The sequence below is a fragment of the Streptomyces sp. NPDC001668 genome, from assembly GCF_042893155.1.
Classification (GTDB): domain Bacteria; phylum Actinomycetota; class Actinomycetes; order Streptomycetales; family Streptomycetaceae; genus Streptomyces.
Genome location: NZ_JBIAUQ010000011.1, coordinates 245,000 through 299,497 on the forward strand (window position 1 = coordinate 245,000; position 54,498 = coordinate 299,497).

The 54,498-nt window shown below is 71.1% G+C and carries 55 protein-coding genes and 4 pseudogenes (2 of these 59 only partly in view); 25 read left to right on the forward strand and 34 right to left on the reverse strand.

Annotated elements, in window-relative coordinates; all coding sequences use genetic code 11:
• The 5 genes from pucL to ACFYZ8_RS30140 form a co-directional block, all read right to left on the reverse strand.
• A protein-coding gene (pucL, locus tag ACFYZ8_RS30120; protein ID WP_359031449.1) for a factor-independent urate hydroxylase crosses the window boundary here: on the reverse strand, positions 1-562 show its 5' portion. It extends 332 nt beyond the left edge of the window; the window shows 562 of its 894 coding nt (coding positions 1-562); the start codon lies at positions 560-562; its stop codon lies beyond the left edge, outside the window.
• A 5-nt stretch (positions 563-567) separates the two neighbouring features.
• The gene (gene uraH / locus ACFYZ8_RS30125; protein WP_388538154.1) at positions 568-963 is read right to left on the reverse strand and encodes a hydroxyisourate hydrolase; all 396 of its coding nucleotides are present in this window, start codon (positions 961-963) and stop codon (positions 568-570) included.
• Positions 964-965: 2 nt separating this feature from the next.
• Positions 966-1,478, reverse strand: coding sequence for a 2-oxo-4-hydroxy-4-carboxy-5-ureidoimidazoline decarboxylase (gene uraD / locus ACFYZ8_RS30130; RefSeq protein WP_388538152.1), 513 nt, complete (start codon positions 1,476-1,478; stop codon positions 966-968).
• Positions 1,479-1,562: 84 nt separating this feature from the next.
• Positions 1,563-1,871 (reverse strand): helix-turn-helix domain-containing protein, encoded by a 309-nt coding sequence (locus tag ACFYZ8_RS30135; protein ID WP_359031479.1) that lies wholly within the window; start codon positions 1,869-1,871, stop codon positions 1,563-1,565.
• A 47-nt stretch (positions 1,872-1,918) separates the two neighbouring features.
• Positions 1,919-2,170 (reverse strand): hypothetical protein, encoded by a 252-nt coding sequence (locus ACFYZ8_RS30140; RefSeq protein ID WP_359031444.1) that lies wholly within the window; start codon positions 2,168-2,170, stop codon positions 1,919-1,921.
• Positions 2,171-2,309: 139 nt separating this feature from the next.
• On the opposite strand from ACFYZ8_RS30140, the gene ACFYZ8_RS30145 reads away from it, so the two are divergent.
• The 3 genes from ACFYZ8_RS30145 to ACFYZ8_RS30155 all read left to right on the forward strand — a co-directional run bounded on the left by ACFYZ8_RS30145 (position 2,310) and on the right by ACFYZ8_RS30155 (position 4,681).
• Positions 2,310-3,131 (forward strand): TIM barrel protein, encoded by an 822-nt coding sequence (locus tag ACFYZ8_RS30145; RefSeq protein WP_388538151.1) that lies wholly within the window; start codon positions 2,310-2,312, stop codon positions 3,129-3,131.
• Between the two features lie 27 nt (positions 3,132-3,158).
• Entirely contained in the window at positions 3,159-4,049 is an 891-nt protein-coding gene (locus ACFYZ8_RS30150; RefSeq protein ID WP_388538150.1) for a 2-hydroxy-3-oxopropionate reductase, read from the forward strand.
• Positions 4,050-4,441: 392 nt separating this feature from the next.
• Positions 4,442-4,681: a hypothetical protein gene (locus ACFYZ8_RS30155; protein WP_359031441.1), complete on the forward strand. Its 240-nt coding sequence runs from the start codon at positions 4,442-4,444 to the stop codon at positions 4,679-4,681.
• A 228-nt stretch (positions 4,682-4,909) separates the two neighbouring features.
• Here the strand turns inward: ACFYZ8_RS30155 and gcl are convergent, their stop codons facing one another.
• The gene (gcl, locus tag ACFYZ8_RS30160; protein ID WP_388538148.1) at positions 4,910-6,694 is read right to left on the reverse strand and encodes a glyoxylate carboligase; all 1,785 of its coding nucleotides are present in this window, start codon (positions 6,692-6,694) and stop codon (positions 4,910-4,912) included.
• Between the two features lie 165 nt (positions 6,695-6,859).
• On the opposite strand from gcl, the gene ACFYZ8_RS30165 reads away from it, so the two are divergent.
• On the forward strand, positions 6,860-7,534 hold the full coding sequence (locus ACFYZ8_RS30165) for a hypothetical protein (protein WP_388538146.1): 675 nt from the start codon (positions 6,860-6,862) through the stop codon (positions 7,532-7,534).
• Positions 7,535-8,500: 966 nt separating this feature from the next.
• Here ACFYZ8_RS30165 and ACFYZ8_RS30170 read toward each other — a convergent pair.
• Both ACFYZ8_RS30170 and ACFYZ8_RS30175 read right to left on the reverse strand, forming a co-directional pair.
• The gene (locus tag ACFYZ8_RS30170) at positions 8,501-10,120 is read right to left on the reverse strand and encodes an AMP-binding protein (protein ID WP_388538145.1); all 1,620 of its coding nucleotides are present in this window, start codon (positions 10,118-10,120) and stop codon (positions 8,501-8,503) included.
• A 59-nt stretch (positions 10,121-10,179) separates the two neighbouring features.
• Positions 10,180-11,847 (reverse strand): AMP-binding protein, encoded by a 1,668-nt coding sequence (locus ACFYZ8_RS30175; protein ID WP_388538144.1) that lies wholly within the window; start codon positions 11,845-11,847, stop codon positions 10,180-10,182.
• 116 nt (positions 11,848-11,963) lie between these two features.
• On the opposite strand from ACFYZ8_RS30175, the gene ACFYZ8_RS30180 reads away from it, so the two are divergent.
• The 4 genes from ACFYZ8_RS30180 to ACFYZ8_RS30195 all read left to right on the forward strand — a co-directional run bounded on the left by ACFYZ8_RS30180 (position 11,964) and on the right by ACFYZ8_RS30195 (position 17,575).
• Positions 11,964-12,812, forward strand: a complete 849-nt coding sequence (locus ACFYZ8_RS30180; RefSeq protein WP_388538142.1) for a LuxR C-terminal-related transcriptional regulator — start codon at positions 11,964-11,966, stop codon at positions 12,810-12,812.
• Between the two features lie 165 nt (positions 12,813-12,977).
• The gene (locus ACFYZ8_RS30185) at positions 12,978-15,794 is read left to right on the forward strand and encodes an AAA family ATPase (protein WP_359031435.1); all 2,817 of its coding nucleotides are present in this window, start codon (positions 12,978-12,980) and stop codon (positions 15,792-15,794) included.
• A 215-nt stretch (positions 15,795-16,009) separates the two neighbouring features.
• Positions 16,010-16,801, forward strand: a complete 792-nt coding sequence (locus ACFYZ8_RS30190; protein ID WP_359031433.1) for a serine protease — start codon at positions 16,010-16,012, stop codon at positions 16,799-16,801.
• A gap of 126 nt (positions 16,802-16,927) precedes the next feature.
• Positions 16,928-17,575 carry a LysE family translocator gene (locus ACFYZ8_RS30195; RefSeq protein WP_388538140.1) on the forward strand — a complete coding sequence of 216 codons (648 nt, stop codon included), beginning with the start codon at positions 16,928-16,930 and terminating at the stop codon, positions 17,573-17,575.
• A 10-nt stretch (positions 17,576-17,585) separates the two neighbouring features.
• On the opposite strand, the gene ACFYZ8_RS30200 is transcribed toward ACFYZ8_RS30195, so the two are convergent.
• A complete protein-coding gene (locus ACFYZ8_RS30200) occupies positions 17,586-18,701 on the reverse strand; it encodes a winged helix DNA-binding domain-containing protein (protein ID WP_388538138.1) in 1,116 nt (371 codons plus the stop codon).
• A 153-nt stretch (positions 18,702-18,854) separates the two neighbouring features.
• Between ACFYZ8_RS30200 and ACFYZ8_RS30205 the strand changes: the two genes are divergently transcribed.
• Entirely contained in the window at positions 18,855-20,015 is a 1,161-nt protein-coding gene (locus ACFYZ8_RS30205) for a magnesium and cobalt transport protein CorA (protein WP_388538137.1), read from the forward strand.
• 161 nt (positions 20,016-20,176) lie between these two features.
• On the opposite strand, the gene ACFYZ8_RS30210 is transcribed toward ACFYZ8_RS30205, so the two are convergent.
• Positions 20,177-20,776: a tyrosine-type recombinase/integrase gene (locus tag ACFYZ8_RS30210; protein ID WP_388538403.1), complete on the reverse strand. Its 600-nt coding sequence runs from the start codon at positions 20,774-20,776 to the stop codon at positions 20,177-20,179.
• Between the two features lie 24 nt (positions 20,777-20,800).
• Positions 20,801-20,927 (reverse strand): annotated as a pseudogene (locus ACFYZ8_RS30215) (arginase family protein); the annotation flags it as partial.
• Between the two features lie 130 nt (positions 20,928-21,057).
• Between ACFYZ8_RS30215 and ACFYZ8_RS30220 the strand changes: the two are divergent.
• Positions 21,058-21,364 (forward strand): annotated as a pseudogene (locus ACFYZ8_RS30220) (transposase); the annotation flags it as partial.
• A gap of 437 nt (positions 21,365-21,801) precedes the next feature.
• On the opposite strand, the gene ACFYZ8_RS30225 reads toward ACFYZ8_RS30220, so the two are convergent.
• A complete protein-coding gene (locus ACFYZ8_RS30225; protein ID WP_388538135.1) occupies positions 21,802-22,110 on the reverse strand; it encodes a DddA-like double-stranded DNA deaminase toxin in 309 nt (102 codons plus the stop codon).
• Positions 22,111-22,448: 338 nt separating this feature from the next.
• Between ACFYZ8_RS30225 and ACFYZ8_RS30230 the strand changes: the two genes are divergently transcribed.
• Positions 22,449-23,363 carry an NUDIX domain-containing protein gene (locus ACFYZ8_RS30230; protein WP_388538134.1) on the forward strand — a complete coding sequence of 305 codons (915 nt, stop codon included), beginning with the start codon at positions 22,449-22,451 and terminating at the stop codon, positions 23,361-23,363.
• A gap of 102 nt (positions 23,364-23,465) precedes the next feature.
• Here ACFYZ8_RS30230 and ACFYZ8_RS30235 read toward each other — a convergent pair whose 3' ends face one another.
• Entirely contained in the window at positions 23,466-24,005 is a 540-nt protein-coding gene (locus ACFYZ8_RS30235; RefSeq protein ID WP_388538132.1) for a hypothetical protein, read from the reverse strand.
• Between the two features lie 64 nt (positions 24,006-24,069).
• Positions 24,070-24,630, reverse strand: a complete 561-nt coding sequence (locus tag ACFYZ8_RS30240; protein WP_388538130.1) for a hypothetical protein — start codon at positions 24,628-24,630, stop codon at positions 24,070-24,072.
• Positions 24,631-24,919: 289 nt separating this feature from the next.
• Between ACFYZ8_RS30240 and ACFYZ8_RS30245 the strand changes: the two genes are divergently transcribed.
• Entirely contained in the window at positions 24,920-25,126 is a 207-nt protein-coding gene (locus tag ACFYZ8_RS30245; RefSeq protein ID WP_388538401.1) for a hypothetical protein, read from the forward strand.
• Positions 25,127-25,227: 101 nt separating this feature from the next.
• Here ACFYZ8_RS30245 and ACFYZ8_RS30250 read toward each other — a convergent pair.
• From ACFYZ8_RS30250 to ACFYZ8_RS30280, 7 genes and pseudogenes are all read right to left on the reverse strand, one after another.
• Positions 25,228-25,427 (reverse strand): annotated as a pseudogene (locus tag ACFYZ8_RS30250) (DUF4235 domain-containing protein); the annotation flags it as partial.
• Positions 25,428-25,431: 4 nt separating this feature from the next.
• Positions 25,432-25,992: pseudogene (locus ACFYZ8_RS30255) on the reverse strand (YihY/virulence factor BrkB family protein); the annotation flags it as partial.
• Positions 25,993-26,441: 449 nt separating this feature from the next.
• Complete coding sequence (locus tag ACFYZ8_RS30260) at positions 26,442-26,990, reverse strand: hypothetical protein (RefSeq protein ID WP_388538129.1); 549 nt, start codon at positions 26,988-26,990, stop codon at positions 26,442-26,444.
• A gap of 121 nt (positions 26,991-27,111) precedes the next feature.
• Positions 27,112-27,333, reverse strand: coding sequence for a hypothetical protein (locus ACFYZ8_RS30265; protein WP_388538128.1), 222 nt, complete (start codon positions 27,331-27,333; stop codon positions 27,112-27,114).
• Positions 27,330-28,091, reverse strand: a complete 762-nt coding sequence (locus ACFYZ8_RS30270) for a hypothetical protein (RefSeq protein ID WP_388538126.1) — start codon at positions 28,089-28,091, stop codon at positions 27,330-27,332. Before ACFYZ8_RS30270 ends, ACFYZ8_RS30265 begins: the two co-directional genes overlap by 4 nt.
• An 82-nt stretch (positions 28,092-28,173) precedes the next feature.
• Positions 28,174-28,539 (reverse strand): hypothetical protein, encoded by a 366-nt coding sequence (locus ACFYZ8_RS30275; RefSeq protein ID WP_388538124.1) that lies wholly within the window; start codon positions 28,537-28,539, stop codon positions 28,174-28,176.
• Positions 28,515-28,868 (reverse strand): hypothetical protein, encoded by a 354-nt coding sequence (locus tag ACFYZ8_RS30280; RefSeq protein ID WP_388538123.1) that lies wholly within the window; start codon positions 28,866-28,868, stop codon positions 28,515-28,517. The genes ACFYZ8_RS30275 and ACFYZ8_RS30280 overlap by 25 nt, the downstream gene beginning before the upstream one ends.
• A 77-nt stretch (positions 28,869-28,945) precedes the next feature.
• Here ACFYZ8_RS30280 and ACFYZ8_RS30285 point away from each other — a divergent pair, with 77 nt between their 5' ends.
• Complete coding sequence (locus ACFYZ8_RS30285) at positions 28,946-29,089, forward strand: hypothetical protein (RefSeq protein WP_388538121.1); 144 nt, start codon at positions 28,946-28,948, stop codon at positions 29,087-29,089.
• Between the two features lie 15 nt (positions 29,090-29,104).
• Here the strand turns inward: ACFYZ8_RS30285 and ACFYZ8_RS30290 are convergent, their stop codons facing one another.
• Positions 29,105-29,377: a DUF1801 domain-containing protein gene (locus ACFYZ8_RS30290; protein ID WP_388538119.1), complete on the reverse strand. Its 273-nt coding sequence runs from the start codon at positions 29,375-29,377 to the stop codon at positions 29,105-29,107.
• A gap of 104 nt (positions 29,378-29,481) precedes the next feature.
• Between ACFYZ8_RS30290 and ACFYZ8_RS30295 the strand changes: the two genes are divergently transcribed.
• The 3 genes from ACFYZ8_RS30295 to meaB are packed head-to-tail and all read left to right on the forward strand — an operon-like array spanning position 29,482 to position 34,453.
• Positions 29,482-31,290, forward strand: a complete 1,809-nt coding sequence (locus ACFYZ8_RS30295; RefSeq protein ID WP_388538117.1) for a methylmalonyl-CoA mutase family protein — start codon at positions 29,482-29,484, stop codon at positions 31,288-31,290.
• Entirely contained in the window at positions 31,290-33,467 is a 2,178-nt protein-coding gene (gene scpA, locus ACFYZ8_RS30300) for a methylmalonyl-CoA mutase (protein ID WP_388538116.1), read from the forward strand. Before ACFYZ8_RS30295 ends, scpA begins: the two co-directional genes overlap by 1 nt.
• Positions 33,464-34,453, forward strand: coding sequence for a methylmalonyl Co-A mutase-associated GTPase MeaB (meaB, locus tag ACFYZ8_RS30305; RefSeq protein ID WP_359031418.1), 990 nt, complete (start codon positions 33,464-33,466; stop codon positions 34,451-34,453). Before scpA ends, meaB begins: the two co-directional genes overlap by 4 nt.
• Before the next feature lie 136 nt (positions 34,454-34,589).
• On the opposite strand, the gene ACFYZ8_RS30310 is transcribed toward meaB, so the two are convergent.
• Complete coding sequence (locus ACFYZ8_RS30310) at positions 34,590-35,366, reverse strand: ANTAR domain-containing protein (protein ID WP_388538114.1); 777 nt, start codon at positions 35,364-35,366, stop codon at positions 34,590-34,592.
• Positions 35,367-35,499: 133 nt separating this feature from the next.
• Between ACFYZ8_RS30310 and ACFYZ8_RS30315 the strand changes: the two genes are divergently transcribed.
• The gene (locus tag ACFYZ8_RS30315; RefSeq protein WP_359031416.1) at positions 35,500-35,844 is read left to right on the forward strand and encodes a helix-turn-helix domain-containing protein; all 345 of its coding nucleotides are present in this window, start codon (positions 35,500-35,502) and stop codon (positions 35,842-35,844) included.
• Positions 35,845-35,909: 65 nt separating this feature from the next.
• Here the strand turns inward: ACFYZ8_RS30315 and rox are convergent, their stop codons facing one another.
• The 5 genes from rox to ACFYZ8_RS30340 form a co-directional block, all read right to left on the reverse strand.
• Entirely contained in the window at positions 35,910-37,367 is a 1,458-nt protein-coding gene (gene rox, locus ACFYZ8_RS30320; protein ID WP_388538112.1) for a rifampin monooxygenase, read from the reverse strand.
• A gap of 135 nt (positions 37,368-37,502) precedes the next feature.
• Positions 37,503-38,516 carry a hemolysin family protein gene (locus tag ACFYZ8_RS30325; RefSeq protein WP_359031414.1) on the reverse strand — a complete coding sequence of 338 codons (1,014 nt, stop codon included), beginning with the start codon at positions 38,514-38,516 and terminating at the stop codon, positions 37,503-37,505.
• A complete protein-coding gene (locus ACFYZ8_RS30330) occupies positions 38,513-39,835 on the reverse strand; it encodes a hemolysin family protein (protein ID WP_388538111.1) in 1,323 nt (440 codons plus the stop codon). Before ACFYZ8_RS30330 ends, ACFYZ8_RS30325 begins: the two co-directional genes overlap by 4 nt.
• A 163-nt stretch (positions 39,836-39,998) precedes the next feature.
• A complete protein-coding gene (locus tag ACFYZ8_RS30335; protein WP_388538110.1) occupies positions 39,999-41,021 on the reverse strand; it encodes a hemolysin family protein in 1,023 nt (340 codons plus the stop codon).
• Positions 41,018-42,334 (reverse strand): hemolysin family protein, encoded by a 1,317-nt coding sequence (locus ACFYZ8_RS30340; RefSeq protein ID WP_359031411.1) that lies wholly within the window; start codon positions 42,332-42,334, stop codon positions 41,018-41,020. The genes ACFYZ8_RS30335 and ACFYZ8_RS30340 overlap by 4 nt, the downstream gene beginning before the upstream one ends.
• Positions 42,335-42,545: 211 nt before the next feature.
• Between ACFYZ8_RS30340 and ACFYZ8_RS30345 the strand changes: the two genes are divergently transcribed.
• The 4 genes from ACFYZ8_RS30345 to ACFYZ8_RS30360 all read left to right on the forward strand — a co-directional run bounded on the left by ACFYZ8_RS30345 (position 42,546) and on the right by ACFYZ8_RS30360 (position 45,026).
• A complete protein-coding gene (locus ACFYZ8_RS30345; RefSeq protein WP_359031410.1) occupies positions 42,546-42,779 on the forward strand; it encodes a twin-arginine translocase TatA/TatE family subunit in 234 nt (77 codons plus the stop codon).
• A 73-nt stretch (positions 42,780-42,852) separates the two neighbouring features.
• Positions 42,853-43,479 (forward strand): hypothetical protein, encoded by a 627-nt coding sequence (locus ACFYZ8_RS30350; RefSeq protein WP_388538108.1) that lies wholly within the window; start codon positions 42,853-42,855, stop codon positions 43,477-43,479.
• A gap of 74 nt (positions 43,480-43,553) precedes the next feature.
• Positions 43,554-44,273, forward strand: coding sequence for a DUF1775 domain-containing protein (locus ACFYZ8_RS30355; protein ID WP_388538106.1), 720 nt, complete (start codon positions 43,554-43,556; stop codon positions 44,271-44,273).
• A 93-nt stretch (positions 44,274-44,366) separates the two neighbouring features.
• Complete coding sequence (locus tag ACFYZ8_RS30360) at positions 44,367-45,026, forward strand: hypothetical protein (RefSeq protein WP_359031406.1); 660 nt, start codon at positions 44,367-44,369, stop codon at positions 45,024-45,026.
• On the opposite strand, the gene ACFYZ8_RS30365 is transcribed toward ACFYZ8_RS30360, so the two are convergent.
• The gene (locus tag ACFYZ8_RS30365) at positions 45,001-45,867 is read right to left on the reverse strand and encodes an isocitrate lyase/phosphoenolpyruvate mutase family protein (protein WP_388538104.1); all 867 of its coding nucleotides are present in this window, start codon (positions 45,865-45,867) and stop codon (positions 45,001-45,003) included. The genes ACFYZ8_RS30360 and ACFYZ8_RS30365 overlap by 26 nt on opposite strands.
• A 172-nt stretch (positions 45,868-46,039) precedes the next feature.
• Here ACFYZ8_RS30365 and ACFYZ8_RS30370 point away from each other — a divergent pair, with 172 nt between their 5' ends.
• The 3 genes from ACFYZ8_RS30370 (at position 46,040) to ACFYZ8_RS30380 (ending at position 47,544) form a co-directional block, all read left to right on the forward strand.
• On the forward strand, positions 46,040-46,423 hold the full coding sequence (locus ACFYZ8_RS30370) for a DUF6153 family protein (protein ID WP_359031404.1): 384 nt from the start codon (positions 46,040-46,042) through the stop codon (positions 46,421-46,423).
• A gap of 53 nt (positions 46,424-46,476) precedes the next feature.
• Positions 46,477-47,091 (forward strand): DUF305 domain-containing protein, encoded by a 615-nt coding sequence (locus ACFYZ8_RS30375; protein WP_388538102.1) that lies wholly within the window; start codon positions 46,477-46,479, stop codon positions 47,089-47,091.
• Positions 47,092-47,235: 144 nt separating this feature from the next.
• Complete coding sequence (locus ACFYZ8_RS30380) at positions 47,236-47,544, forward strand: DUF3040 domain-containing protein (RefSeq protein ID WP_359031402.1); 309 nt, start codon at positions 47,236-47,238, stop codon at positions 47,542-47,544.
• Positions 47,545-47,547: 3 nt separating this feature from the next.
• On the opposite strand, the gene ACFYZ8_RS30385 is transcribed toward ACFYZ8_RS30380, so the two are convergent.
• A complete protein-coding gene (locus ACFYZ8_RS30385; protein WP_359031401.1) occupies positions 47,548-48,120 on the reverse strand; it encodes an HAD-IIIA family hydrolase in 573 nt (190 codons plus the stop codon).
• Between the two features lie 260 nt (positions 48,121-48,380).
• On the opposite strand from ACFYZ8_RS30385, the gene ACFYZ8_RS30390 reads away from it, so the two are divergent.
• Positions 48,381-48,812 carry an SRPBCC family protein gene (locus tag ACFYZ8_RS30390; protein WP_359031400.1) on the forward strand — a complete coding sequence of 144 codons (432 nt, stop codon included), beginning with the start codon at positions 48,381-48,383 and terminating at the stop codon, positions 48,810-48,812.
• 302 nt (positions 48,813-49,114) lie between these two features.
• Here ACFYZ8_RS30390 and ACFYZ8_RS30395 read toward each other — a convergent pair whose 3' ends face one another.
• The 4 genes from ACFYZ8_RS30395 to ACFYZ8_RS30410 form a co-directional block, all read right to left on the reverse strand.
• Positions 49,115-50,269 carry an XdhC family protein gene (locus ACFYZ8_RS30395; protein ID WP_388538101.1) on the reverse strand — a complete coding sequence of 385 codons (1,155 nt, stop codon included), beginning with the start codon at positions 50,267-50,269 and terminating at the stop codon, positions 49,115-49,117.
• Positions 50,270-50,316: 47 nt separating this feature from the next.
• Positions 50,317-51,774: an NCS2 family permease gene (locus tag ACFYZ8_RS30400; protein WP_388538100.1), complete on the reverse strand. Its 1,458-nt coding sequence runs from the start codon at positions 51,772-51,774 to the stop codon at positions 50,317-50,319.
• A 168-nt stretch (positions 51,775-51,942) separates the two neighbouring features.
• Positions 51,943-54,336 (reverse strand): xanthine dehydrogenase family protein molybdopterin-binding subunit, encoded by a 2,394-nt coding sequence (locus ACFYZ8_RS30405; protein WP_388538098.1) that lies wholly within the window; start codon positions 54,334-54,336, stop codon positions 51,943-51,945.
• A gap of 1 nt (position 54,337) precedes the next feature.
• A protein-coding gene (locus tag ACFYZ8_RS30410; RefSeq protein WP_359031395.1) for a (2Fe-2S)-binding protein crosses the window boundary here: on the reverse strand, positions 54,338-54,498 show its final stretch. Its footprint extends 376 nt past the window's final position; only the last 161 of its 537 coding nucleotides appear in the window; its start codon lies beyond the right edge, outside the window; the stop codon is at positions 54,338-54,340.

Consider the following 54,498-nt stretch of genomic DNA (forward strand, 5'->3'; position numbering starts at 1 on the left):
ACCAGTTGAAGCGCCAGCGGGCGGAGACCTCGGTGGCCAGGATGCGGTCGTACGCCTCGGGCAGGGTCGTGTACTTGTCCTTGACGTAGCCCCAGAACTCGGAGTCGGTCGAGTTCAGTACGGTCAGGTCCTTGAGCCCGGAGACGACCTCCCAGGAGGAGCCGTCGTACGTGATCTGGGTCAGGCGGGTCTCCTGGCCCTTGCGGACGAAGGAGTGCGCGCTCTCCTTGCCGTGCTCGATTCGCTCCCAGGAGTACTCCTCGACGCGGATCCGCGCGGTCTTGATCGGCTCCTGACTCGTGACGAAGTGCCGGGCGAGGTGGATGCCGAACTGCTCGGCGGACTCGATGCCGTGCTCCTTGGCGAACGCGTACACCGTGTTCTTGGTGGTGTCGGTCGGCAGCACGTTGGCGTTGGAGCCGGAGTAGTGCACCTCGTCCATGTCGCCGGAGAGCGACACGGACACGTTGAGGTCCTTGATGTGGTGGGTGGCGCCGTCCCGCGTGATCCTGACGACTCGGTTCTCGGCCTTGCCGTACTGGTTCTGTCCAAGAGTGGGCATGTCTGCTAGCTCCCTCGATATACGGAGTAGCCGAACGGGTTGAGCAGCAGCGGTACGTGGTAGTGCTCGCCGGGCACGACGGCGAACGTGATCGCCACCTCCGGGAAGAACACTCCGGCACCGCTGTCCCGATTCGCGGGGGCGTCCTGCTGCGCATCGGCTTGCTTCTTCAGGAAGTACGGTTCGACCTCGAAGTCGAGCCGTACGTGGGTGGTTCCCTCCGGCAGCGCCGGCAGGTCCTTGCACCGCCCGTCCGCGTCGGTCGCGCTGCCGCCGAGCGCCCGCCAGTCCGCGTCCCGGCCCGCGCGGGCGGAGAGCTGGACGGCGACCTTCTGCGCGGGGCGGCCGACGCTGGTGTCCAGGATGTGCGTGGACACGGATGCGGTGGTGCTGGTGCTCATGGTCAGGCGTCCTCTTCGACGATACGGGCGAGCCGGATGCGGTTGATCTTGCCCAGCTCGGCGCGGACGATCTCGCGTTCCCGCTCCGGCGCGTTGCCGATCCGCTCCTTGAGCGCGTCGCGCATCTGCTCACCGGTGCGGCCGGTGGCGCAGATCAGGAAGACATGGCCGAACCGCTCCTGGTACGCCAGGTTCAGTTCCAGCATCTCCGCCTTGAGCTCCTCGGAGGCGCCGGCCATGCCGCGCTGTTCGCGGGCCGAGGCCGGGTCGCCCGGCTTGGGGCGGCCGATCGGCGGGTGACCGGCCATCGCCTCGGCGAGGTCGTCGGCGGTCAGCTCGGCCATGGCGGCGTCACTGGTGGCGTAGAGGTCTTCCGCGGTCGCGTAGGGGCGGCCGGCGAGCAGACGCCGGGCCCACGCCGTCGAGGCGCAGGCCTCGATGAGGACCGCGTGGGCCGCGTGCTCCTCCAGGCCGTTGAACCGGGCCAGGCCGGGAGACGTGGAAGTCGAAGTCACGGGAGTCAGCTAACGCCCCCACGCGACATCACGTCAACACTTTGTTGAAAATTCGGGGTTACGAAACCCCCTGGGCCCTGCGGCCTACGTTTTGTCCCGGTTGAGGTAGTTGTAGACCGTGAAGCGGCTGACCCCGAGGGCGCTCGCCACGGTCTCCACGCCGTGCCGTACGGAGAAGGCGCCACGCGCCTCCAATATGCGGACGACCTCCTGCTTGGCCTTGCGGTCCAGGTCGGCGAGCGGCTTGCCCTGCTTGCGCTCCATGGCGGCCAGGATGTGATCGAGGGAGTCCGCGAGCTGCGGCAGCCGTACGGCGACCACGTCGGCGCCCTCCCAGGCGAGCACGACATCGTCGGGGCCGGCCTCGTCCGGCGGGAGCAGCTCGCCGCCCATGGCGTCGACCAGCGGCTTGACCGCCGCGATGAACGGCTCGTCGGAGCTCACGCGCCGGCCTCCCCGATCACGTTGACCTGGAGGGAGATCCGGGTGGCGCCGGAGGCGAGGGTCCTGCGCAGCAGGGCGTCCACGGCCGCGAGCACCTCGTCGGCGCCGCCTTCCGCCGTGTTGCCGAACGGGCCGACGTCCACCGCGTCCAGTTCGGCCGCCTCGATGACCTCGCGGGCCACGAGCGCGTGCGCCGGGGCCTCGTCGAGGTCGAACGGCTCGGTCGTGAACTCCACTCTCAATCGCACGCGCACAACCTAACCCGCGGTGCCGTTTTCCGTCGGGCCCTCTTGACAACGCCTTCGCCCCGGCGGCAATCTTCCAATAAGCAGAAACTAACTTCCGCAATACGGAACTACTCGACACGGAAGGGAGCGCCAGGACCCCATGGGATTCGCGGAGCAGCGCTTCAACGTCAACCTGTCGATCCTCTTCACGGAACTCCCGCTCCTGGAGCGCCCCGCGGCAGCCGCCGCGGCCGGCTTCACCGCGGTCGAGCTGTGGTGGCCCTGGATCGACACCCCCACCCCCGAGCGGTCCGGGCTCGACGCCCTGAGGAAGGCGATCGAGGACGCGGGCGTCCAGCTCACGGGCCTGAACTTCTACGCCGGCGAGCTGCCCGGTCCGGACCGGGGCGCCCTGTCGATCCCGGGCGAGGAGTCGGACCGGTTCCGCGCCAACATCGACGTGGCCGCCGACTTCGCCGGATCACTGGGCGCCACGGCGCTCAACGCCCTGTACGGCAACCGCGTCGAGGGTGTGGACCCGGCCGAGCAGGACGCGCTCGCGCTGGAGAACCTGGTCCTCGCCGCCCGCGCGGCCGGCCGGATCGGCGCGATCCTGCTGATCGAGGCCCTCAACAAGCCCGAGTCGCCGCGGTATCCGCTGGTGAGCGCGCCCGCGGCGGTCGGGATCGTCGACAAGGTGAACCAGGCGACCGGCCTGGACAACGCACGCTTCCTCATGGACCTCTACCACCTGTCCATGAACGGCGAGGACCTGCCGGCGGTGATCGAGGAGTTCGCCCCGAAGACCGGGCACGTCCAGATCGCCGACAACCCGGGCCGTGGCGCGCCGGGCACGGGGACGCTGCCGCTGGAGGAGCTGCTCGGCCTGCTGACCAAGGCCGGCTACGACGGCTGGGTCGGCCTGGAGTACAAGCCCGGCGACCGCCCGAGCTCCGAGGCCTTCGACTGGCTGTTCCGTTGATCCCCCTTTCCTGAGAGGCACCCCTTCATGAGCAACCTCCCCAAGATCGCCTGGATAGGCCTCGGCATCATGGGCTCCCCCATGTCCGAGAACCTGGTCAAGGCGGGTTACGACGTCACCGGCTTCACCCTCGAACAGGACAAGCTGGACCGGCTGGCCGCCGCCGGTGGCACCGCCGCCGCTTCGATCGCCGAGGCCGTGCGGGACGCCGACGTGATCATCACGATGGTGCCCGCCTCTCCGCAGGTGGAGGCCATCGCCTACGGCCCCGAGGGCATCCTGGCGAACGCCCGCTCCGGCGCCCTCCTGATCGACATGTCCTCGATCACCCCGCAGACCTCGGTGGATCTGGCGAAGGCGGCCGTCGCGAAGGGCATCCGCGTCCTGGACGCGCCGGTGTCCGGGGGCGAGGCAGGAGCCGTCGAGGCCGTGCTGTCGATCATGGTCGGCGGCGAGCAGGCCGACTTCGACGAGGCCGAGCCGATCTTCGAGGCGCTCGGAAAGACCATCGTGCTGTGCGGTCCGCACGGCTCGGGCCAGACGGTGAAGGCCGCGAACCAGCTGATCGTCGCCGTGAACATCCAGGCGTGCGCCGAGGCCGTGGTCTTCCTGGAGAAGTCGGGCGTGGACCTCAAGGCCGCGCTGGACGTCCTGAACGGCGGCCTGGCCGGCTCGACGGTGCTGACCCGCAAGAAGGACAACTTCCTTCAGCGCGACTTCAGGCCGGGCTTCCGGATCGACCTGCATCACAAGGACATGGGCATCGTCACCGACGCCGCCCGCAACGTCGGCGCGGCCCTGCCCGTCGGCGCCGTGGTCGCCCAGCTCGTCGCCGGCCTGCGCGCGCAGGGCGACGGAGGGCTTGACCACTCGGCACTGCTGCGGGGCGTGGAGCGGCTGTCCGGCGCCCACATCTGATCCCGACTTCCGGTCCGCGGCGGCGCTGACATCTGTCCTGTCGCGCCCAGGCGCCACCGCGGACCGGAAACCCTCCCTGCCCGCCCCCGACCTGCCCGGTGACCCGGATGAGGGGTGGTCGCCCGGTACCGGGTGCGGTCAGGGGAGGACCGCGGCGGCAGGCGAGCCAGTGCGGTGGTGAAGGTCCCGGGCCCTCCTTCTTCGACCTGAGGGAAGGAGCGCGTTCCCGGTTCCGTCGCGGCCGCCGCGGTCCCGGCAACACCCGGCAGGAAGGCAGAGCGCCGGACACGGACGGTTCCGTGTCCGGCGCTCCGTCGCGTTCCCGGAGTGCGCGCGCCCGGGGTGCGCGTTCCCGGGGTGCGCATTTCCGCGGATCGCAGGACTCTGAAGGCATGGCAGCACATCCAGCACAGCATCCGCACGTCGTGGTGCACTCCCCCGCCCTGGACGGGTCGCGGAGGGTCACCGCGGACGACAAGAACCTTGGCGTGGCGTCCCATCTGGACGACGTGATCGAGCTGCTCCGGCTCGCCGACCTGGACCGCGTCGAGGTCGAGGACGACGACATCGTGGAGTGGCAGGGCGGCGGCCCCGACGACTGGCCCGGTCTGTCCGAGCACCATGAGCAGTGAGCGGGCGTACGGCACCGGACGTAGACCGCCTACGGCATCCTCAAATCAACCTCTGAGCATGGGTCAGGGGGCTTCACCCGACCCCTGCCCCGGGCACATTCTCTACGTGTGGGACCCGCCGGCACGGGGGCGGCGGGCCGCACGACGGGGGACGGCTTCGGGGGAGCCGGGCACGGGAAAGGGCGGTCCCACCTTCACGGTGGGACCGCCCTTCGGCTGTGCGGGGTGTCAGACCTTCAGCGGCCTGATCGACGTCGGCGCGTGGGCCGGCTCCGTCGCGATCTCCTCGAACTCGACCACGTTGCCGATGTCGTTGGTCGTGGACATCGAGATGTTGGTGACCCGCTCCAGGATCGCCTCGACGACCACCGGCACCCGGAACTCGGCGGCGAGCTTCTTCGCCTGCTCCAGGGCCGCGCCCAGTTCCGCCGGGTCGGTCACCCGGATCGCCTTGCAGCCCAGGCCCTCGGCGACCTTGACGTGATCGACGCCGTAGACGCCCAGTTCCGGGGAGTTGACGTTCTCGAACTCCAGGTTGACCTGGAAGTCGATGTCGAAGGCGCGCTGGGCCTGGCGGATCAGGCCCAGGTAGGAGTTGTTCACGAGGACGTGGATGTACGGGATCCGGTGCTGGGCCCCGACGGCCAGCTCCTCGATCATGAACTGGAAGTCGTAGTCGCCGGAGAGCGCGACCACCTGCGCCTCCGGGTCGGCCTTGGCGACGCCCAGGGCCGCCGGGATCGTCCAGCCGAGCGGGCCCGCCTGGCCGCAGTTGATCCAGTGCCGGGGCCTGAAGACGTGCAGCATCTGCGCGCCGGCGATCTGGGAGAGGCCGATCGTGGAGACGTACCGGGTCTCCGGACCGAAGGCCTTGTTCATCTCCTCGTACACGCGCTGCGGCTTGATGGGGATGTCGTCGAAGTGCGTACGGCGCTGGAGGGACGCCTTCTTCTCCTGCGCGGAGGCCGCCCACACCGAGCGGTCGGGGAGCCTGCCCGCCGCCTTCAACTCCCTTGCCACCGCGACGAAGAGCTCCAGGGCGGCCCCGGCGTCGGAGGCGATGCCGTAGTCCGGGGCGAAGATCCTGCCGATCTGGGTCGGTTCGACGTCGACATGGACGAACTTCCGGCCGGCCGTGTAGACGTCCAGCTTGCCGGTGTGGCGGTTGGCCCAGCGGTTGCCGATGCCGAGGACGAAGTCGGACTCCAGGAAGGTGGCGTTGCCGTAGCGGTGCGAGGTCTGCAGGCCCACCATGCCGGCGTTCAGCTCGTGGTCGTCGGGCAGGACGCCCCAGCCCATGAGGGTCGGGACGACCGGGATGCCGGTCAACTCGGCGAACTCCACGAGGAGTTCGGAGGCGTCGGCGTTGATGACACCGCCGCCGGCGACGATCAGCGGACGCTCGGAGGCGTTCAGCAGCCCGATCGCCTTCTCGATCTGCGCGCGGCTCGCGACCGGCTTGTACACCGGGAGCGGCTGGTACGTCTCCGGGTCGAACTCGATCTCGGTGAGCTGGACGTCGATCGGCAGGTCGATCAGCACCGGACCCGGGCGGCCGGAGCGCATGAGGTGGAAGGCCTGCTGGAAGACGCCGGGGACCTGGGCCGCCTCCAGGACGGTGACGGCCATCTTCGTGACCGGCCCCGCGATGGAGGCGATGTCGACGGCCTGGAAGTCCTCCTTGTGGATCACGGCGGTCGGGGCCTGGCCCGTGATGCACAGGATCGGGACGGAATCGCCGGTCGCGGAGTACAGGCCGGTGATCATGTCGGTGCCGGCGGGTCCTGAGGTCCCGATGCAGACACCGATGTTGCCCGGCCGGGTCCTCGTGTACCCCTCGGCCATGTGGGACGCGCCCTCGACATGGCGGGCGAGGGTGTGGTGGATGCCCCCGGAGGCCTTGAGCGCGGCGTAGAGGGGGTTGATCGCCGCGCCGGGCACGCCGAACGCGTCCGTGACACCTTCACGCTTGAGGATCTCAACTGCCGCGCGGGCAGCGGTCATTCGAGCCATCGAGTACTCCTGCTTCCACTGTCGGATGCGTACTCCCGTCGCGCCCCGCGGTAAGTACTTCCGTAATACGGAATAACTTTTCTACTATCTGGAAGCAATGTAGGTGTGCGGGTGAAGACCGTCAAGAGGCGGACAACCGGGCACGCCCTGGAGGACGATGTCGCCATGTCCGAAAGCGTGTCGGTGCGCTGTCCGGTCTGCCGGCGCGAGCACCTCTTCGCGGCGCCGTCGTACCCGTGCGAGTGCGGCGCCCCCGTCTGCCCGCCGCTGGACCCGCACGGCACCCCCACCGCCGTCACCCATCAGGTGTGGGACGAGGCGTGGGTCGCGGTGGAATGCGGGGTCTGCGGCCGCGGGGCCGAGTGGCCGCAGCCGGAGCTGGGCTGTGGCTGCGGGACGGTGCTGCGGATTCCGGTGGCCGGGGACACCTGCACACGGACGGAGGCGGATGCCCCCGCTCCCCCGCGGCGCGCCTTCCAGCCGATCACGATCCGCACCGCGCGCGACGCGGTCACCGTCGCCGCGCTGTATCTGCGCTGGCTCGGCTACCAGGACATCCGGCGCGCGGACCAGCGGCCACCGTCCGGTATCGGCCTCGCGGCCCGCGGGCTGCTCGCGCAGGTGGACCCGACAGTACGGCCGGCCTCACCGCGGGACGTGGAGTGCCTGTGGCTGACGGCCATGACGGAGTCCGCCCGCTGCGTCTACTTCTCCCTGGCCGGCTACACCGCCGAGGCCCGCGCCCAGGCCGACTCCCTCGGCGTCCCCCTCTTCGTCCTGGACCTGACGGGCACGCCCCAGCCGGTGAACAGCCTGGCGGACGAGCTGACCGGCACGTAGGCCTCCGGCGGTCGGGCGGCCCGGCAGCACGGGGCCCGAAGCGGACACCGGGACCGACAGAACCCGAGCCGGACTCGACGGCCCACCCGGCGGGCGGAGCCGGACCGGCGGCTCGGCCACACAGAACCCTATGCGTGGCGCCGAGGAGGACAAAACCCGAGCCGGACTCGACGGCCCACCCGGCGGCCGGAGCCAGGACCGGCGGCTCGGCCACACAGAACCCTATGCGTGGCGCCGAGACGGACAAAACCCGAGCCGGACTCGACGGCCCACCCGGCGGGCGGAGCAGGGGCCGGCGGCTCGGCCACACAGAACCCTATGCGTGGCGCCGAGGCGGACAGAACCCGAGCCGGACTCGACGGCCCACCCGGCGGGCGGAGCAGGGGCCGGCGGCTCGGCCACACGGAACTCTATGCGTGGCGCCGAGGAGGACAGAACGCGAGCCGCGACCGACCGCGCACCCGGTGAGCAGAACCAAGGTCGGCGACTCAACAGCACACAACCTGAAACGGGCACCGAGCCCGACGGAACACGAGCCAGGCCGACGGCCCCTGGCGCGCGGAGCCAGGGGCGGCGGCTCGGCCATGCGGAACCCCACGCGTGGCGCCGAGGCGGACCGTCCTGACCGGGGCCGGGCGCCGGGGGCGGAGCCTTGACCGACGGCGGCGGCAAAGCGGGGCAGGCAGGAGTCGAAGCCAGGTGCAGCGTCCCGGCAGGGCGGAGCCCGAGCCAGGTGCGGCGGTTCGGCAGCGCTGATGTGAAACAGGCGACCCCGACGGACCTCGCGCGCACCCGGAGGCCGAGGCGGACAGAACCTGAGCTCCGGCCGGACACAACCGCCCGCCCCAGCCCGCAAGGCCCCCTCCGACGACCGGCATCCGAAACACAGGCGTGCCGACCCACCCACGGCCCCGGCCCCGGCACCGGCACCGGCGCCCGAAAGCGCCCCCGCCGCCCCCGCCCCGCTCACCCCTCCGCGTACGTCTCCCGCAGCTCCACCTTGCGGACCTTCCCGGAGACCGTCATCGGGAAGGACTCCAGGATCCGCAGCCGGCTCGGGATCTTGTAGTGCGCCAACCGCCCCTCGCAGAAGCCGCGCAGCTCGTCGAGGGTCGGCGGGTTGGCCGGGTCGCGCGGGATCACGCAGGCCAGGACCTCCTCGCCGTAGCGCTCGTGGGGGACGCCGACCACCTGGACGTCCGCGATCTTCGGGTGGCCGTAGAGGAACTCCTCGATCTCACGCGGGTAGATGTTCTCGCCGCCCCGGATGATCATGTCCTTGATGCGGCCGACGATCTCGACGTACCCGTCCTCACGCATCATCGCCAGGTCACCGGTGTGCATCCAGCGACCGGGGTCGACGGCCTCCGCCGTCTTCTGGGGCTCGTTCCAGTAGCCGAGCATCACGCTGTAGCCGCGGGTGCACAACTCCCCCGCCGTGCCCCGGGATTGGGTGACCCCGGTCGCAGGGTCGACGACCTTGACCTCGATGTGCGGCAGCACGCGGCCGACGGTGCCGGTGCGATGCTCCAGGTCGTCGTCCCTGCGGGTCTGCAAGGACACCGGAGACGTCTCGGTCATGCCGTAGCAGATGGAGACCTCCGCCATGTGCATCTCGGCGACCACCCGCTTCATCACCTCCACCGGGCACGGCGAGCCCGCCATGATGCCGGTGCGCAGCGAGGAGAGGTCGTACGTCGCGAAGTCGGGCAGGTTCAACTCCGCGATGAACATGGTCGGGACGCCGTACAGCGAGGTGCAGCGCTCCTGCTGGACCGCGCGCAGGGTCGCCGCCGGATCGAAGGAGGGTGCCGGGATCACCATGCAGGCACCATGGGACGTAGCAGCCAGATTCCCCATCACCATGCCGAAGCAGTGGTAGAAGGGCACCGGGATGCAGATCCGGTCCTGCTCGCTGTAGGCGATCAACTCACCTACGAAATAGCCGTTGTTGAGGATGTTGTGGTGGGAGAGCGTGGCCCCCTTGGGGAAGCCCGTCGTGCCCGAGGTGTACTGGATGTTGATGGGGTCGTCGCAGGACAGCTCCGGGTACACGGCGTCCGGCACGGCCCGCCCGAGCAGCGCCTCCCAGCTCGGGTCGCCGATGTAGACGACCTCCCGCAACTCCCGGCACCTGCCCCGCACTTCGTCGACCATCGCCCGGTAGTCACTGGTCTTGTGGCTGAGCGAGGCGAAGAGGAGGGAGATCCCGGCCTGGTTGAGGACGTACTCGACCTCGTGGGTGCGGTAGGCCGGGTTGATGTTGACCATGACCGCGCCGATGCGGGCGGTGGCGTACTGGACGAGCACCCACTCGGGGCAGTTGACCGCCCAGATGCCCACCCGGTCCCCCTTGGCGACCCCGGACGCGAGCAGCGCGGACGCCAACTCGTCGACATCGGCGCCGAATTGGGCGTAGGTCCAGCGCCGTCCCGACGGCACGTCGACGAGCGCCTCGCGCTCCGGCCAGGTCGCCACCGCCCGGTCCAGGTTGGCGCCGATCGTGTCGCCGAGCAGTGCGGTCCCGCTCGTGCCATGCGCGTACGACAGTCCACCCACCGAAGACGTCTCACCTACCGAAGACATGTCACCCACCGAAGACGTCCCACTCACCGAAGACACCTCACTCCCCGAAGACACCTGGCTCACCGGAAGTCCTCCTCGCGGTACTCCGCGTCCGAACCCGCCGCCGTGGCCTCACGCAGCTCGATCCGCCGGATCTTGCCCGACACCGTCTTGGGCAGCTCCCCGAACTCCAGCCGCCTGATCCGCTTGTAGGGCGCCAGCGTCTCCCGGGAGTGCTCGAACAGCACCTTGGCCGTGTCGGGGCCGGGCTCCCAGCCCTCCGCCAGCACGACGTACGCCTTCGGTACCGCGAGCCGCAGCTCGTCCGGCGCCGGCACGACGGCCGCCTCGGCCACCGCCTCGTGTTCGAGGAGCGCGCTCTCCAGCTCGAACGGGCTGATCTTGTAGTCGGAGGCCTTGAAGACGTCGTCGCTGCGCCCGATGTAGGTCAGGTACCCGTCCGCGTCCCTCGACGCCACGTCGCCGGTCCGGTAGTAGCCGCCCGCCATCGCCTCGGCCGTGCGGTCCGGGTCGCCGTGGTAGCCGGTCATCAGGCCCACCGGCCGGGCCGACAGGTCCAGCGCGATCTCGCCCTCGGCCGCGCCGGGCGCGCCGGAGACCGGGTCGAGGAGTTCCACCTTGTAGCCGGGGCTCGGGCGGCCCATGGAGCCGGTCTTCAGCACCTGTCCGGGGCTGTTGGAGACCTGTACGGCCGTCTCGGTCTGGCCGAAGCCGTCCCTGATGGTGATGCCCCAGGACCGCCTGACCTGCTCGATGACCTCGGGGTTGAGGGGCTCACCGGCCGCGACCACCTCCCGCGGCGGGGTGCGCAGCTGGGTCAGGTCGGCCTGGATGAGCATGCGCCACACGGTCGGCGGGGCGCAGAAGGTGGTGACCCGGGCCCGGTCCATCTCGGACATCAGCCGGGCGGCGTCGAAGCGCGTGTAGTTGTGGATGAAGACGGTCGCCTCCGCGTTCCACGGCGCGAACAGGTTGGACCAGGCGTGCTTGGCCCAGCCGGGCGAGGAGATGTTGAGGTGCACGTCGCCGGGCTTGAGGCCGATCCAGTACATGGTCGCCAGGTGCCCGATCGGATACGAGGTGTGCGTGTGCTCGACGAGCTTGGGGCGGGCCGTCGTCCCGGAGGTGAAGTACAGCATCAGCGGGTCGTCGGCCAGGGTCGGGCCGTCGGGCAGGAACTCCGCGGAGGCGGCGTACGCGTCCTCGTACGGCTGCCAGCCCTCCGGTACCCCGCCGACGGCGATGCGCGAGTAGTCGCCGGGCACCTCGTCGAACTTGGCGGCGTCCTCGGCCCGCACCAGGACGTGCCGCACCCGGCCGCGCTCGACGCGGTCGCGCAGGTCGGCGGGGCCGAGCAGCGGGGTCGCCGGGATGACGACGGCCCGCAGCTTCATGGCCGCGAGGGCCGTCTCCCACAGCTCGGCCTGGTTGCCCAGCATCACGAGGATCCGGTCCTCGGCCTCGACCCCGCGCTCGCGCAGCAGGTTGGCGACCCGGTCGGAGCGTTCGGCCATCTCGGCGAAGGACAGCCGGACCTCGCTGCCGTCCTCCTCCACGATGTGCAGGGCGGTGCGGTCGTTGCCCCGCGCGATGACGTCGAACCAGTCGAGCGCCCAGTTGAAGTGTCGCGGGCGGGGCCAGGTGAAGCCCTCGTACGCCGTCGCGTAGTCCTCGCGGTGCTGGAGCAGGAAGTCCCGCGCCCCGCGGAAGTCCTCCGTAGCCGTCATCTTGCGTCCTCCTCGTACCGGACCATTGCCGGGCGGCTCTCTGCCATCGTGTAATCCGTGATGCAGGTCTCACTACCCCCGAACGGGGGTGCGTGCCGCCGGGAAGGGACGAACGAGTGACAGCGGACGCGGGTGGTGCGGTGGAGATCCGGCGTGCCCTCGTGCGGCTGCGGCGTACGACGGGCCTTCCGGTCGCCTTCGGCGGCCTGGTCGAGTCCGGGCGTCCGCAGATACGCATCAGCGAACTGAGCGGTACGGACACCCGTGCCCTCCTGGCCCTTGCGGTGACCTCGGGAAACGGGCTCGGCGGCAGGACCGTCGCACTGGCCCGCCCGTGCGCCGTGGCCGACTACTCCGTGTCGAGGCAGATCAGCCACGAGTACGACGCCGCCGTCGCCGCCGAGGGCCTGCGCGCGGTGCTGGCCGTGCCCGTGGTGGTACGGCGCCGGGTGCGGGGCGTGCTGTACGGCGCCCTGCGCGACGCCCGCCCGCTGGGTGACCGCACCCTGACGGCGGCGGTGGACGCGGCACGGGACGTGGAGCAGGCGCTGGTCGTCGGTGACGAGGCGCGGGACGTGCTGGCGGCGGCGCGGGCCGAGCCGGATCCCGGCGACGTCTCGGCGTGGGAGCAGGTCCGGGAGGCCCACTCGGCGCTGCGGGCGCTGGCCTCGCGGATCGGCGATCCCGGGCTGCGGGCGGAGCTGCTCGACGCCTGCGCGCTCCTGACCCCGGCTCCCGTGGCCGTGAAGCGGGGCGCAGACCACGCACCGACCGCTCTGGCCCCGCGTGAGCTGGACGTCCTGGCCTGTGTGGCGGCCGGGGCGACGAACGCGGGGGCGGCGCGGCGGCTGGGCGTGGGCGCCGAGACGGTCAAGGCCTACCTGCGCTCCGCCATGCGCAAGCTCGGGGCCGGGACGCGTGGCGAGGCGGTGGTCGCCGCACGCCGGGCGGGACTGCTCCCGTAACAAACCCGGCCACTCCCGTAACATTCGTAGCCATATCATTCATTCGCGGGCGCTTTGAATTTCGCCATACGGAACCGGTTGTTATCTCCCTCACCACATCTTCCCGCAGAATTTCGAAGCACCTTGCCTAATATTGGCCAGGACACGACACAGGGAGGGGAAGCGGTGACGGTGCCACGCGACTTCCAGGAGCCTGCGAGATGTCGCCCCGACCTGGTCATCGGCCGGGACGAGCTGTTCGTCCAGGCCCGCGAGCAGCTGGCCCGCGGGGGCAGCGTGCTGCTGCACGGTCCCGCCGGAATTGGAAAGTCGACCGTCCTCAGGTCCCTGGCCGCCGAATGCGGCGGAGCGGCCCGCACCGTGCTGCGCTGCTCGGCCACCGAGTCGGAATCCCATCTCCCCTTCCTGGCCCTCGCCGACCTCTTCGGCCTGGTCCTGGACGACATCTCCGACAAACTGCCGGCCGCCCAGCGCACCGCGCTGGAGTCGGCGCTGACCGGTCGCGGCGAGTCCACCCTCCAGCGCGACGGCCTCGCCCTGCGGCTGGCCGTGCTGTCGGCGCTGCGCGCTCTCGCCGCCGAGGGTCCGGTCCTGATCGTCGCTGACGACGTCCAGTGGCTGGATCCCGCCAGTCTCGAACTCCTCGGTTTCGCCGCCCGCAGGCTCGGCGACATCCCGGTCCGGATGCTGTGCGCCGTCCGGACAGACGGCCCCGAGTACGACCGCCATCTACGCGCGTTGCCCCCGGACAGTCTCGCCGTCCGCTGCAACCCGCTCACCCGCGCCCAGGTGGCCGCCCTGCTCGACCACCGCGGCTACGGCGGCCTCCAGCGCTCCACCGTCCGCGACATCCACCGCACCAGCGGCGGCAACCCGTTCTACGCCCTGGAACTCGGCCGCGCGCTCACCGAGAACCCGACCCCGCCCCGGCCCGGCGAGCCCCTGCCGGTGCCCACCTCGCTCCGGGCCCTGGTGCTCAGCCGTCTGGAGATGCTGTCCGAGGAGGCCCGGCGCACCCTCCTGGTGGCGAGCGCGGGCGCCCGCCCCACCCCGGCCCTGCTGCACGCGGCCGGCCGCGGGGACGCCGAGGCCGAGATGGCCCAGGCGGCGGCGCTTGGCCTGCTCGCGACGGAGGCCGAGGGTCCCGCCGTACGGTTCGCGCATCCGCTGATCTCGGCCGCGCTGTACGCGGAGGCGCCCGCGCAGGAACGGCGGGACGCGCACCGGGCGCTGTCCACGGCTGCCTCCGACCCGATCGAGCGGGCCCGCCACCTGGCCCTCGCGACCAACGGCACCGACCCCGAGGTGGCCGCCCGGCTGGCCGAGGCCGCGGCCCTGGCCCGGGACCGGGGCGCGCCCTCGATGGCCGCCTCCCTCGGGCTGCTGTCCGCCCGGCACACCCCGGCCGACAGCGAGCCCGCTCCCGACGTACGACGGCTCGCGGCGGCCGAGGACGCGATCACCGCCGGTGAGCTGGACCTCGCCCGGGACATCGCCCGGGACGTGCTCACCCGGGCCACCGTGCCCGCGGACCGGGTGCGGGCCTGGATCATCGTGATCGACACCGCGGGCCACGCGATGACGGAGGTCGACGCGGTCTTCCCGCAGGCGCTGGCCGACGCGGGCGACGACCCCCAGCTGCTCGCCCTGATCCGCTACCAGCTGGCCTGGCGGGCGCTGCTCGTCGAGGGCGACTTCGACGAGGCGCGGGAAGAGGCCGCGCGCGCGGCGGCCCTGGCCGCACGGGGAGGCGACCGGTACAACGAGCTGATGGCCCTGTCCTTCCAGGCCCAGATCGAGACCCTGATGGGCCACCCGGACGCCCCCGCGACCATCAAGCGCGCCCTGAAGGAGCCCCAGGACCCGCGGGTGTCCTGCCATCACAACGGCGCCGGCTACTCCCGCTTCCGCTGGCTGATCATGAGCGACCAGCTGCCCGAGGCCCGTGCCACGGTCACCGCGCTGCTGCGGGAGGTCCGGCGGCGCGGGTCGGTCGAGAGCGAGGTGCACTTCCTGCGCGGGGTCGCCGAGACCGAGCTGCGCTCCGGGCACTGCGGGCGGGCGCTCGACCTGGCCCGGGAGAGCCTGATGATGGCCCGGGACACCGGCATCGGCGAGGTGGCCTCGGCCGTGCTCGCCTCCCTCGCGGAGGCCTCGGGCGGGCATGTCGAGCGGGCGCTGGAGCTGGCCCGGGAGGCGGTCGGCCACGCCGAGGAGAACGGCGACCAGATGTACGAGTCCCGGGGTCTGACCGCCCTCGGGTACGCGCAGCTCGTCGCCGGGGACGCGCAGGGCGCGGTCCGCTCGCTGCGCCGGGTGCGCGAGCTGGAACAGGGCCTCGGCATCACGGACCCGGCGCGCGGCCGCTGGCAGGGCGACCTCGCCGAGGCCCTCGTACGCATCGGGGAGACGGGCGAGGCGCAGGATCTCATCGACGTGACGCGGGTGAACGCGCTCCGGCTGGGCCGCGAGAGCGTGCTCGCCGTGCTGGACCGGGCCGAGGCCCTGGTGCGGGCCGCACGCGGTGAACTCGAGCCGGCGCTGGCCCAGTTGACCTCGGTGCAGGATCGTCTCGCCAAGCTGGGCCACGGCCTTGAGGAGGCCCGCGCCGCCTTCGCCCTGGCCCAGCTGCGCACCCGGCGGCCGGGACCGACGTCGTACGACGAGGCGGCCCGGCTCTTCAGGCGCTGCCGGGCGCTGCCGTGGCTGCGTCAGGTGGAGGCGGCCGCACTGGCCCGCCCGGCGGCGCCGGAGCCCGTGCCGCCCCTCGCGCCGGACGGCCTTGACACCCTCGAAGGGCTCGCCTCGATGGAGCGCCAGGTGGCCGCGCTCGTGATGGAGGGCGCCACCAACCGGGAGATAGCCGCACGGCTGTTCATCAGCGTGAAGACGGTCGAGGCGACGCTCACGCGGGTCTACCGCAAGCTCGGGATCCGCTCCCGGGTGGACATCGTCCGGCTGGCGGCGGGGCGCAGGCCGTAGCCGAGGGACCGTCACCACCGCTCCGGACAGGGCCGACCGAGGGTTTTCCCTGCCCAACTCCCTTAGGGGGTTCCCTCATTGGGAAGGGGAACTTCCGCGTTCTAGCTTATGAACGTGCCGCTCGCCCGGGCATACGGGGGTCGGTCCCGCGACCCCCGTGTACCAACCCCCACACCCGCGCGACCCCCCACCGGCAACCCTGAGGAGACTCACCGATGTTCGGTCTCACCCGTGCGAAGAAGGCCGGCGCCGTCGCTCTCGCGACCTCCGCTGCCGCCGCCACCGCGTTGCTCGGCGCCCCCACCGCCGTCGCCGCTCCCCAGCCCATCGTCGGCGGTACCACGACGACCACGACCTCGTACCCGTTCATGATGCAGATCACGGACGCCTCGCAGAACCAGTTCTGCGGCGGCACCCTGGTCTCCGCCACCAAGGTGGTCACCGCGGCCCACTGCATGGTCGGCGAGACCACCAGCAGCGTCAGAGTCGTCGGCGGCCGCACCTACCTCAACGGCACCAACGGCACGGTCAGCAAGGTCAGCAAGATCTGGATCAACCCGGACTACACCGACGCCACCAACGGCGACGACGTGGCCGTGCTGACCCTGTCGACGTCGATGCCGTACACGAAGGCGTCGTACGTCTCCTCGTCCCAGACCAGCGTGTACGCGGCCGGCACCACCGCCCGCATCCTCGGCTGGGGCACCACCTCCTCCAACGGCAGCTCCTCCAACCAGCTGCGGACCGCGACCGTCCCGATCGTGTCCGACTCCAGCTGCAAGAGCTCCTACGGTTCGGACTTCGTCCAGACCGACATGGTTTGCGCCGGATACACCTCCGGCGGCACAGACACCTGCCAGGGCGACAGCGGCGGTCCCCTGCTCATCGGGGGCGTCCTGGCAGGGATCACTTCTTGGGGAGAGGGCTGCGCGCAGGCCGGTTACCCGGGTGTCTACACCCGGCTGACCACCTTCTCCAGCCTCGTGACCGCGCAGGTCAACTCGTAGGTCCCCAGAGGTTCTCCTGAGCGCCCCACAGGTGCCCGGGTGAGAAACAAGGGGGCGTTGCGGGCCTCCACGAGCGGCCCGCAACGCCCCCTGTCCATGTCCGCGATCCGTGTTTGAATGACCGCCATGGTGTCCACGGAGCGTGTCCTCGCCTTCGCGGCGATGTCCCTGCTGGTGATCGTCATCCCGGGGCCCAGCGTGCTGTTCGTCATCGGCCGCGCTCTCGCGCACGGCCGCCGGACCGCGGTGGCGACGGCGCTCGGCAACGTCCTCGGCTCCTACCTGCTCGTCGTGGCGGTCGCGGTGGGGATCGGGTCGCTGGTGGAGCGGTCGGTCGCCGTCTACCTGGCCGTGAAGCTGGCGGGCGCCGCGTATCTGGTCTTCCTCGGGGTCCAGGCGTTCCGGCACCGGCGCGAGCTGAAGGCGTCGGCGATCACCTCCCGGCCCGCGGGACCCGCGCGTGGCGATCTGCGGACCGTCCTCGACGGCGCCCTCGTCGGTGTCACCAACCCGAAGGGCATCGTCTTCTTCGCCGCGGTGCTCCCCCAGTTCGTGGACCACGCGGCGGGCCACGTACCGGCGCAGATGCTGCTGCTCGGCCTGGTCCCGATCACCATCGGCCTGGTCACGGACACCCTGTGGGGCCTGAGCGCGTCGGCCGCCCGCACCTGGTTCGCGCGATCCGACCGCCGTCTGTCGATGATCGGCGGCGCGGGCGGTTTCGCGATGATCGGGCTGGGCCTGACGGTGGCGGTGACAGGGCGGGCGGACTGAGACGTCCCCTTCAGGACGGTTGTTTCTGTACGACCGTCCCGAACCGGATGTCGTACGGCGTCCCCGGGTGCAGCGTGGCGAGCATCCGCTCCCCCTCGGCCGTGACGTCCTCCTGCTGCGCCTTGGTGAGCCGGCCGAACGGCTCGACGACGAGCGCGTCCTCGGTGAGCTTCCAGACACCCGCGAGAAAGCCGTCGACGAGGAGCGTGCAGTAGGCCTGGTTGCCCTGCCAGCTGCGGCCCCAGTACTCCTTCGGCACCACACGGGTGCGGTCGGCGTGGGAGAGCAGCAGGTTGTCGAACTCCGGCAGGAAGCGCGGCGGGGCCGGGGTGTCCTCGGCGGGGCGGGGGGCGTCGGGGAGGTCGAAGAGCTCGACGCCGTTCTCGTCGCGGAAGGTCAGCAGCCGAGGGCGGAGCCGCTCGAAGGCGTCGCGCAGGCGGGTGAGTCCGGCCCAGGTCTGCATGTCCTTGACGGAGGCGGGACCGAAGGCGGCGAGGTAGCGCAGGACGGTGGCGTCGGGGGTGGGAGTGGGCTGGGTGGGGCGGCCGAGCCAGTGCTCGGCGGTGGTGAGCGCGACCTGGCCGCTCCTGCCCCACAGCCCGCGCGGGGTGACCTGGACGAGGGGAAGCCGGCAGCGGGCGGCGATGGCGAGGGCCTGCGGGTCGGCGTCCGGCCACTGGGCGAGCAGGGCCTCGCGCAGCTGCTTCATGGTGCGCGGCTCGGCCTCGACGAGGTCGCGGGCGAGGACGGCGAGACGGTCGAGGTCGACGCCCTCGAGTCCCTTGCGGAAGTTGGTGAGTTCGCGGTCGCGGGCGGGCTGCACGAGCGGCCGCAGGGTGAGGCAGTCCTCGGCGGTGTGGGTGTGGATCGTCGAGCGCATGGTGACGATCCGGGCGACCTCGCGGTCGGCCATCAGCTGCGACAGCGCCTCGGGGGTGAACCCGTCGAGGCGGGCGGCGAGCGCCCAGTACGGCGGCTTGACGTTCTGGGCCTGGAGACCGAGCAGATGCCCGACGGCGGCCTTCACGGAGAGCCCGGACCGGCGCAGGAGCAGCTGCCGGTCGAGGGTCGCGCGGTTCAGGGCGCGGGTGCCGAGCACAGGGGCCGAAGCGGTCGTCTTCGTCATGGGGACCACGCTAGAGGCGCTTGCGGACAAGTCCTGTCCGCAACTCTCGCCGAAGCCCCCGCGAAGGCCTCCCCTCCGATGTCATTTGCCCCGTATACCCTGCTCCGTGATCCCGCCGACATGGGCTCGGCCCGAGAGCGAGAGGCAGCCAGGATGTCCGAGCGACGCGCCCGCCCCGCCGCGAAGAACGCCTTCAGGAAGTCCGGCTGGCGCCGAGCCCTGATCCCGCCTTCCGCACCGCCGCCGACCCCGGCGCCCGCGGCCGGTCCGCCCGCCTCCGAAACGTCCGAGCCGCCGAGCATCGTCCAGGCGTCCCTGTACCGGGACGGCGTACGCGTCTCCTCCCCCGCGACACTCGCGGACACCTTCCGCGAACTGCGCGAACAGCCCTCCGGCATGGCGTGGATCGGCCTCGCCCGCCCCCCGGAGAGCGAACTCCTCTCCCTCGCCGAAGAGTTCGACCTGCACCCGCTGGCCGTCGAGGACGCGATGGAGGCCCATCAGCGCCCGAAGCTGGAGCGCTACGGCGACACGCTCTTCGTGGTCCTGCGGGCGGCCCGCTACCTGGACGCCCCCGAGGAGGTCGACTTCGGCGAGCTGCACGTGTTCGTGGGCCCGGACTTCGTGATCACGGTCCGGCACGGCGCGGCCCCCGACCTCTCTGCGGTCCGGCACCGCATGGAGAAGTCTCCTGAGCTGCTGAAGCTGGGCCCCGAGGCCGTCCTCTACGCCATCCTGGACGCGGTGGTCGACGGATACCTGCCCGTCGTCGCGGGCGTCCAGAACGACATCGACGAGATCGAGACGGAGGTCTTCCGCGGCGACCCGGAGGTCTCCCGCCGCATCTACGAACTCTCCCGCGAGATGGTCGAGTTCCAGCGCGCCACCCGCCCCCTGGTCGGCATGCTGCACGCCCTGATGGCGGGCTTCGCGAAGTACGGCACGGACGAGGAACTCCAGCGCTACCTGCGGGACGTGGCCGACCACGTCACCCACACCAGCGAGCGGGTCGACAGCTTCCGCCAGGCCCTCAGCGACATCCTCACGGTCAACGCGACCCTCGTCACCCAGCAACAGAACGCGGAGATGCGGGCGTTGGCGGAGGCGGGGTTCGAACAGAACGAGGAGATCAAGAAGATCTCTTCTTGGGCGGCGATCCTATTCGCGCCGACGCTGGTGGGGACGATCTACGGGATGAACTTCGATCGGATGCCGGAGTTGCACTGGGTACTCGGATACCCCTTTGCGATCCTCCTAATGGCGGCCGTATGTACCAGTTTGTACGTCATCTTCAAGCGGAAAGACTGGCTCTGAGTAATCGCCCTGGGAGACGCTCCCGTGAGCGGGCGCGGCCCGGATCGCAGGATCCGACGACGGGTTCCAGACCGCTGGGGAGAATCTGGGGAGAATGAGCCTCGCTCCGATGCGGGCGGTGTCCTGCGATCGCGGGCGTTGCCCTGCGGACGCCTCGCCGCTCACGCGCAGGCTGGGAGCACTGATCGGCACGGAAGCCATCCTTGCGAGACCGGGAACTTCTCCCTCTCGCGATCGGGCTCCGGACCGCCCCACGGCAACTCGACCTCGACAGCGGGGTACTCCAGGAAGTACTCGGCCAGCGCTGAGGCAACCGAGGAAGCCACGTCTACGACGCGCGTCTTGCCGCCCTTCGGGAGCGTGAAATACAAGCGCCCGTGCAGGAGTTGAACCTGCCGACGGACGCGCAGCAGTCCTCTGCGGAAGTCGACGTCCTCCGGTGACAGCCCGAACACTTCGCCCTGACGCAATCCGCAGCCCAGAGCGACCACGGCGGCGATCCGGTAACGCGGGTTGATCGAGTCCCGGACCCGCAGCGCGGTCTCCAGCGGCCAGGCTTCCCGCTGGTCGTCAGGCGCCTTGGGCCACCGCACCGACTTGGCCCGCAGCGGGTTGCGCACCAGACGCTTGTCGTCGATGGCGGTCTCGAAGATGTTCGAGAGCGTGGAGAGGATCTGACGCGAGTACCGCGGGGAAAGCTCCCTCACCAGCGTGGCGATGTAGCCCCGCAGTACCGTCGGGGTGATGTCGCGCAGGGACACCGCGCCGAGATGAGGCCGGATGTGGAGCCGGACCCACGCCGTCGCCCTCCTGCCAGTCCCCGCGGTCGTAGCGCGGCGGCACCACCACCCCACCCTCCAGGGCGCGCAGCCTCTGCACGATCCGCTGCTCGCGCAGGGCGCCGGCCAGTTCCTGCTCCAGCACCGCGAAGAGCGCCTTACTGAACTTGGGCCTGGACAACGGCGCCTTCGACGCCAGGGTCCGCTCTCCACCCTCCTCCCAGGCCCGGCGCCACCGCTGCACGGACCGTACGCTCGAACGGTTGACGCCGGAAGACCTGTGGGAGTTGTACCAGCGAGTGGTTCCGCCGGCGCCGGAACGCCCGCAGGGCAGAGGGCACCGTCGGCGAGGTGACCGCGAAGCACTGGCGGCGATCATCTTCGTGGCGACCCCTCGGGCTGCACCTGGACCAGCAGCCGCCGGGATTTGGACTGTCGGGTGTGACCGCCTTCCGGCGGTTCGCCGAGTGGACCAAGGCCAGGATGTGGGCCAAACTCCACCGCCTGGTCCTGGATGAAATCGGCCCCCAAGGCGGATTGGACTGGTCGCACGGCGCGATCGACTCGGTTGGACCGGAAAAATGGTAGGGGCCACTCATTACCGAGCGGCCCCTACCCACGTGCAGCCGGAGAATTTATCCACCTTAAAGGCGTCAGTATGGCGGCAGATCGGTATCAAATCCGCGGTCTGCGCGCCTTCCGCTTACTTCACCCAAGGTCCACTGCACACACTCAGGTCGAATCGAAATCGGGCGGGTTCGGGTTGTCCGCGACCCAGATGTTGCCAAGGACTTCATCCGTCTCCGGTCCCGGATATCCCGCATTCACGAACCAAATGAGCCCACCATATCCGCTTTGCCTGTTCAGAGATACCACGAGGAAATTGTTTGGCATATCCGAATCGCCCATGTGTCGGCGATCCGACCATGAGAACCATGCGATGCCGCCCGGGTGCCAGTGTTCGCCCCCCTTGTTCCATCCCTGCAAAGTACCGAGGATTTCGGCAACTACGGTGGATACTTCTGTGTCCGCCTCGGCAAACCACCGGCGGTCGCTGCAAGTAACGTTGAGGATCCACGCAATACAGTGCTTACCATTCCGCTCCCGCCGGGATACCACACGGTCATGGTCCAACCCTTCAGCAGAATGGCCTCCACGGATCGGTGACAGTTGTAGATATCACTGCAGACGCCATTTGGATTGTTGATGACCACTACGGAATGTTGCTCCTTGAGCTCGTTCCTTATTTGCCAAGCGTATTTGGTCTCTACGTGCGAGACCGTCAGATGCGGGCTTTTACCTGTTCGTCCCGGCATGGAGGCTCCCCGCTCGGTCAGAAAATCATTATGTGCTTGCCGTGGCGTCCTCGAAGGCCGACCGCAGGGCGACGGACCGGCGGACCGCAGAGGCACGTCAGCAGGAGTAAAGGAACACCCGACCCCACCACTACACCCCGCCAACCCATCCGGTTGCGACCCATCAGCTGGTCAACATCAAGATCGCCGACCGGATCATCGTGATGGAAGACGGCCGGATCGCCGAACATGGGACGTACGACGAACTCACCGACGGCGGCGGTCTGTTCGCCGAACTCCTGGCCCTGTCCACCGACCGCTGACCCCACCCCCGGCCCGCCGTGCAGATGGAGGATTCCGTGACCGCACCAGCTCTCACCACGACCACGGCGGCGCTGCTCGTCAGCGCGGACGGCCACTACCTGCTGCATCTGCGGGACGCCAACAAAAACATCTGCAGCGCCGGACAGTGGTCGCTGCCCGGAGGCCATCCCGAACCCGGCGAAAGCCTCGACGACACGATCGCCCGCGAACTGATGGAAGAGGCCGGCCTGCGCATCCCCGACCTCGTCCCGTTCGCCGTCGTCGAGAACACCGACGCCGACGACCGGCCCACCGGCCGGGTCCAGGTGTACACCGGGACGTGGGACGGCGACCCCGCCCTGCTGCCACTGACCGAGGGGATCATGCTGCGCTTCACCGATGCCGAGCAGATCCCGTATCTGACCATGGACCCCGGCACCACGGCCGTCATCCGCCTCCACCAGGAGGGCCCACGCCCAAACGGTGATGCCCCCGACGCGTTGCCGGTGCTGCGCCTACGCGATACCGGCACGAAGACGGTCCCGAACGTTGTCGGCGTCCACCTGTACCTGGAACAGGACGGCAAGATCCTGCTCGGGTTGCGGCATCCCGACTCCGCCTTCTCGCCCCTGAAGCACCACTTCCTGGCCGGCCACTGCGAACAGGAATCCGCCATCGCCTGCCTGATCCGGGAGGCTTGGGAGGAGGCCGGGCTGGTGATCGAGGCTGAGGACGTCGAACTCGTGCACGTCGTCCACCTCCTCGACGCTCCCGGCGCGCAGCCGCGTCTCCAGCTGGTCTTCCGGGCCCGAACGTGGCAGGGCGAACCCCGGGTCCTGGAGCCGGACAAGTGCGTCAGCTGGAGCTGGTGGCCCGCCGACACCCTCCCCGAGCCCACCGTCGCCTACACCCGGGCCGCCATCGAGGGAATCCGGCACGGACGCCCCTACACGGAACTCGGCTGGGCCTGATCCCTGCCCCCAGCTGATCGGCGGGTTCTGCCGGACGGGCCCGGCGATCAGGCGGTCACGGCCCAGGCCTCCTCGGCCTGTGTGCCGCGCCGCCGCGTCGTGTCAGGTGACCAGCAGGCGGTTGAAGAACGAACGGTAGTGGCGCAGTGCCAGACGCAGGTCCTCGGTGTTCGCCTGTTCGCCCCGGTTCCACTGTCCTTCCAGTTCTTGTTTGTGGTCGGCGAAGGTGGCGGCCAGCTTTTGCATCACGTCCGCGACGAGGGCGTCGGCGGTGTGCACGGCGGCACGCGGGTCGTCCACGAACTCGTTCTGCACCTCCTGCCACCGTGTGCGGAACCCTTCCTCATCCTCGGGGGTAAGGAGCTGGGGCGCCTCGTCCTCGGAGCGGGCGCCCCGGTCCGTGGCCCGGTGCTGATCGCCGGAGTCGGCTCCCACCGCCTCGTCCCGAGCGCCACCGTCGGCTCCCGCGGCCTCTCCTTCGGCAGGCCTGCCCGGCGTAGCCGTGCTCTCGCCGGGGAAGGTCGGTACATCGGTCGACGTGCTCGCCGCCCCCTCCTGCGTGGACCTGTCGCGCGGTTGGGCGAGGTCGTCGGTGGACAGGCCGCTCGCGGCGGCAGTGTCCGGTATGTCGTTGCGTTGCATATCTCCTCCGTTCCCGGACGCCTGCGTTCCCCGGATCGGGGCGACGGTCTGGTCGCCGAGCCGTTCAGGCCGGAGCGGCACGGCGGGTTTCGCCGCCGTCGGAGAGCAGTTCGTCGAACAGGGCCCGGTAGTGCACCATGGCACCCCGCAATTGTTCGGTGGTCGCCTCGTGCCGGGTGCTGAGCTCATCGACATCGTGGGCGGCCCGGTAGTGCTCGAGTGTGCGGCCGTGCTCGACCGACAGATCCTTGAGCTGTTGGTCGAAGTCCTGGGTCGGGTAGCCGCGCTCGTGCATCAAGGAGGTCACCAGGCGGTCCGCGTCGTGCACCGCGTCCTCTGGACGGTCCACGAACTCCTCCTGCACGCTGGTCCAGTCCTGGGTGTACCGATCCCTGACCCTGCTGTCCAGCGGTTTGATGTCCAGCGCGTCATGCCGCTTCTCGCGGGCCTTGAGCTCGCGTTCACCGGCCATGCGGCTGCCGGCATCCTCCATCGTTCGTCCATACTCCGGGCCGAAGCGCTCACGCAGCTTCTTGCGACGTATGAGCAGCCAGGCCACCACGGCCGCCACGGCGATCACCACCACGATGGGAATGATGATCGCTAGAAGTGTCCCTGTTGACATCGGGCAGGCCCCCTAACGTGCGCGCCCCAAATGCACCTCTTTATGGTGAGTTGCCGCTTCTCCGCCATTGAAACGGAGATCGGTGGACGAATCGCTGCGATCAGGCACAGGCGGAGCCGCGGCTGCGAGTGGCCAACCAATCACCGCGTGTCACGCCGAACAACCGGCCGGTCAGCCGCCTGCCACACCCTCCACGCGAGATGGTCACACCTCCCTCACCGCTTGAGCCTCTGCTTCGCCCGGTGCGGGCTACCCGGAGGGAAGAAGCCCGTCCACAAAAGGAGTCGTCGTGGTCTTCGCCGCTCTCTTGCTGCCCCCGGGGTTGATGTGCGTGATGCTCGCGCTGGGACGCTATGAGGAGTGGCTGCTCAAGGAGCCTGCGCACCCCGCACGTCATGCACACCGAGGGCGCCACCTGTCCCTCGTTCGGCACACCGGCACCAAGGCGGCGCCGAGCGGCAGCGAGATCAGGCGGCGGATCACCGACGCGGCATGACCGTGAGCGACGGCGGTGCCGTAAACAAGAGGGGGTGTGCGGTCACAGGTGTGCCCTCCCTTCCGGAAAGCCAACCACCTGTTGACGCCCGGCCGGGCTGGGGTTGCGGGGGCGCCGCCGCGGCCGACGGCGGCTTTGACGCCGGCGAAGATCGCGCCCTGGAGGACGGCGGCTGACAGGATCTCGCGCCAGGTGCGGTGCTCTCGGTGGCGTCAGGGGCGTTCTCGTCATGTCCGAGCTTCTTCCAGACCTGCTTGAACACCGCACCGGCCAGCACACCGCTGACGGCGCCCCTGGCCATGCCGACCGGCTTGTAGGCGATCTTGGTTCTCGGCGTCGAACTCCAGGCCCAGCAGAATCGCCAGGTTCGCGATCCACAGCCACACCAGGAAGACGATCACACCGGCGAACGTGCCGTAGGTCTTGTTGCAGGAGGCGAAGTTCGCCATGTACAGCGCGAACCGGGCCGAGGCGATCATCCAGATCACCAGGGCCAGGAAACTGCCCGGTGTGATCCAGCGGAAGCCGACCACACCGCGAGCGCCAGACCGGCGATCGCCATGATCGACCCGATTCCGGCCTGACCCTGCATCTGCTTCACCGCGTTGCTCAAGACATCGCGCGCCGCACCTGAGGCGAGCTTCTGGATGTTGTCCAACACCTGCTTCATCACCGACTGGCCTACGATCCCCAGCAGCGAGATCAGCGCCAGCAGGGCCGGGAACAGCGCCAGGATCCCGTAGCAGGTCAGCGCCGCCGCCCGGTCGGTCAGCTCATCCTTCTTGAACTCCTTCAGCGTGCCTTTCAGCACCGCCCCAGGAGCCCTTGGGCAGGTCCGTCGGAGTGTCCGGTGCCGGCGGCTCCACCTGCTCATCCGGTCCGGCATCCGCCCCCCCGCCCGGCTTCGACCTCCTGGCCGCCCGCGGTGCGCCCGCCGCGCCCACGGTAGATAGAGATTTTTTGTGCGCTTTGCGCCTATTTGCGGCTGGGCTGCGGCCGGGAGAGATGTTCAGTCCTCGCCCCTGAAGTAGGCGAGCAGCCACTCGCCGAACGTCATCTCGTGCAGAGTCCAGGCCGGGGCGTCGAGCTCCACCACCACGACCCGCCAAGGCGATGCGGCGGTGGGTGGAGTACCTGCCGAGTCCGGCAGGGGCGAACCCCGAGCCCATGTCTTCCTCACGGAAGAGTTCGAGGTCTCCCCTGATGGATTCTCCGAGGTTGTGCAGGAGGTGACCCGCGGGATGCTCCACGGCGCCGGGTCCGTCCAGTTGAAGCCGGGCGGCCCAACAGGGCCCGAATCTCCGCTGTCACCCGGTCAAAATCCCTCAAGGTCGCCATCCTCGTCGCGCAGACGCGCTCCTTCTTCCCGCCATGACACGAACGTGGCCGGAAACTCCAGCTCAGCACCGAGCGGAGGACGGATCTCCCGCCGCACCAGGCGGAGCAGGAACTCCGCCATTCCCATGTCGTACTGGTGCTCCCCACGGCGGTTCCTGGGCCGGAAGACCACTCGCCACTCATCGGGCTCCCCCACACACGTCCACAGGAAGTCGTCACCGGCTTCGTTCGACGCCCAGGTCAACATCCCGTCCACCGGCGGCCACTCGACTCCGTGGAGCAGGTGGTCTTCGTAGGGGTAGCCGTCGAAGGCAGGTGTGAGGACGCCGATCGAGTCACCGATGGCGCCCAGCCCGTACACCGCCACGAAGTCGCGGTAGTCGCCCGGCAGTTCCCAGCCCGACTCGGCGCGCAACGCGTCCCAGTCGACGGCGTCGCCGCCACCGGCGGGCGGCCGCATGACGCGGCCCAGTTCTTCGACAGCCCAGTGCATGGTGTCCTCGGGTCGATCGGGATCGTCGGTCATGAGGCCGCATCATCGTGAAGGCGGCTCGCCACTGGTGGTCGTCGTCGTGGGTCCAGCTGTTGACGACATCCGCGGCGAGGTCACGTCCCCTCATGGCGTAGGGGACGGGGATGCGGGCCTGTCAGTGCGCGTGGGGGCCGCCGTCGCGGTGTTCGACGAGGCAGCTGTGGTCGTCCTCCAAGCACACCTGGATGTAGTGCCGGCCGGGATCAGATGAGTCGGCCCGCTCGACGATCAGGAAGCGGTGGCGGAGGTTGAGCTCGCTGAGGAGGTCGTACAGCGTGTCCTCGTCGGGGTCGTCCCAGGTGTCGCCGTTCCACGCCCTCGCCCGGATCCTGGTCACGCGCTCTCGCCGGCGTGCACGACGGACCGCTCGGCGAGACCGAGCAGTTCTTCGCCGGTGATACCGCGGTCGCCTGCGGCGGTGTGCAGGACGAGGCCGGTTTCCGGATCGGCCTCGGCCTCGGCCTCGGCCTTCAGGATCTCTCCGAGGCGGTTCTCCCACTCGACCCAGCTGCCGGGGGCGCCCTCCAGCAGGGACAGTTCGTTCAGCAGGACGGGCAGGGGGGCGATGCCCCGGTAGGGGCCGGTGCTGTGGCTCTGGGTGCGGGTGTTGTCGTAGCGCATCCGCAGGAAGGGGACGCGCTCGCGGTCGAGCTTGGTCGGCTGGAGGGCGAGGCGGAACAGGTGGGCGGCCTCTTCCTCGGTCTCCGTCCCGGAGAACTCGCAGCGGTAGCCGGGGAAGAGGGTCCAGGTGGCCTTGTGGAGGTCGGCGTCGTCCTGGGCGTGGTTGTCGTGGACGCCGGGGCTGACGGCGGCGACGGTGTCGAACTCCCAGCCGGGGCAGGTGAATCCGCCCAGGGCCACGAGCGGCCGGCCGCTGTCGGTGATGTCCGTGCTGTGGTCGCGTGCGAAGGCCAGCACGGCCTGTGCCAGGGCCGCGTCGTGGCGGCCCATGACCCGCATCTCCAGCAGGTGCTCGTGGTCCGGGGTGAGGACGGCGTCGAAGTTGAAGATCATGCGTGACCAGTGCCAGGCGTCGGGCAGGCCCTCGACGGGGGCGGCTCCGGGCTGGGCGGCCACCTCCGACGCCAGGTCCATCGTCCGGCTCTCTTCCTGTCGCTCGCTGTTGCTTCTCAGTTGCTTCTCAGTTGCTTCTCACTGTGTCTGCTGCCGGAGAGGGTCAGGAGCAGGAGTAGTCGGGTCCGGTGTCCTGCCGGTACGTCACCGTCATCCGTCCGCCGCTCGCAGAGTTCTGGCTGCCGGTCTTGGGCACCAGGTTATTCGTGTCGTCGTAGTAGTCGTTGCGGGTGCCGCGGTCGGTGTTGTATCCGGTCTGGTTCCAGTGCTGGACGACCGGGTGCAGGTGCTCGTAGGTCAGCTGGTCGCTGGGGACCGGGTTGCCGTTGGAGTCGAACCAGTTCGGCTGGTCCCGGGGGATGCCAGGGGTGTGATGCCCCCGGCCATGGCCTCGTGGGTGGACGCCGGTACTGCTGGGGTCCTCGGTGTCGCAATTGTGCTGGATTACCGGCGCGTTGGGGTCGCGCATCCACCAGCCGGCACGCGGCCGAAGGCGTCCCGCTCGACGGTGGTGGCGTGACCGAGGGCGGCGTCGTAGGTGTAGCGGGTGACGGCGCCGGCCGGGTCGGTGGCCGAGAGCCGGTTGCCCCGCTCGTCGTAGGTGTACCGCCGGGTGGCGCCGTCGGCGCCGTCCTCCTCGGTGATCCCGACGGGCACGCCGAGGTCGTCGTAGAGGGCGCGCATGGCGTGTCCGTCGGGGCGGAGGACGGTGGTGGTGTTGCCGGCGTCGTCGTACGCGTAGCCGGTGGCACGGCCAGGGCGTCGGTGGTGGAGGCAAGGCGTTCGGGGCCGTCCCACGTGCGGTGGACGGTGTTGCCCTCGGTGTCGGTCCATCCGGTCAGGCGCCGGTGTTCGTCGTAGCGGTGGACGGTGGTGTGGCCGAGGGAGTCGGTGTACCGGTTGGCGCGGCCGAGCGGGTCGTGGTCGAGGGTGCAGGAGAGGAAGCCGTCGGCGCCGGTGCCGCGGACGCAGCTGCCAACGACGTGATGGACCGGCACGACCTGGAACCGGAGTCGTGAGGGGCGGCCCGTGCGTCAAGTCCCCTCGCCCTCCGGATCGAGTCGGCGGCCCGCTGCTCCGCCAGGACGTCTCCGCTCAGCCGGCCCCTCCGACGACATGGCGGGCGCGGTCATCGACGAGCTCAAGGCTGCCGCCGAGGGGGTCCGGGTGCGGGGAGAGGAGGTCCCGTAGACCGGCACGACGTCCGCCTCGGGGTACGCCCCCAGGATCGGCCGGTGCACCCGGTCGAAGAGCGGACGGTGCTCGGGGGCGATCCCGTCGATGCAGGTCTGCACGTCCGCGTCCATACGCCCTGTTTGTACAGGGGAGACCGGCGTCACAGTGTCGTTGCGGGCAAGGTCACAGCCGTGGCCACTGCTGCTCCTTTGCCGCTCTGGCCTAGCATCCGAGCATGACGGTCCTGCCTGACGACGGGCTCTCGCTGGCCGCCGAGTTCCCTGACGCGAACCTTGATCAGTGGCACAGCCTGGTGGCGGGTGTCCTGCGCAAGTCCGGCAAGGAAGTCTCCGGCGTGGCAGCGGAGGACGCCCTGTCCACCGCGCTCGAGGACGGGCTGCGCACCCGCCCCCTGTACACCGCGCACGACACCGCGCCCGACCCCGGCTTCCCCGGCCTGGCCCCCTTCGTGCGGGGCGCCCGTGCCGAGGGGAACACCACCGGCGGCTGGGACGTACGGCAGCGGCACGCGGTCGCCGACAACAGCGCGGTGCTCACGGACCTGGAGAACGGCGTCAGCTCCCTGTGGCTCGTCGCGGGCGAGGGCGGCATCCCGGTGGCCTCGCTCGGCCAGGTCCTCGAGGGCGTCTATCTCGACCTCGCGCCGGTCGTCCTCGACGCGGGCAGCCAAGTGGTCCCCGCCGCACAGGAGTTGCTGCGGCTCTACGACGAGCGCGGCATCGACGGCCAGGCCGCGCGCGGCAACCTCGGCGCCGACCCGCTCGGCCACGAGGCCCGTACGGGCGAGGAGTTGGACTTCGCGCCCGTCGTCCCGCTCGCGCGCAGGTGCGCCGAGGAGTTCCCGGGGCTGCGGGCGCTGACGGTGGACGCGCTGCCGTACCACGAGGCCGGCGGTTCGGCCGCGCAGGAGCTGGGGGCCTCGATCGCCACCGGTGTCGCCTATCTGCGGGAGCTGACCGGGGCCGGGCTGAGCGTCGAACAGGCCTGTGCGCAGCTGGAGTTCCGGTACGCGGCGACGGCCGACCAGTTCCTGACGATCGCCAAGCTGCGGGCCGCGCGCCGGCTGTGGGCGCGGGTCGCCGAGGTGTGCGGGGCGCCCGGTGCCGGAGCCCAGGCACAGCACGCCGTCGTCTCGCCCGTGATGATGACCCGGCGCGACCCGTGGGTGAACATGCTGCGCGCGACGATCGCCACCCTGGCCGCCGGGGTCGGCGGCGCGGAGGCCGTCACCGTGCTGCCCTTCGACCACGCGCTCGGTCTGCCGGACGCGTTCGCCCGGCGTATCGCCCGCAACACCTCGACGATCCTGGTCGAGGAGTCGCACCTGGCCCGGGTGATCGACCCGGCGGGCGGCTCCTGGTACGTGGAGCGGCTGACCGACGAACTCGCCGAGGCAGCCTGGCGGTTCTTCCGGACGATCGAGCGCGACGGCGGCCAGGCGGCCGTTCTGCGCTCCGGACGGCTCCGCACGGACCTGGCGACGACCTGGGCACAGCGCTCCAAGAAGCTCGCCACCCGGCGCGAACCCATCACCGGCGTCAGCGAGTTCCCGCACCTCGGCGAGAAGCCCGTGGAGCGCGCCCCCGCGCCCGAGTCCCGGACCGGCGGCCTGCCCCGCGTGCGGCGCGACGAGGCGTACGAGGAGCTGCGCGCCCGCTCCGACGCCCACCTCGCGGCGACCGGGTCCCGGCCCCGCGTCTTCCTCGCCGCGCTCGGCCCGGCCGCGGCCCACACCGCCCGCACGACCTTCGCCGCCAACCTCTTCCAGGCCGGCGGCATCGAGCCCGTGACCGAGGGCACCTTCGAGGAGAGCGGCGCCACCGAGGCCTGCCTGTGCTCCAGCGACGCGGTGTACGAGGAGCGGGCCGACGAGGTCGTACAGGCCCTCAAGTCGGCAGGCGCGCGGCACGTGTTCCTCGCCGGGCGGCCCGGGCAGTACTCCGGCGTGGACTCCTACGTCTTCGCGGGCTGCGACGCCGTCGCCGTGCTCACCGCCACCCTCGACCGCATGGGAGTGTCCTGATGTCCAGCATCCCCGACTTCACCGGGATCGAGCTGGGGACCCCGGCCACCGAGGTCGGCGCCGACGAGTGGCGTACGGCTGTGAAGCAGGCCACCGGCGGCGCCGGGCCCGTCTGGGAGACGCCGGAGGGCATCGAGGTCAAGCCGCTCTACACCGGCCGTGACCTGGAGGGCCTGGACTTCCTGGAGACGTACCCGGGCGTGGCGCCGTACCTTCGCGGGCCGTACCCGACGATGTACGTCAACCAGCCCTGGACGATCCGCCAGTACGCGGGCTTCTCCACCGCCGAGGAGTCCAACTCCTTCTACCGGCGCAACCTCGCCGCCGGCCAGAAGGGACTGTCGGTCGCCTTCGACCTGCCCACGCACCGCGGTTACGACAGCGACCACCCGCGGGTGACCGGTGACGTCGGCATGGCGGGCGTGGCGATCGACTCGATCTACGACATGCGGCAGCTGTTCGACGGCATCCCCCTCGACAAGATGTCCGTGTCGATGACGATGAACGGCGCCGTGCTGCCGGTGCTGGCGCTGTACATCGTGGCGGCGGAGGAACAGGGCGTGCCGCCCGAGAAGCTGGCCGGGACCATCCAGAACGACATCCTCAAGGAGTTCATGGTCCGCAACACCTACATCTATCCGCCGAAGCCGTCGATGCGGATCATCTCCGACATCTTCGCCTACACCTCGCAGCGGATGCCCCGATACAACTCCATCTCCATCTCCGGGTATCACATCCAGGAGGCGGGTGCGACGGCCGACCTGGAGCTGGCGTACACGCTCGCGGACGGCGTCGAGTACATCCGCGCGGGACGCGAAGTCGGCCTGGACGTGGACGCGTTCGCGCCCCGGCTGTCCTTCTTCTGGGCGATCGGCATGAACTTCTTCATGGAGATCGCCAAGCTGCGGGCGGCGCGGCTGCTGTGGGCGAAGCTGGTGCGGCAGTTCGACCCGAAGAACGCCAAGTCCCTTTCCCTGCGCACCCATTCGCAGACCTCGGGCTGGTCGCTGACCGCGCAGGACGTGTTCAACAACGTCACCCGCACGTGCGTCGAGGCGATGGCGGCGACCCAGGGCCACACCCAGTCGCTGCACACCAACGCCCTTGACGAAGCACTGGCGTTGCCCACCGACTTCTCGGCGCGCATCGCCCGCAACACCCAGCTGCTGATCCAGCAGGAGTCCGGCACGACCCGGGTCATCGACCCGTGGGGCGGCAGCGCGTACGTGGAGAGGCTGACGTACGACCTCGCGCGCAAGGCGTGGCAGCACATCCAGGAGGTGGAGGCGGCGGGCGGCATGGCCAAGGCGATCGACGCCGGCATCCCCAAGCTGCGCATCGAGGAGGCCGCGGCCCGCACCCAGGCCCGTATCGACTCCGGCCGCCAGCCGGTCATCGGCGTCAACAAGTACCGGGTCGAGACGGACGAGGCGATCGAGGTCCTCAAGGTCGACAACTCCTCCGTACGGTCCCAGCAGATCGAGAAGCTCCGGCGGCTGCGGGCGGAGCGGGACGAGACCGCGTGCCGGGACGCGCTCGACGCGCTGACCAGGGCCGCGGACGGCGAGGGCAACCTGCTGGAGCTGGCCGTGCACGCGGCCCGCGCGAAGGCCACCGTCGGCGAGATCTCCGATGCCCTGGAGAAGGTGTACGGCCGGCACGCGAGCCAGATCCGTACGATCTCCGGGGTGTACCGCAACGAGGCAGGGGAGTCCGAGAACGTGGACCGCACCCGCGCGCTGGTGGACGCCTTCGAGGAGGCGGAGGGCCGCCGGCCGCGCATCCTGGTCGCCAAGATGGGCCAGGACGGCCACGACCGCGGCCAGAAGGTGATCGCCACCGCCTTCGCCGACCTCGGCTTCGACGTCGACGTCGGCCCCCTGTTCCAGACCCCGGGCGAGGTGGCCCGCCAGGCCGTGGAGGCGGACGTGCACATCGTCGGCGTCTCGTCCCTGGCCGCCGGTCACCTCACCCTCGTACCGGCGCTGAAGGAGGCGCTGGCCGAGGAGGGCCGGGAGGACATCATGATCGTGGTGGGCGGGGTGATCCCGCCGCAGGACGTGCCGACCCTCCTGGAGATGGGCGCGGCGGCCGTGTTCCCGCCGGGGACGGTGATCCCGGACGCGGCGTACGACCTGGTGGAGCGTCTGTCGGCCGACCTCGGACACGGGCAGTGATCGATCTCGACGCGTATGTGAAGGGCGTGCTCGACGGGAAGCGGGCGATCGTGGCCCGCGCGATCACCCTCGTCGAGTCCACCCATCCCCGACACCGGTCACTGGCACAGGAGTTGCTCACCGAGCTGCTCCCGCACAGTGGCCGGGCGCGGCGGATCGGTGTGAGCGGGGTGCCGGGGGTCGGCAAGTCGACGTTCATCGACGCGTTCGGCACGATGCTGACCTCGCTCGGGCACCGGGTGGCTGTCCTCGCCGTGGACCCGTCCTCCAGCCGTACCGGGGGCTCGATCCTCGGCGACAAGACCCGCATGGAGCGCCTGGCCGTCGACCCGAACGCCTTCGTACGACCCTCCCCGAGCGCGGGCACGCTGGGCGGGGTGGCGAAGGCGACCCGGGAGTCGATGGTCGTGATGGAGGCCGCCGGGTACGACGTGATCCTGGTCGAGACCGTCGGCGTCGGCCAGTCCGAGACCGCGGTCGCCGACATGGTCGACTCCTTCCTGCTGCTCAGCCTGGCCCGTACCGGCGACCAGCTCCAGGGCATCAAGAAGGGCGTCCTGGAACTCGCCGACGTGATCGCGGTCAACAAGGCGGACGGCCCGCACGAGCGCGACGCCCGCGCGGCCGCGCGTGAACTGGCGGGCGCGCTACGGCTGATGCACGGCAAGGACGCCTTCTGGACTCCCCCGGTGCTCAGTTGCAGCGCCCGCGAGTCGACCGGCCTGGACGTGGTCTGGGAGCGCCTGGAACAGCACCGGATGCTTCTCGACTCCACGGGGCGGCTCACCGCCAAGCGGCGGGACCAGCAGGTCGGCTGGGCCTGGGCGATGGTGCGGGACGAACTCCTCGGCCGCCTGCACTCCCACCCGGCCGTCAAGGCCCTCGCCCCGGACCTCGAACAGCGGGTCCGGGAGGGGCAGTTGACGGCCACGCTGGCCGCCGAACGGATCCTTGAGGCCTTCGGCCAGGACACCGGGCGCGGGTAGGTACCCGGCTCGAGGGACGGAACCGGCCGGCCGGGACGGACCGCCGCCGTCCGCGGCACGCCACGGCACGCCACGCCACGCCACGGGAGCACGGCACGGCAGAGGCTCCGCGGCCGGGACCGCAGCGGAGGCCCCGCTATTCAGGCTCCCGCTCCCGGACCCTGGCCACGGCCGCCGCCATCTGCCGCTGCACGTCCTCCGGCACCGCTGCGCCATGGACGGCGCCCATCAGACCCTGGGCGAGGTGGTGCAGTTTGGTGTTGGTGTTCTGGGAGGCGGTGACGAGCACCGTCCAGGCGTCCTCGGGGCTCAGCCCGAACGAGGCCATGACGATCCCGCGGGCCACGTCGATGGCCGGGCGGGTCCGCATCGCCCGGCGCAGCTGATCGACCTCCAGGCGCAGCTCCTCGTCGACATCCATGGGCTGGGGCTGCTCCTCGGGACCCGGACCGGGACCGGGGACGGGGCTCAGGGCAGGCGCGGGGACGGGCACGGCGGCCGCGGTGGCCGAGTCGGCGGCCGGGGTGGCCGAGTCGGCGGAGCGTACGGACCTGTCGGTCACGAACAGCTCCCCCGCTCCGGTCAGGTCGAGCAGGCGCTCGACGGCCGGACTGCACGTCCGGACGGTGACCGTCTTGCCCTGGTCCAGGGCCTCCCTGCGCAGGCCCAGCAGGACGTTGAGGCCGCCGCAGTCGCAGAACCGGACCCCTGCGAGGTCCAGGTCCACGCCGGTGGCCGAGCGGTCGAGGACGGCCGAGAGCTCCGCCTGGAGCTCCTGGGCTCCGAGGTCGAACTCGCCACGGCAGACGACCACCGTCCGGTCCCCGGCCACGACGGCTTTGATCGTGGCCAGACACGGCGGGCGCGCGTCCAGCGTGGTGAGGGGCTGCGCCGAGTGCGCAGGTTCCGGCATGGCCCTCTCCCGTTCATGTGCTCGGCTGCCTCTGTCCCTCAGATTCCCCTCAGTGACCCACATACGTCAACTAATACATGAAATTTTGTTCCGGTTTTTGAATGCGTGAATGTCTGGTCGCTAGACTGCTGCCATGGATGGAGTGCCCGAGTCTCACAGCGGATGGACGTTCGTCACCAACCATGCGCGAGTACTGGCCGCGATCGCCGACAACCACAGCGCCCGGATCCGCGACATCGCCGCGCGCTGCCGGCTGACCGAACGCGCCGTACAGAAGATCATCTCCGACCTGGAGCAGGACGGATACCTGTCGCACGTGCGGGAGGGCCGCACCAACACCTACCGCATCGACCCGGGAAAGGTGCTGCGCCATCCCGCCGAGGCCGGCCTGACGGTGGCGTCACTGCTCTCCCTGCTCGTCCAGGACGAGGCGGCCCGCAGCCCCCTCACGGGCACCCGCCGGCCCACTCCCGCCTGACCCTGTCGGCGCGGCAGGCACCCCCCGCACCGCAGACACGGGATCACATGCCGCCGCCCTCTCCATCAGCGGCGGTGGGATTCCAGGGCGGTCGTCCCGAACCACCTGGGCAGGGTGGCGACCAGTTCCCCCTGCTTCTCCCCCACCCACGCCACATGGCCGTCCGGCCGCAACAGGACCGCGGGAACGTCCAGTTCCCGGCCGGCGTCGACGACGTGGTCGACCCGGTCCGCCCAGCCCGCCACCGACAGCCGGCCGGTGCCGTCGAGCAGCAGCCCGCGCCCCCCGCGCGTCAGCTCGTAGAGGCGGCGGCCGCTCTTGAGCGTGAGGTCGCGCAGGTGCCGGCCGAGCAGTTCGTGGCCCTCGCCGAAGTCGTAGCGGACGCCGATCGCGGTGACCTTCTCGATCAGGTACCGGTTCACCTCGTCGAAGTCCATCAGCTGCGCCAGCAGCCGGCGCACCGCCCGCGGCCCCGGTTCGGTGGACAGCAGCTCCATCTGCGCACGGGTGTTGTTCAGTACGTCGGCGGCCACCGGGTGCCGTTCGGCGTGGTAGCTGTCGAGCAGGTCCTCAGGAGCCCAGCCGGCCACCTCGGCGGCCAGCTTCCAGCCCAGGTTGAACGCGTCCTGGATACCGAGGTTCAGCCCCTGTCCGCTCACCGGCGGGTGGACGTGGGCCGCGTCCCCGGCCAGCAGCACCCGGCCGACCCGGTAGCGCTCGGCCTGCCGGGTGGCGTCGCCGAAGCGGGAGAGCCAGCGCGGTGAGTGCACGCCGAAGTCGGTGCCGGCGACCGCCCGCAGCTGTCGCTTGAACTCCTCCAGGGTCGGGGCGACCGAGCGGTCCCCGGCCACCCCCTCGGCGGGCACCACGACGCGGTACAGCCCGTCCCCGACGGGCCCGAGGCCGAACAGCCTCTGGGTCCGGCGGACCTCGGTCACCACCGCGGTCACCGTCTCCGGCGCCACGCCGACCTCCATCGCGCCGAGCAGCGTCTCGGCCTTGGCGGACGCGCCCGGGAAGCCGACGCCGAGCAGCTTGCGCACGGTGCTGCGGCCGCCGTCGCAGCCCACGAGAAAGCGCGCGCGCAGCCGCGTACCGTCGGCGAGTTCGACGCTCACCCCGGCCCCGGCCCCGTCGACCGACTGACTCAGCCCGACCAGCTCGCAGCCGCGCCGGACCTCCGCGCCCAGTTCGACGGCACGCTCGGCCAGCAGGCGGTCGGTGACGGTCTGCGGGATGGCGAGGACGTAGGCGTGCGCACTGTCCAGCCCGTCCGGCCAGGGCTTGTCGATGCTGGCGAAGTAGCCCCCGGCCGTGAACTGCCTGCCGTGCGCGAGGAACCGCTCCAGCAGCCCGCGCTGGTCCAGCACCTCGATGCTGCGCGCGTGCAGGCCGAGCGAGCGGACGATCTCGGTCGGCCCGGCCTCCTTCTCCAGTACGACCACCCGCACACCGCGCAGCCGCAACTCGGCGGCCAGCATCAGACCCGTCGGCCCGCCGCCGGCGACGATCACGTCGATCATCGGATCCCCCTCCTCGGTTCGGACGGAGATTGTGCGGCAGGACGGGGATCTTGCCGCAAGGCCCCCCGTGAGCTATACGTTGAAGAGGGCAAGGAGAGCGGTGATCTCCTTGCCCTCGCTCATGTGCGACCCGGTTCAGGACGGCTGCAGATAGCGCGCCAGCAGGTCGTCCAGCGTCACCATCCCCGTGAGCGTGCCCGCCGCGTCCCGTACGACCGCCAGGGAGGCCCGGTTGCGGCGCAGGAGGTCGATCGCGTCGGCGACGGTGGTGTCCTGCGTCAGCTCCGGGACCGGGCGGGCCAGGGTGCGGGCGGTGCCGGTGCGGCCCTGGGCACGGGCGACCAGGGCGTCGCGGGCGTGGAGGGAGCCGAGCACCAGGTCGCCCTCGCGGACCAGCATGCGGGTGCGGTCGTGCTCGGCGGCCGTACGCAGGACGGCGTCGAAGTCGGCGCTTCCCTCCACCGAGGTGATCTCCGCGGCCGGGACACGCAGGTCGCCGACGGGTGTTCCGGGCTCGGTGAGCGAGCGTGTGAGCAGCGCCGAGTCGGCCTCGCTGATCAGCCCGAGCCGCTGCGACTCCTCCACCAGATGGGTCAGTTGCTCGCGGTTGTGCACGGCGGCGAGTTCGTCGCGCGGGGTGACCCGGCACAGCCGTACCAGCGCGTTGCTCATCCCGTTCAGTACCGAGATCAGCGGCCTGACGGCCTTGACCACGCCCCGGAAGGGCGGCGAGAGCAGCATCGCGGAGCGCTCGGGGTGGGCGATCGCCCAGGACTTGGGGGCCATCTCACCGAGCACCATGTGCAGGAACACCACGACGACCATGGCGAACACGAAGGCCACGCCGTAGCTGAGCGCGCTGGGCAGGCCCAGGTCGTGCAGCAGCGGGTCGAGTTCGTGGGAGATCGCGGGCTTGGAGACCGAACCGAGGCCCAGGGTGCAGACGGTGATGCCGAGTTGGGCGCCGGCCAGCATCAGCGACAGCTCGCGCATCCCGGCCAGGGCCGCCTTCGCGCCGCGCCGTCCCTCCGCCGCGGCCTTCTCCATGCGGTGCCGCTTGGCGGCGACCAGCGCGAACTCGGCGGCGACGAAGAAGCCGCTGCCGATCAGCAGCAGGACGGTGACGAAGAGCGCCGTCGGGAAACTCATTCCGGCTCCACCGCCTGCACGCGGACGCGTTCCGGTACGTGCCGGTCCAGAGTCCGTACGTCGATCACCGCGCGGCCGCCGTCCGGCAGCTCGACCGTGATCCGGTCCCCGATCGCAGGGAAGCGGCCGAGACGGTCCACCACCAGGCCCGCGACGGTGTCGTAGTCCTCCTCCTCGGGGAGTTCGACGCCGGTGGCGTCGGCGATCTCGTCGAGCCGGCGGCCGGCGTCGACCAGCCAGCCCTCCCCGTCGGGCACCGCGGGTTCGGTGACGGTGTCGGTCTCGTCGGCGATGTCACCGACCAGTTCCTCGGCGATGTCCTCGTAGGTGACGATGCCGGCGACTCCGCCGTGCTCGTCCAGGACGACCGCGAACTCGTCGTCCCGCTCCCGCATCTGCGCGACCGCCTCCGGCAGCGGGAGCGTGTCGGGCAGCAGGAGCGGGGTGCGGGCGAGGGACCGCGCGGTGGACCGGGTCAGCTCGTGGGCGGTCAGGCGCGTCAGCTCCCGTACGCCCAGGACGCCGGGCACGTCGTCGGGGTGGTCGCCGAGGACGGGGTAGGTGGAGTGGCCGTGCTTGGCGATCAGGTCGACCGCCTCGGCGGCGGTGGCGTCCGCTCGGACGAAGACGGCGTCGACGCGCGGCACCATCACCTCGTCGAGGGTGCGCTCGGAGAACTCCAGGGCGTGGTCGAGGAGTTCGGCGGTGTCCCTGGGCAGTTCGCCCTGTTCGTGGGACTCGCCGATGAGGTGGCCGAGTTCCTCCAGGGTGGCGCCGTGGTGGAGTTCCTCGACGGGTTCGATGCCGGCCTTGCGCAGGAGACGGTTGGCGGCCCCGTCGAAGACGTGCACGAGGGGTCCTACGACCTTGAGGTAGCCGAGCGTCGAGGGTGCGAGGGCCTTCGCGAGCCGCTCGGGGACGGCGATCGCGAGGTTCTTCGGGGCCAGTTCGCCGAGCACCATCTGGACGACGGTGGCCAGGACGAAGGCCAGCACGACGGAGATGCCGCCGACGGCCCCCTCCGGGATGCCCAGGCCGGTCAGGGCGGGCTCGAGGAGCGCGGAGACCGAGGGTTCGGCGATGAAGCCGACGACCAGGCCGGTGACGGTGATGCCCAGCTGGGCGCCGGAGAGCATGAAGGACAGCCGCTCCAGGACCTTCAGTGCGCGGGCGGCCTTGCGGTCACCGGCCTCCGCCTCGCGGGAGAGGGCCAGCCGGTCCGCGGAGACGTACGCGAACTCCTGGGCGACGAAGTAGCCGGTGCCGGCGGTCAGCAGGAACACGGCCAGCAGGCCCAGCAGGGCACTCGTGGTACTCAACGGCGGGTCGATCGCGTGGGGCGGGGGTCCGTCGGGGTGGCGGACACGGGCTTGCTCCTTCGGTAGTGCGGTGCGCTGTGAGAACGGCCGGGGCGGGAGCGGCGTTCCCAGATCTACCAGCCGGGCGGCACGGCCGCCCGGCGGTCACGCGGTGGCCGTGCGATCACGCGGTGGCCGGCGTCGGTCCGACCAGCTCGGACAGGACGTCCTCCATGGTCACGAAACCGAGGACGGCCCCCGTCCGGCCCGTCACGGCCGCCAGATGGCTCCCGTCGGCGCGCAGCGCGGTGAGGGTGTCGTCCAGCGGGGTGTCGATGCGGACCCGGGTGACCGGGTGCAGGGCGGCACGCGGGAAGGGCCGGTCGCGGTCGGTGGCGCCGAGGGTGTCCTTGATGTGCAGATAGCCCAGCAGGGTGCTGTCCGGGCCGGTGACGGGGAAGCGGGACCAGCCCGCCTCGGCGGCGACCCGCTCCAGCAGCGCCGGGGTGACCGAGGCGTCCACGGTCCGCATCCGCTGGATGGGGACGAGGATCTCGCCGACCGGCCGGGTGCCCAGCTCCAGCGCGTCCCGCAGCCGTTCACCGTCGGCGGGCGAGAGCAGCCCGGCCTCGCCGGCCTCGACGACCATGCGGGCGAGCTGGTGGTCGGTGAACACCGACTCGACCTCGTCCTTGGGTTCGACGCGCAGCAGCTTCAGCAGGGCGTTGGCGAAGGCGTTGATGCCGAACACAAAGGGCCTCAGCGCGCGGGTGAGGGCCACCAGCGGCGGTCCGAGGAGCAGCGCGGTCGGCACGGGGGCGGCCAGGGCGATGTTCTTCGGGACCATCTCGCCGATCAGCATGTGCAGATAGGTGGCGAGCGACAGGGCGATGACGAACGCGATCGGGTGGACCAGGCCGTCCGGGACGCGGGCCGCGGCGAAGCCGGGTTCCAGCAGGTGCGCGATGGCGGGTTCGGCGACCGCGCCGAGCACCAGCGAGGAGACGGTGATGCCGAGCTGGGCGGTGGCCATCATCGCGGAGAGGTGTTCGAGGCCCCACAGGGTCATCCGGGCCCGCTTGTGGCCGTCACGCGCGTGTGGCTCGATCTGGCTGCGGCGCACGGAGATCAGGGCGAACTCGCCGCCCACGAAGAAGGCGTTGGTCAGCAGTGTCAGGGCGCCGACGAGCAGCTGGACGGTGGTCATCGGGTCTCCTCCCCGGTCCGGACCAGGGTCGGTGCGGTGATCCGGACGCGGTCGGCCCGGTGGTGGTCGACTTCCAGGACCTCCAGCCGCCAGCCGCCGTCCACCTCGATGTCGTCGCCCTTGGCGGGGATGCGGGCGAGGCGGGTGGCGACGAGCCCGGCCACGGTCTCGTACGGCCCCTCGGGCGCGGTGAGGCCTATCTCGCCGAGCCGGTCCACGCGGACGGATCCCTCGGCGTCCCACGCCCCGTCGCCTGCGGGCAGCAGGTCGGGGATCTCGACGGGGTCGTGCTCGTCGCGGACCTCGCCGACGACCTCCTCGACGATGTCCTCGACGGTGGCCACGCCCGCGGTGCCGCCGTACTCGTCGATGACGACCGCCATGGTGCGGGTGGCCCGCATCCGCTCCAGGAGCCGGTCGGCGGTGAGGCTGTCCGGGACCAGCAGGGGCGCGGTGGCCAGGTCGGTGACCGGGGTGGCGGCCCGCTTCTCCGGTTCCAGGGCGAGCACGTCACGGATGTGCACGGTGCCGATGACCTCGTCCAGGCTGTCCCGGTAGACCGGGAAGCGGGACAGGCCGGTGGCGTGGGTGAGGTTCGCGGCGTCGGCCGCGGTCGCGTGCGCTTCGAGGGCCTTGACGTCGACGCGCGGTGTCATGACGTTCTCGGCGGTCAGCTCGCCCAGGTGCAGGGTGCGCACGAACAGCTCGGCCGAGTCGGCCTCCAGGGCGCCCTCGGCGGCGGAGTGTTCGGCGAGCGCGACCAGTTCCTCGGGGCTGCGGGCGGAGGCCAGCTCCTCGGCGGGCTCCAGGCCGAAGCGCCGTACGAAACGGTTCGCGGTGTTGTTGAGGTGCCGGATGAACGGGCCGAAGAGGGCGGTGAAGGCGCTCTGCGGTCCGGCGACGACCTTGGCGACGGCCAGCGGCCGCGAGATCGCCCAGTTCTTCGGCACCAGCTCGCCGACCACCATCAGCACGACGGTGGACAGGGCCACGCCCAGCGCGGTCGCCACGGGAGCGGCGGCGCCGCCCAGGCCGGCGGCCTCCAGGGGGCCCCTGAGGAGGGCTGCGAGGGAGGGTTCGGCGAGCATGCCGATCACCAGTGAGGTGACGGTGATGCCGAGCTGGGCGCCGGAGAGCTGGAACGTCAGCCGTCGTACGGCCTTCAGCGCGCCCTCGGCACCTCGCTCGCCGGCCTCGGCGGCCCGCTCCAGGTCGCCTCGCTCGACGGTGGTCAGGGAGAACTCGGCGGCGACGAACACGGCGCAGGCCAGCGTGAGGAGGAGTGCCGGCAGAAGCAGCAGGATCTCGGTCACCGGGCCACCCCCGCCCGTGCGGACGGGTGGGACGTGGCTCGGCTGGTACTGGGAGGCTCACCCATTGCGGGTCCGTGGCTCCTTCGTGTCGGGACGGGCTTCACCCAATAGTAAAGGACAGGCAAAGCAACTGGCCGGGGCCGCGGGGTACGCTGCCGGTCCGGCGGGCGTCTCGTCCGACTTCGGCGCCAACCTGACGGAGGCCTCCCCCATGTTCGGACTGAGCGAGCTCGCGATCGTCCTGATCGTCGTCATAGCGGTCATCGCCGTGAAGAAGGGCCCGGAGCTGGCCCGTACGGCGGGCAGGTCGGCGCGCATCCTGAAGGCGGAGGCCCGCGCGGCCGAGGAAGGCCGCCCGCAACCCCAGGTCATCCAGGGAGAGGTGCTCCGGCCCGGCGGCACCGGGGGGAGCGGAGCCACCGAGCAGGGGTCCGGCACCCGCTGAACCCCCGGCCTCCGTACGGCGGTCCACGGTTTCCCTGCCGACCGCCCTCGCGATACTCCATGATGAGCAGGCCATGCACCTGCCGACCACGACGACTCGCGCGCCGCTGCCCGTTCCGCGGGCCGCGGTGTTCGCAGTCGTCGGCACGGTGCTCGGGGTCGGCGCCCATCATCTGCTCGCCGAGGGCCCGGTGCCCTGGAGACAGAGTGCCGCCGCGACGGCCGTGCTCTTCGCCGTGGGGCTCATCGGTGTCCAGCGGCCCAGAAGCCTGGCGGCGGTCGTCGCGTGCAGTGTCGCGGGACAGTCCGGGCTCCATCTGTGGCTGACGCTCACCGCGGCCGGGCGGCACCACGACGGACACCCGCACGGCGCCCACCCGGCGTGGCCCGAACGGCTGCACGGCTCCCTCGCCATGACGGCGGCCCACTCGCTGGTCGCCGCGCTCGTCGCCGTCCTGCTGCACCGCGCGGACGCGGCCTGCTGGAGCGTGGCCCGCGGGGTGACGGCGGCGCTCGACGCGGTCCGGGACCGATCGGCCGCCGTCCGGCTGCTGTTCACCCGGCCCATGTCACCCGCACCGGCAGCCGCGCCGGCCGTCATGGCGACCTGCGACGAACGGCCGCTCACCGTACGGCCGTTGCTGGCGCACGCGGTGGTACGGCGGGGTCCTCCGGCGGCGAGCGCAGCTCTCGCCCACTGACCCCACCGGGACGCCGGTCCGGCCCCGATCCGCCGGCCGGCCGCCCCGCCGTACCCCCCTGCCTGGAGACCTCCATGTCCCGTATCGCCCTGCCCCGCCTGCCCCGCCTGTCCCGCCTGTCCGTCGCGGCCGCCGGAGCCGCAACGGCCGTGATCCTGGCCGCCGTTCCGGCCGCCGCCCACACCGAGGTCGAGGCCGACAAGGCGCAGGCCCTCGCCGAGAACGTCACCGTCTCCTTCCACGCCGAGGCCGAGTCCGACTCCTCCGGGATCAAGGAGGTGCGGGTGGTCCTGCCCGAGGGCATCGACCCGGCCGACGTGACATACGGCGAGGGCCCCAAGGGCTGGACGTTCAGCGCGACCGGCGACGGCTACACCGTCAAGGGCGCGGAACTGAAGACCGGTGAGAGCGCCGAGTACTCCGTCGTCGTACGGCAGTTGCCCGACGCGAAGGAGGTGCCGTTCAAGACGCTCCAGACCTACGGCGACGGGCACGTCGACCGCTGGATCGAGCTGGACGAGAACGGGGAGAATCCGGCGCCGACACTGAAGCTGAAGGCGGCGGCGCCGGGGGCGAAGCCGGTCGGCTCCTCGCCGAGCGCGTCGGCGTCGCCTTCGCCGTCGCCCACCCCCGAGACGACGACCCCGACGGCCTCCCCGCAGGCCGCCGACACCGCGAAGGGCGACGAGGGCGGGCTGTCCGCGGCCGCCTGGACCGGCATCGGCGTCGGGGTCCTCGTGGCGGCGGCCGCCGTGGTCTTCGCGGTACGGCGGCGGGGCGGCGCCGAGAGCTGAGTGCACCGGGCCAGGGGGTTTTCCCGCCCGTCCTGGATGAATCCCCCGCCCCCGGGTAGGCCAGCCACACGGCGTACCCGGAGATGGAGTGCCATGACCTGCGCGAACTCCCCTGCACGGCACGGGACCTGGGCGGTGGCCCTGACCGTCACCGCCCTGGTCCTGACCGGAGCCTGCGACAACGGCGGCGGCGGTGACGAGGGGGCCTCCCGCACGGGCCGGCCCTCCGCCACCGGGTCCCCGAGTCCGACCACGGCCGGGGGCTCCCCGTCCCTCTCCGCCTCCCCGCTGCCGACCGCCACCGCGCCCCCGGATCCGCAGCGGGCGGAGCGGGACATCCGGGAGGCGTGGACGGTCCTCTTCGACCCGAAGTCCTCCCTCGACCGGCGCACCGACGTCGTCGAGGACGGCGACGAGAACGCCCTGATGATCGACAACCTGTTCCGCGACCCGAGCGGCGGCAAGCTGCGCGCCGAGGTGACCTCCGTGTCGTACACCTCGGACGAGCACGCCGACGTGGCCTACGTCCTCACGCGTGAGGGGCGTCGGCTGGACACCGGCGGGCCGGGGGCGGCCGTACTCCAGGACGGCGGTTGGAAGGTCGCGCTGCGCACGGTGTGCGCGCTGACCCGGCACGCGGAGGACGCGCCCGAGGCGCCGAGCTGTGTGGCGCCGCCCTCCGGCAGCGCCTCCGGCCCTGCTTCCGGTCCCGCCTCCGCTCCTGCCTCTAGCCCCGCCGGAACAGGTCGTTGAGGTCCGTCTGGGAGAGCTGGCCGGCGGCGTACGAGAAGGTGCCGCTGTCGGCCAACTCCCGCGCCGCGTCGAGCAGATGGCGGTACATCGCGCGGGCGATGCTGCCGCCGACGGTGACTCGCCGGACGCCCAGTTCGCGCAGGTCGTCGAGGGAGAGCCCGTTGCCGGTCAGGCCCATGACCACGTTGAGCGGGCCGTCGAGTTCACGGACCAGGGTGCCGATGGTCTCCGCGTCGGCGGCGCCCGGGACGAACGCGCAGTCGGCACCGGCCTCCAGATAGGCGTTGGCCCTGCGGACGGCCTCGTCGAGCGGGCCGCCGACCAGGAGCACGTCGGTGCGGCCGACCAGGACGAAGGGCTCGCCGCCGGCCGCCAGGGTCTCGCGGGCGGCGCGGACCCGGTCGGCGGAGAGCTTCTCGTCGTGGAGCGGGCGGCCGCGGTCGCCGGTGAAGTCCTCGATGTTGCCGCCCGCGGCTCCGGCGGCGAGGGCGCTCGCGACGGTGGCGGCGACAGTCTCGGGCGACTCGCCGTACCCGTCCTCCAGGTCCGCGCTCAGCGGTACGGCGATCCCGCCCGCGATCTCGCCGACCCGGCGCAGCATGGTCTCCCGGTCGACGCGGTCCTCGGGCGGCTGTTCGGCGAAGAAGTCGTGGTCGGGCCGCCCGAGGGAGAACGCGACGCCCGCGCTGGTGGTCGCCACGGCCGGGAACCCGGCCGCCTCCAGGACGCGGGCGCTGCCCACGTCCCACGCGTTGGGGAGCAGGAAGCAGCCCTCCCGGTGCAGTGCGGCGAAACGCTGTGCCTTGGCTCGGCTCTCGGTGTCCACACGATCCTTGTCCACACGGTCCTTCCCGGCCCGCCGCCCCTCGACGGGCTCCCGGAGAACGTACGCCGAAGAGCCGCGCGCGGCGCGCGGACCGTGGAGCTCTGAACAGCGGGCGGCGCGCGGCCGTACGTACGACCGACGGCCTCGGTGCACAGCCGTGGCCCTACGCCCCTCTAGGATGAGTCCGATGACCAGCGCCCTGCACTCCGCACGTCCGCCCCTGTGGCGGGCGCTGCTCGTGCTCGGGCTGCTCGTCGGGGTACTGGGCATGCACGCCCTGGCGCCCGGTGGCGGTATGGACGCGCACGGGGCCGGGCCGGCGCACCTGCGGACGGCTGTCGTGACCGTCGACACGGTCTGCCACGACGGCTGCGGCTCGGGCCACCTCCACCACGCCGACGCGACCTGCGCCTCGGGGGCCGTGAGCGGCGGGCCCGCCCTGCCCTCGCTCGTCCCCGACCCGGCGGCAGGCGCCTTCGGCCCGGCCGGCCTGTGTGCCCAGACCGCCACGGCCCAGGAGGGCGCCCGCGCGCCGCCCTCCCTCGCGGAACTCCAGCTCCTGCGGATCTAGACACGGCGTGCTCCGCCATGTCCAGATCCCTTTCGCACAACAGGAGTTCCAGCATGCGTACGACCCGTTTCGCGGCCCTGTCCGTGAGTGCCGTGTTCGCCCTCGCCGCCTGTGGAGGCGGCGGTGACAGCGACTCGGCCGCCTCCTCGCCCTCGGCCGCCTCCTCGCCCTCGATCTCCGCCGAGGCCTCGGCCGGCGCCCACAACGAGCAGGACGTCTCCTTCGCCCAGGGCATGATCCCCCACCACCAGCAGGCCGTGGAGATGGCCGGACTGGCCGCCGGCCGGGCCGCCTCCACCCAGGTCAAGGATCTCGCCGCACGCATCGAGAAGGCGCAGGGCCCGGAGATCGAGACCATGACCGGCTGGCTGAAGACCTGGGACGAGAAGGTCCCCGAGGCGATGCCCGGCATGGACCACTCCGCCCACTCCGGCATGGCCGGAATGATGGCCGCCGCCGACATGGAGAAGCTGAAGAAGTCCTCCGGCAAGGACTTCGACTCCATGTTCCTGACCATGATGGTCGAACACCACGAGGGTGCCGTCGAGATGGCCACGACGGAGAAGGCCAAGGGCGAGAACCAGGACGCCACGGCCATGGCCGGTGACATCGTCACCGCGCAGAACGCCGAGATCGGCGAGATGAAGAAGCTCCTCGGCGAGAACTGACCCGTCCACGGGTCATCCCGGTGCCCGTGCCGCCCGGCGCGGGCACCGGGGGCTCCTGGGCTCCACCGCCCAGTGGCCGGACGGTTCGTGGGGCCCTTCTCCGGGCACCCGCACAAGGACTCTCCGGATCCACGAGGAGCGACAGTGACCACAGGGCGACTCCCCGATCACGAGCAGCGCATCCTGGACGAGGTGGAGCGCGCCCTGCGCCGCGACCGCCGTCTGGAGCGCCGGATGCGCACCGGGCGGCTGCGCCGCCGGCCGGACCTGTCCCGGGTGGCGCACTACCGGCCGCACCTGCTGACCGTGGGCCTGCTGCTGGCGGTGTCGAGCGCGCTCATGGTGACGGGCATCGTCACCTCGCGGCCCGCGGTGATATGGGCCTTCGCGGGCGTCTGGCCGCTGGCCCTGTTCGCGGTGTTCCGGCTGCTGTGCCGCTGGACGGAACCCTGAGCCTCACGCCCCGTCGCTCTCGAACGCCGACTCGATCGGCCGCTCGTCGACCAGGACCCGCCCCTGCGGCGGCCCGGAGAGCAGCGCGCGTACGGCGGTCAGGACGTCCGGCGCCACGTGGCCGGCCCGAGCCGTCTCCTCCGGCCCGGTCCGCTCGTCCGGTACGAGGATCCCGTGGGCGCCCACCCGCGCCGCGGCCTCGGCGTCCGCGGCGGTGCCGACGACCGCGCAGTCGCCCGGCGCGGTGCAGACCCGGCCGGCCGCCCAGAGGATGAGACCCGGTTCGGGCGGACGGCAGTGGCAGCCGTCGTCGGGACCGTGCGGGCACACGCCCCAGATGTCGAAGGGGCCGAGGAGTTCGTCGACCCGGTGGTTGACGGCCCGTACGTCGGCGTCGCTCGGCCGCCCGTGCCCGGCACCGGGTTGCAGGGCGACGAACCCGGTGCGGACGCCCTGCCGGCGCAGCATGCCGAGCGCCTCCCGGGCCCCGGGCGCCGGGCGCACCCCGTCGGGGTCGGACGGGTCTTCGGCGAGGATGCTGTCACGGTCGAACAGCACCGTGCGCACGCGCGTCATGGGCCACCTCCCGGCTCTCGCGTGTACTGCTTCCCCTCCGCGAGTAACCGAGTCGGGCGGGTCCATGCGGCGACGCGTGATCCATCGGGTCAGGTGGGGGCGGTGGGGTGCCGGGAACGCCCTGGCATCCGGACTTCTCGGCGCGGTCCCCAGGGTGCGTCCGCCCGAGGTACGCCTTCCCGCCCACCCCACTCTGCGCCAAGTATGTGAGACCCCCATGAAATCCCCGCTGAGCAGGCCGGATTCCCTAAGATCAGCTCGTGGTCACCTTCCTCCTCGAACGCACGGCCCCGCTCTCCCAGGACGAGGCCTGGCGCCGCCTCACGGAGTGGCCCCGCCACGGCGAGGTCGTCCCCCTGACGCGCGTGACCGTCGTGCCGCCGGGGCCGACGGCCGAGGGCACGCTCGTCGTCGCCCGTTCGGGGATCGGCCCGCTCGCCTTCGCCGACCCGATGGAGGTCACGGTCTGGCGCCCGCCCGCGGAGGGCGTCTCCGGGCTGTGCCGCCTGGAGAAGCGCGGCCGGGTGGTGAAGGGGTGGGCCGAGCTGGAGGTGCACCCGGGTCCGGGCGGCCGGGCGCGGGTGATCTGGCGCGAGCAGCTCAGGGTCCGTTTCCTGCCCGGCCCTGTGCTGCGGGTGTCGGCCCGGTCGGTCTTCGGACGGGCGCTGAACCGGCTGCTTCGGGGGACCTGAATCGGGTGCGACGGTCGGCACGATGACGGCAGTTGTCGGTGCGCCTTGAGGCATGGCCCACTTCGGCGGCCACCTGGGCCGGTCCGGCATCGCCCTGGTCCTGCACACCTTGCGCGACGGCACACTCCACGACAACGGCCGTTGGGTCGCCGAGGCGGCGTACGGCTTCGCGCGCGTCCTCGTCACCCGACCTCGCCGAAGTCGCCGCCCGAGCGGTCCGGGAAACCGAGGGCGCCCGCTGGTCCGACGTCGAGCACCGGCCCACCCCGGGCGACCTCGAACCCGGCGCCGGCCGGGCGCGGTCAGGCCACCGACCCGATCCGGCGGGCAGGGGCGGACGTCACGTCGTGATGGATCGGCGTGTGCGCGCCGGTGAGTGACATCCCGCTGCCTCCCCTCCGGTTGGCCACGATCTCCGCGGCGATCGACAGGGCCGTCTCCTCGGGCGTACGAGCGCCGAGGTCGAGGCCGATGGGTGAGCGCAGCCGCGCCAGCTCCAGTTCCGTCACGCCGACTTCGCGGAGGCGTTCGTTGCGGTCGAGGTGGGTGCGGCGGGAACCCATGGCGCCCACGTAGGCGACCGGGAGGCGCAGGGCCAGTCGCAGCAGGGGGACGTCGAACTTGGCGTCGTGGGTGAGGACGCACAGGACGGTCCGGGCGTCGACCTCCGTGCGCTCCAGGTACCTGTGCGGCCACTCGACGACCACCTCGTCGGCCTCCGGGAAGCGCGCCTCCGTCGCGAAGACGGGGCGGGCGTCGCACACGGTGACCCGGTAGCCGAGGAACGTGCCGATCCGCACCAGCGCCGACGCGAAGTCGATCGCGCCGAAGACGATCATCCGGGGCGGTGGCACCGAGGACTCCACGAGCACGGTGAGCGGGGCGCCGCAGCGCGAGCCCTGTTCGCCGATCTCCAGGGTGCCGGTGCGGCCCGCGTCCAGGAAGGCGCCGGCCTCGGCGGCCACCGTGCGGTCCAGCTCGGGGTGGGCGCCGAAACCGCCGTACCCGGAGAGGTCCTCGGGGCCTACGACGAGGGCGCGGCCGACAAGTTCCCGTGGCCCGGAGACGATCCGTGCCAGGGCCGCCGCCCGGCCCTGCGCGGCGGCTTCGAGGGCGTTAGCGAGCACCGTACGGACGGGGTCGCCGGCCCGGACCGGGGTGACGAGGATGTCGATGACACCGCCGCAGGTCAGACCGACGGCGAAGGCGTCGTCGTCGCTGTAGCCGAAGCGTTCGAGGACCGACTCCCCGTCGGTGAGGGCCTGTTGGCACAGTTCGTACACCGCGCCCTCCACACAGCCGCCGGAGACCGAGCCGATCGCCGTGCCGTCGGCGTCCACCGCGAGGGCGGCGCCGGGCCGGCGGGGCGCGCTGCCGCCGACGGCCACCACGGTGGCCACGGCGAAGTCGCGTCCCTGCTCGACCCACCGGTGCAGCTCGTCGGCGATGTCCAGCATGTCTCGGTCTCCTTGTCAGCGGTTGCGTACGGGTGCGTTCGGGCGGGCTAGTGCACGCCCATCCAGCTCTCGATCGGGTTGAGGGCGTAGTACACCAGGAAGATCACCGTCAGTCCCCACATGAAGGCGCCGATCTCCCGCGCCTTGCCCTGCGCGACCTTGATCGCCACGTAGGAGATGACGCCCGCGGCGACACCCGCGGTGATCGAGTAGGTGAACGGCATGATCACGACGGTCAGGAAGACCGGGATCGCGGTGGCGCGGTCGGCCCAGTCGACATGGCGGGCGTTCATCATCATCATGGCGCCGATCACCACGAGGGCGGCGGCCGCGACCTCGCCCGGCACGATCGCCGTGAGCGGGGTGAAGAAGAGACAGGCCGCGAAGAACAGGCCGGTGACGACGGAGGACAGGCCGGTACGGGCGCCTTCCCCGACGCCGGTGGCCGACTCGACGAAGACCGTCTGCCCGGAGGCACCGGCCACACCGCCGATCGCACCGCCCGCGCCGTCGATGAACAGCGCCTTGGACAGGCCCGGCATCCGGCCCTGCTCGTCGGCGAGCTTCGCCTCGGTGCCGACGCCGATGATGGTGGCCATCGCGTCGAAGAACCCGGCGAGGACGAGGGTGAACACGATCATGCCGACCGTCATCGCGCCGACCTCGCCCCAGCCGCCGAACTCGACCTTCCCGAAGACCGAGAAGTCCGGCATGGAGACCGCGCTGCCGTGGAGTTCGGGGGCGCCGCTCGCCCACTGCTTCGGGGCGATGGCACCGGCCGCGTTGAGGACGACGGCGAGCACGGTCCCGCCGAGGATGCCGATCAGGATCGCGCCGGGGACGCCTCGCGCCTGGAGCATGAAGATCGCGAGGAGGGTGACGGCGAACAACAGGACGGGCCAGCCCGCGAGTTCGCCCGTGGGGCCGAGAGTCACCGGGGTGGCCTTGCCCTGGTGGACGAAGCCGGCCTTGTAGAAGCCGATCAGGGCGACGAACAGGCCGATGCCCATGGTGATCGCGTGCTTGAGGGCCAGCGGGATCGCGTTCATGATCATCTCGCGGAGGCCGGTGACGACCAGCAGCATGATGACCACGCCGTACATCACGCACATGCCCATCGCCTGCGGCCAGGTCATCACGGGGACGACCTGCGAGGAGAGCACGCCGGAGACGGAGAGGCCGGCGGCGAGCGCGAGGGGCACCTTGCCGAAGAAGCCCATCAGCAGCGTGGTGAGGGCGGCCGCGAACGCGGTCGCGGTGATCAGCGCCTTCTGGCCGAGCGTGTCCCCCGCCGCGTCCTTGCCGGACAGGATCAGGGGGTTGAGCAGGAGGATGTACGCCATCGCCATGAAGGTGGTGACGCCACCGCGCAGTTCACGCGCCACGGTGGACCCTCGCCGGGATATGTGGAAGTACCGGTCGAGCCAGGACCTGCCGGCCGGGACGCGGGTGCCTTCTCCCGCATCGTCGGCGACGGTCGCCGGCTCCAGTTGCTGCTGGGTCATGTGGGCCTACTCCCAAGGTTCACAGGGGCACCCGGCAACCGCCTCTGCGGTTGCGGGATTTGGGAAGGTGCTTCGGCCGCACGACCCGGGGGACGGCCCGAGACGAACGATCTGAGTACTCCGGGCGGCGCGGCGAAGTGTGACGTTCCCGGCGCCGCCCGGAGGGACTTACTGGGCCGTACCCGTGAGGTGTTCCGGGCGTACCGGCGTCCTGTTGAGCTCGAGCCCGGTCGCGTTGCGGATCGCCGCGAGGACGGCCGGGGTCGAGGACAGGGTGGGTGCCTCGCCGACGCCGCGCAGCCCGTACGGCGCGTGGTCATCGGCGAGTTCGAGCACGTCGACGGGGATGGTCGGCGTGTCGAGGATCGTGGGGATCAGGTAGTCCGTGAAGGAGGGGTTCCTGACCTTGGCCGTCTTCGGGTCGACGATGATCTCCTCCATCACCGCGACACCGAGGCCCTGGATCGTGCCGCCCTGGATCTGGCCGACGACGGACAGCGGGTTCAGCGCCTTGCCGACGTCCTGGGCGCAGGCCAGCTCGATCACCTTGACAAGGCCGAGCTCGGTGTCGACCTCGACGACCGCGCGGTGGGCGGCGAAGGAGTACTGGACGTGTCCGAAGCCCTGCCCGGTGCGCAGGTCGAAGGCCTCGGTCGGCCGGTGCCGCCACTCCGCCTCCACCTCGACGCTCTCGTCCTCCAGCACGTCGGCCAGGTCCGCGAGGACCTCGCCGCCGTCGGTGACGACCTTGCCGCCCTCCAGGAGCAGCTCGGCGGTCGCCCAAGCCGGGTGGTACGAACCGAACTTGCGGCGCCCGAGCTCCAGGACCTTCTCCCGGACCAGCTCGCAGGAGTTCTTCACGGCGCCGCCGGTGACGTACGTCTGCCGGGAGGCCGAGGTCGAACCCGCCGAGCCCACCTGCGTGTCCGCGGGCTGGATGGTCACCTGGGTGACACCGAGCTCGGTGCGGGCGATCTGCGCGTGGACGGTGACGCCGCCCTGGCCGACCTCCGCCATCGCGGTGTGGACGGTGGCGACGGGCTCACCGCCGACGACCTCCATGCGCACGCGGGCGGTCGAGTAGTCGTCGAAGCCCTCGGAGAAGCCGACGTTCTTGATGCCGACCGCGTAGCCGACACCTCGTACGACGCCTTCGCCGTGGGTGGTGTTGGAGAGGCCGCCCGGCAGCTGCCGTACGTCGGCCTGCTCGCCGGCCGAGAGCCACTGCTGCTCCGGCGGGAGCGGCATCGCCTTGACGCGGCGCAGGAGTTCGGCGACGGGGGCCGGGGAGTCGACGGGCTGGCCGGTCGGCATGATCGTGCCCTGCTCCATGGCGTTCAGCTGCCGGAACTCGACCCGGTCCATGCCCACCGCGTCGGCGAGCTTGTCCATCTGGGCCTCGTAGGCGAAGCACGCCTGGACCGCGCCGAAGCCGCGCATGGCGCCGCAGGGCGGGTTGTTGGTGTAGAGGGCGATGGCCTCGATCTCGACGTCGTCGACGACGTACGGCCCGATGCCGAGCGAGGACGCGTTGCCGACGACGGCCGGCGAGGCGGAGGCGTACGCGCCGCCGTCGAGGACGATCCGGCACTTAACGTGGGTCAACTTGCCCTCGCGCGTGGCCCCGTGCTCGTAGTACAGCTTCGCGGGGTGCCGGTGGACGTGCCCGAAGAAGGACTCGAACCGGTTGTAGACGATCTTGACGGGCTTGCCGGTGCGCAGCGCCAGCAGACAGGCGTGGATCTGCATCGACAGGTCCTCGCGGCCGCCGAAGGCTCCGCCGACGCCGGAGAGCGTCATGCGCACCTTGCGCTCGGGCAGGCCGAGGACGGGCGCGATCTGCCGCAGGTCCGAGTGGAGCCACTGGGTGGCGACGTAGAGATGGACGCCACCGTCCTCGTCCGGCACGGCGAGACCCGACTCGGGGCCGAGGAACGCCTGGTCCTGCATACCGAAGGTGTACTCGCCCTTGACGACGAAGTCGGCCTTCTTCGCGGCCTCTTGGGCGTCTCCGCGGACGATCGGCTGCCGGTGCACGATGTTCGGGTGCGGGACGTGCCCGATGTGGTGGTCGTCGCGGTTCTCGTGGACGAGAATCGCGTCGGGGGCGGTCGCGGAGGCCTCGTCGGTGATGACGGGCAGTTCGCGGTACTCGACCTTGATCTTGGCGGCGGCACGGCGGGCCGTCTCCGGGTGGTCGGCGGCCACGATGGCGACCGGCTCGCCGTGGTGACGGACCTTGCCGTGGGCGAGGACCGGGGTGTCCTGGATCTCCAGGCCGTAGTTCCGCACCTCGGTCGGCAGGTCGTCGTACGTCATGACGGCGTACACGCCCGGCAGGGCGAGGGCCTCGCTGGTGTCGATGGACACGATCTCGGCGTGCGCGACGGTCGAGCGGAGGATCTGCCCCCAGAGCATGTCCTCGTGCCACATGTCGGACGAGTACGCGAACTCGCCGGTGACCTTGAGGGTGCCGTCGGGGCGGAGCGTGGACTCGCCGATGCCGCCCTTGGTCTGCGAACCCTGGGTGATCTTGGTGGGGGTGCCGTTGGGAGTGGACATCTCAGACCGCCTCTCCCTGCCGGGCGGCCGCGAGGCGGACCGCGTCCATGATCTTCTCGTAGCCGGTGCAGCGGCACAGGTTGCCCGACAGCGCCTCGCGGATGTCCGCGTCGCTCGGGTTGGGGTTGCGCTCCAGCATCTCGTCGGCGGCGACCAGCAGCC

What these genes read in the sequence shown, in the direction of transcription:
- ACFYZ8_RS30165 (WP_388538146.1), top strand. Translation starts at nt 6,860, where the DNA reads ATGTCCGAAAGCGTGTCGGTGCGCTGTCCGGTCTGCCGGCGCGAGCAC.
- ACFYZ8_RS30355 (WP_388538106.1), top strand. Translation starts at nt 43,554, where the DNA reads ATGTCCCGTATCGCCCTGCCCCGCCTGCCCCGCCTGTCCCGCCTGTCC.
- ACFYZ8_RS30200 (WP_388538138.1), bottom strand. Translation starts at nt 18,701, where the DNA reads ATGACGAAGACGACCGCTTCGGCCCCTGTGCTCGGCACCCGCGCCCTG.
- ACFYZ8_RS30290 (WP_388538119.1), bottom strand. Translation starts at nt 29,377, where the DNA reads ATGGACGCGGACGTGCAGACCTGCATCGACGGGATCGCCCCCGAGCAC.
- ACFYZ8_RS30225 (WP_388538135.1), bottom strand. Translation starts at nt 22,110, where the DNA reads ATGCCGGGACGAACAGGTAAAAGCCCGCATCTGACGGTCTCGCACGTA.
- ACFYZ8_RS30270 (WP_388538126.1), bottom strand. Translation starts at nt 28,091, where the DNA reads ATGGACCTGGCGTCGGAGGTGGCCGCCCAGCCCGGAGCCGCCCCCGTC.
- ACFYZ8_RS30235 (WP_388538132.1), bottom strand. Translation starts at nt 24,005, where the DNA reads ATGCAACGCAACGACATACCGGACACTGCCGCCGCGAGCGGCCTGTCC.
- ACFYZ8_RS30190 (WP_359031433.1), top strand. Translation starts at nt 16,010, where the DNA reads ATGTTCGGTCTCACCCGTGCGAAGAAGGCCGGCGCCGTCGCTCTCGCG.
- ACFYZ8_RS30195 (WP_388538140.1), top strand. Translation starts at nt 16,928, where the DNA reads ATGGTGTCCACGGAGCGTGTCCTCGCCTTCGCGGCGATGTCCCTGCTG.
- ACFYZ8_RS30295 (WP_388538117.1), top strand. Translation starts at nt 29,482, where the DNA reads ATGACGGTCCTGCCTGACGACGGGCTCTCGCTGGCCGCCGAGTTCCCT.
- rox (WP_388538112.1), bottom strand. Translation starts at nt 37,367, where the DNA reads ATGATCGACGTGATCGTCGCCGGCGGCGGGCCGACGGGTCTGATGCTG.
- ACFYZ8_RS30345 (WP_359031410.1), top strand. Translation starts at nt 42,546, where the DNA reads ATGTTCGGACTGAGCGAGCTCGCGATCGTCCTGATCGTCGTCATAGCG.
- gcl (WP_388538148.1), bottom strand. Translation starts at nt 6,694, where the DNA reads ATGGCTCGAATGACCGCTGCCCGCGCGGCAGTTGAGATCCTCAAGCGT.
- ACFYZ8_RS30240 (WP_388538130.1), bottom strand. Translation starts at nt 24,630, where the DNA reads ATGTCAACAGGGACACTTCTAGCGATCATCATTCCCATCGTGGTGGTG.
- ACFYZ8_RS30170 (WP_388538145.1), bottom strand. Translation starts at nt 10,120, where the DNA reads ATGTCTTCGGTAGGTGAGACGTCTTCGGTGGGTGGACTGTCGTACGCG.
- ACFYZ8_RS30395 (WP_388538101.1), bottom strand. Translation starts at nt 50,269, where the DNA reads ATGCTGGACATCGCCGACGAGCTGCACCGGTGGGTCGAGCAGGGACGC.
- ACFYZ8_RS30135 (WP_359031479.1), bottom strand. Translation starts at nt 1,871, where the DNA reads ATGGGCGGCGAGCTGCTCCCGCCGGACGAGGCCGGCCCCGACGATGTC.
- ACFYZ8_RS30335 (WP_388538110.1), bottom strand. Translation starts at nt 41,021, where the DNA reads ATGACCACCGTCCAGCTGCTCGTCGGCGCCCTGACACTGCTGACCAAC.
- ACFYZ8_RS30155 (WP_359031441.1), top strand. Translation starts at nt 4,442, where the DNA reads ATGGCAGCACATCCAGCACAGCATCCGCACGTCGTGGTGCACTCCCCC.
- ACFYZ8_RS30360 (WP_359031406.1), top strand. Translation starts at nt 44,367, where the DNA reads ATGACCTGCGCGAACTCCCCTGCACGGCACGGGACCTGGGCGGTGGCC.
- ACFYZ8_RS30310 (WP_388538114.1), bottom strand. Translation starts at nt 35,366, where the DNA reads ATGCCGGAACCTGCGCACTCGGCGCAGCCCCTCACCACGCTGGACGCG.
- ACFYZ8_RS30370 (WP_359031404.1), top strand. Translation starts at nt 46,040, where the DNA reads ATGACCAGCGCCCTGCACTCCGCACGTCCGCCCCTGTGGCGGGCGCTG.
- ACFYZ8_RS30400 (WP_388538100.1), bottom strand. Translation starts at nt 51,774, where the DNA reads ATGACCCAGCAGCAACTGGAGCCGGCGACCGTCGCCGACGATGCGGGA.
- ACFYZ8_RS30150 (WP_388538150.1), top strand. Translation starts at nt 3,159, where the DNA reads ATGAGCAACCTCCCCAAGATCGCCTGGATAGGCCTCGGCATCATGGGC.
- ACFYZ8_RS30315 (WP_359031416.1), top strand. Translation starts at nt 35,500, where the DNA reads ATGGATGGAGTGCCCGAGTCTCACAGCGGATGGACGTTCGTCACCAAC.
- ACFYZ8_RS30375 (WP_388538102.1), top strand. Translation starts at nt 46,477, where the DNA reads ATGCGTACGACCCGTTTCGCGGCCCTGTCCGTGAGTGCCGTGTTCGCC.
- ACFYZ8_RS30205 (WP_388538137.1), top strand. Translation starts at nt 18,855, where the DNA reads ATGTCCGAGCGACGCGCCCGCCCCGCCGCGAAGAACGCCTTCAGGAAG.
- ACFYZ8_RS30175 (WP_388538144.1), bottom strand. Translation starts at nt 11,847, where the DNA reads ATGACGGCTACGGAGGACTTCCGCGGGGCGCGGGACTTCCTGCTCCAG.
- ACFYZ8_RS30405 (WP_388538098.1), bottom strand. Translation starts at nt 54,336, where the DNA reads ATGTCCACTCCCAACGGCACCCCCACCAAGATCACCCAGGGTTCGCAG.
- ACFYZ8_RS30325 (WP_359031414.1), bottom strand. Translation starts at nt 38,516, where the DNA reads ATGAGTTTCCCGACGGCGCTCTTCGTCACCGTCCTGCTGCTGATCGGC.
- ACFYZ8_RS30350 (WP_388538108.1), top strand. Translation starts at nt 42,853, where the DNA reads ATGCACCTGCCGACCACGACGACTCGCGCGCCGCTGCCCGTTCCGCGG.
- scpA (WP_388538116.1), top strand. Translation starts at nt 31,290, where the DNA reads ATGTCCAGCATCCCCGACTTCACCGGGATCGAGCTGGGGACCCCGGCC.
- ACFYZ8_RS30145 (WP_388538151.1), top strand. Translation starts at nt 2,310, where the DNA reads ATGGGATTCGCGGAGCAGCGCTTCAACGTCAACCTGTCGATCCTCTTC.
- ACFYZ8_RS30260 (WP_388538129.1), bottom strand. Translation starts at nt 26,990, where the DNA reads ATGACCGACGATCCCGATCGACCCGAGGACACCATGCACTGGGCTGTC.
- uraH (WP_388538154.1), bottom strand. Translation starts at nt 963, where the DNA reads ATGAGCACCAGCACCACCGCATCCGTGTCCACGCACATCCTGGACACC.
- ACFYZ8_RS30275 (WP_388538124.1), bottom strand. Translation starts at nt 28,539, where the DNA reads ATGCGCGACCCCAACGCGCCGGTAATCCAGCACAATTGCGACACCGAG.
- ACFYZ8_RS30385 (WP_359031401.1), bottom strand. Translation starts at nt 48,120, where the DNA reads ATGACGCGCGTGCGCACGGTGCTGTTCGACCGTGACAGCATCCTCGCC.